The 57,671-nt window shown below is 61.4% G+C and carries 54 protein-coding genes and 1 tRNA gene (2 of these 55 only partly in view); 17 read left to right on the forward strand and 38 right to left on the reverse strand.

Annotated elements, in window-relative coordinates; all coding sequences use genetic code 11:
* The 3 genes in view from AB7951_RS16050 to AB7951_RS16060 are tightly spaced (each overlapping or abutting the next) and all read right to left on the reverse strand, a layout consistent with a single transcriptional unit that may run on beyond the window.
* Nucleotides 1-101: the start of an acylphosphatase gene (locus AB7951_RS16050; RefSeq protein WP_120290274.1), read on the reverse strand. It extends 199 nt beyond the left edge of the window; the window shows 101 of its 300 coding nt (coding positions 1-101); the start codon lies at nt 99-101; its stop codon lies off the left edge, out of view.
* Complete coding sequence (locus AB7951_RS16055; protein ID WP_439061417.1) at nt 102-968, reverse strand: isocitrate lyase/PEP mutase family protein; 867 nt, start codon at nt 966-968, stop codon at nt 102-104.
* Nucleotides 965-2,980, reverse strand: coding sequence for an acetyl-CoA carboxylase biotin carboxylase subunit (locus AB7951_RS16060; protein WP_093758858.1), 2,016 nt, complete (start codon nt 2,978-2,980; stop codon nt 965-967). Before AB7951_RS16060 ends, AB7951_RS16055 begins: the two co-directional genes overlap by 4 nt.
* Nucleotides 2,981-3,136: 156 nt before the next feature.
* On the opposite strand from AB7951_RS16060, the gene AB7951_RS16065 reads away from it, so the two are divergent.
* Nucleotides 3,137-4,966, forward strand: coding sequence for an alkaline phosphatase family protein (locus AB7951_RS16065; RefSeq protein WP_439061416.1), 1,830 nt, complete (start codon nt 3,137-3,139; stop codon nt 4,964-4,966).
* A gap of 69 nt (nt 4,967-5,035) precedes the next feature.
* Here the strand turns inward: AB7951_RS16065 and AB7951_RS16070 are convergent, their stop codons facing one another.
* Nucleotides 5,036-5,602 (reverse strand): hypothetical protein, encoded by a 567-nt coding sequence (locus tag AB7951_RS16070; RefSeq protein ID WP_089267327.1) that lies wholly within the window; start codon nt 5,600-5,602, stop codon nt 5,036-5,038.
* Between the two features lie 100 nt (nt 5,603-5,702).
* Nucleotides 5,703-5,918 (reverse strand): hypothetical protein, encoded by a 216-nt coding sequence (locus tag AB7951_RS16075; protein ID WP_120291126.1) that lies wholly within the window; start codon nt 5,916-5,918, stop codon nt 5,703-5,705.
* Nucleotides 5,919-5,986: 68 nt separating this feature from the next.
* Between AB7951_RS16075 and AB7951_RS16080 the strand changes: the two genes are divergently transcribed.
* Nucleotides 5,987-6,646, forward strand: coding sequence for a peroxiredoxin (locus tag AB7951_RS16080; protein WP_120291124.1), 660 nt, complete (start codon nt 5,987-5,989; stop codon nt 6,644-6,646).
* A 184-nt stretch (nt 6,647-6,830) separates the two neighbouring features.
* Here AB7951_RS16080 and AB7951_RS16085 read toward each other — a convergent pair whose 3' ends face one another.
* Nucleotides 6,831-7,019: a DUF2177 family protein gene (locus AB7951_RS16085; RefSeq protein WP_439061415.1), complete on the reverse strand. Its 189-nt coding sequence runs from the start codon at nt 7,017-7,019 to the stop codon at nt 6,831-6,833.
* Nucleotides 7,009-7,194, reverse strand: coding sequence for a hypothetical protein (locus AB7951_RS16090; protein ID WP_120291120.1), 186 nt, complete (start codon nt 7,192-7,194; stop codon nt 7,009-7,011). The genes AB7951_RS16085 and AB7951_RS16090 overlap by 11 nt, the downstream gene beginning before the upstream one ends.
* Nucleotides 7,195-7,217: 23 nt before the next feature.
* Between AB7951_RS16090 and AB7951_RS16095 the strand changes: the two genes are divergently transcribed.
* Entirely contained in the window at nt 7,218-8,714 is a 1,497-nt protein-coding gene (locus AB7951_RS16095; protein WP_120291118.1) for a cryptochrome/photolyase family protein, read from the forward strand.
* A 74-nt stretch (nt 8,715-8,788) separates the two neighbouring features.
* Nucleotides 8,789-9,151 (forward strand): hypothetical protein, encoded by a 363-nt coding sequence (locus AB7951_RS16100; RefSeq protein ID WP_068730647.1) that lies wholly within the window; start codon nt 8,789-8,791, stop codon nt 9,149-9,151.
* Between the two features lie 82 nt (nt 9,152-9,233).
* Here AB7951_RS16100 and AB7951_RS16105 read toward each other — a convergent pair whose 3' ends face one another.
* Nucleotides 9,234-10,121, reverse strand: coding sequence for a DMT family transporter (locus AB7951_RS16105; RefSeq protein ID WP_120291116.1), 888 nt, complete (start codon nt 10,119-10,121; stop codon nt 9,234-9,236).
* Nucleotides 10,122-10,222: 101 nt separating this feature from the next.
* Here AB7951_RS16105 and AB7951_RS16110 point away from each other — a divergent pair, with 101 nt between their 5' ends.
* Entirely contained in the window at nt 10,223-11,350 is a 1,128-nt protein-coding gene (locus AB7951_RS16110; RefSeq protein ID WP_120291114.1) for an S-(hydroxymethyl)glutathione dehydrogenase/class III alcohol dehydrogenase, read from the forward strand.
* A gap of 156 nt (nt 11,351-11,506) precedes the next feature.
* On the opposite strand, the gene AB7951_RS16115 is transcribed toward AB7951_RS16110, so the two are convergent.
* The 15 genes from AB7951_RS16115 to AB7951_RS16185 form a co-directional block, all read right to left on the reverse strand.
* A complete protein-coding gene (locus AB7951_RS16115) occupies nt 11,507-12,157 on the reverse strand; it encodes an acetate--CoA ligase family protein (RefSeq protein WP_120291112.1) in 651 nt (216 codons plus the stop codon).
* A complete protein-coding gene (locus AB7951_RS16120) occupies nt 12,105-12,473 on the reverse strand; it encodes an OB-fold domain-containing protein (RefSeq protein WP_120291110.1) in 369 nt (122 codons plus the stop codon). The genes AB7951_RS16115 and AB7951_RS16120 overlap by 53 nt, the downstream gene beginning before the upstream one ends.
* Nucleotides 12,470-13,606: a thiolase family protein gene (locus AB7951_RS16125; protein ID WP_120291108.1), complete on the reverse strand. Its 1,137-nt coding sequence runs from the start codon at nt 13,604-13,606 to the stop codon at nt 12,470-12,472. The genes AB7951_RS16120 and AB7951_RS16125 overlap by 4 nt, the downstream gene beginning before the upstream one ends.
* Before the next feature lie 166 nt (nt 13,607-13,772).
* Nucleotides 13,773-14,939, reverse strand: coding sequence for an acyl-CoA dehydrogenase family protein (locus AB7951_RS16130; RefSeq protein ID WP_120291106.1), 1,167 nt, complete (start codon nt 14,937-14,939; stop codon nt 13,773-13,775).
* 3 nt (nt 14,940-14,942) lie between these two features.
* Nucleotides 14,943-16,163 (reverse strand): CoA transferase, encoded by a 1,221-nt coding sequence (locus AB7951_RS16135; RefSeq protein WP_120291104.1) that lies wholly within the window; start codon nt 16,161-16,163, stop codon nt 14,943-14,945.
* Nucleotides 16,164-16,412: 249 nt separating this feature from the next.
* On the reverse strand, nt 16,413-17,951 hold the full coding sequence (locus AB7951_RS16140; RefSeq protein WP_120291102.1) for an AMP-binding protein: 1,539 nt from the start codon (nt 17,949-17,951) through the stop codon (nt 16,413-16,415).
* A 15-nt stretch (nt 17,952-17,966) separates the two neighbouring features.
* Nucleotides 17,967-19,136, reverse strand: a complete 1,170-nt coding sequence (locus tag AB7951_RS16145) for an acetyl-CoA acetyltransferase (protein WP_120291100.1) — start codon at nt 19,134-19,136, stop codon at nt 17,967-17,969.
* 49 nt (nt 19,137-19,185) lie between these two features.
* A complete protein-coding gene (eda, locus tag AB7951_RS16150) occupies nt 19,186-19,848 on the reverse strand; it encodes a bifunctional 4-hydroxy-2-oxoglutarate aldolase/2-dehydro-3-deoxy-phosphogluconate aldolase (RefSeq protein ID WP_120291098.1) in 663 nt (220 codons plus the stop codon).
* 13 nt (nt 19,849-19,861) lie between these two features.
* Nucleotides 19,862-20,785 carry a sugar kinase gene (locus AB7951_RS16155; protein WP_199712087.1) on the reverse strand — a complete coding sequence of 308 codons (924 nt, stop codon included), beginning with the start codon at nt 20,783-20,785 and terminating at the stop codon, nt 19,862-19,864.
* 7 nt (nt 20,786-20,792) lie between these two features.
* Nucleotides 20,793-21,779, reverse strand: a complete 987-nt coding sequence (gene denD / locus AB7951_RS16160) for a D-erythronate dehydrogenase (protein ID WP_120291094.1) — start codon at nt 21,777-21,779, stop codon at nt 20,793-20,795.
* 164 nt (nt 21,780-21,943) lie between these two features.
* Nucleotides 21,944-22,861: a carbohydrate ABC transporter permease gene (locus AB7951_RS16165; protein WP_089267203.1), complete on the reverse strand. Its 918-nt coding sequence runs from the start codon at nt 22,859-22,861 to the stop codon at nt 21,944-21,946.
* Nucleotides 22,854-23,813 (reverse strand): carbohydrate ABC transporter permease, encoded by a 960-nt coding sequence (locus AB7951_RS16170; protein WP_120291092.1) that lies wholly within the window; start codon nt 23,811-23,813, stop codon nt 22,854-22,856. The genes AB7951_RS16165 and AB7951_RS16170 overlap by 8 nt, the downstream gene beginning before the upstream one ends.
* A gap of 70 nt (nt 23,814-23,883) precedes the next feature.
* The gene (locus tag AB7951_RS16175; RefSeq protein ID WP_158596833.1) at nt 23,884-24,297 is read right to left on the reverse strand and encodes a RidA family protein; all 414 of its coding nucleotides are present in this window, start codon (nt 24,295-24,297) and stop codon (nt 23,884-23,886) included.
* Between the two features lie 98 nt (nt 24,298-24,395).
* Nucleotides 24,396-25,721, reverse strand: coding sequence for an ABC transporter substrate-binding protein (locus AB7951_RS16180; protein ID WP_120291088.1), 1,326 nt, complete (start codon nt 25,719-25,721; stop codon nt 24,396-24,398).
* 73 nt (nt 25,722-25,794) lie between these two features.
* Entirely contained in the window at nt 25,795-26,862 is a 1,068-nt protein-coding gene (locus AB7951_RS16185; protein ID WP_089267200.1) for an ABC transporter ATP-binding protein, read from the reverse strand.
* A gap of 234 nt (nt 26,863-27,096) precedes the next feature.
* Here AB7951_RS16185 and AB7951_RS16190 point away from each other — a divergent pair, with 234 nt between their 5' ends.
* From AB7951_RS16190 to AB7951_RS16200, 3 genes are all read left to right on the forward strand, one after another.
* Nucleotides 27,097-28,935 (forward strand): IlvD/Edd family dehydratase, encoded by a 1,839-nt coding sequence (locus AB7951_RS16190; protein ID WP_089267199.1) that lies wholly within the window; start codon nt 27,097-27,099, stop codon nt 28,933-28,935.
* Between the two features lie 127 nt (nt 28,936-29,062).
* Nucleotides 29,063-29,797 (forward strand): SDR family oxidoreductase, encoded by a 735-nt coding sequence (locus AB7951_RS16195; protein ID WP_120291086.1) that lies wholly within the window; start codon nt 29,063-29,065, stop codon nt 29,795-29,797.
* A gap of 16 nt (nt 29,798-29,813) precedes the next feature.
* Nucleotides 29,814-30,560, forward strand: a complete 747-nt coding sequence (locus tag AB7951_RS16200) for an SDR family oxidoreductase (protein ID WP_120291084.1) — start codon at nt 29,814-29,816, stop codon at nt 30,558-30,560.
* Between the two features lie 13 nt (nt 30,561-30,573).
* Here AB7951_RS16200 and AB7951_RS16205 read toward each other — a convergent pair whose 3' ends face one another.
* The 6 genes from AB7951_RS16205 to AB7951_RS16230 all read right to left on the reverse strand — a co-directional run bounded on the left by AB7951_RS16205 (nt 30,574) and on the right by AB7951_RS16230 (nt 36,348).
* The gene (locus tag AB7951_RS16205) at nt 30,574-31,362 is read right to left on the reverse strand and encodes an energy transducer TonB family protein (protein ID WP_089267197.1); all 789 of its coding nucleotides are present in this window, start codon (nt 31,360-31,362) and stop codon (nt 30,574-30,576) included.
* Nucleotides 31,363-31,377: 15 nt separating this feature from the next.
* Complete coding sequence (exbD, locus tag AB7951_RS16210) at nt 31,378-31,860, reverse strand: TonB system transport protein ExbD (protein ID WP_093758879.1); 483 nt, start codon at nt 31,858-31,860, stop codon at nt 31,378-31,380.
* Nucleotides 31,861-31,862: 2 nt separating this feature from the next.
* A complete protein-coding gene (gene exbB / locus AB7951_RS16215; RefSeq protein ID WP_120291082.1) occupies nt 31,863-32,792 on the reverse strand; it encodes a tonB-system energizer ExbB in 930 nt (309 codons plus the stop codon).
* A gap of 2 nt (nt 32,793-32,794) precedes the next feature.
* Nucleotides 32,795-33,484 (reverse strand): Fe2+-dependent dioxygenase, encoded by a 690-nt coding sequence (locus AB7951_RS16220; RefSeq protein WP_120291080.1) that lies wholly within the window; start codon nt 33,482-33,484, stop codon nt 32,795-32,797.
* Nucleotides 33,485-33,487: 3 nt separating this feature from the next.
* Nucleotides 33,488-35,932 carry a TonB-dependent receptor gene (locus AB7951_RS16225; RefSeq protein ID WP_439061409.1) on the reverse strand — a complete coding sequence of 815 codons (2,445 nt, stop codon included), beginning with the start codon at nt 35,930-35,932 and terminating at the stop codon, nt 33,488-33,490.
* Between the two features lie 176 nt (nt 35,933-36,108).
* Nucleotides 36,109-36,348, reverse strand: coding sequence for a hypothetical protein (locus AB7951_RS16230; RefSeq protein ID WP_089267192.1), 240 nt, complete (start codon nt 36,346-36,348; stop codon nt 36,109-36,111).
* Between the two features lie 338 nt (nt 36,349-36,686).
* Between AB7951_RS16230 and AB7951_RS16235 the strand changes: the two genes are divergently transcribed.
* Together AB7951_RS16235 and AB7951_RS16240 are read left to right on the forward strand one after the other, a co-directional pair.
* On the forward strand, nt 36,687-37,853 hold the full coding sequence (locus tag AB7951_RS16235) for an efflux RND transporter periplasmic adaptor subunit (RefSeq protein WP_120291076.1): 1,167 nt from the start codon (nt 36,687-36,689) through the stop codon (nt 37,851-37,853).
* Nucleotides 37,854-37,855: 2 nt separating this feature from the next.
* Entirely contained in the window at nt 37,856-40,999 is a 3,144-nt protein-coding gene (locus tag AB7951_RS16240; protein WP_120291074.1) for a multidrug efflux RND transporter permease subunit, read from the forward strand.
* A 12-nt stretch (nt 41,000-41,011) separates the two neighbouring features.
* On the opposite strand, the gene AB7951_RS16245 is transcribed toward AB7951_RS16240, so the two are convergent.
* The gene (locus AB7951_RS16245) at nt 41,012-41,737 is read right to left on the reverse strand and encodes a spermidine synthase (protein WP_199712086.1); all 726 of its coding nucleotides are present in this window, start codon (nt 41,735-41,737) and stop codon (nt 41,012-41,014) included.
* A 188-nt stretch (nt 41,738-41,925) separates the two neighbouring features.
* Here AB7951_RS16245 and AB7951_RS16250 point away from each other — a divergent pair, with 188 nt between their 5' ends.
* Complete coding sequence (locus tag AB7951_RS16250) at nt 41,926-42,123, forward strand: response regulator (protein ID WP_158596832.1); 198 nt, start codon at nt 41,926-41,928, stop codon at nt 42,121-42,123.
* Here the strand turns inward: AB7951_RS16250 and AB7951_RS16255 are convergent.
* The 3 genes from AB7951_RS16255 to AB7951_RS16265 form a co-directional block, all read right to left on the reverse strand.
* A complete protein-coding gene (locus AB7951_RS16255) occupies nt 42,099-42,425 on the reverse strand; it encodes a pilus assembly protein PilZ (protein WP_068730616.1) in 327 nt (108 codons plus the stop codon). The genes AB7951_RS16250 and AB7951_RS16255 overlap by 25 nt on opposite strands.
* Nucleotides 42,426-42,433: 8 nt before the next feature.
* A complete protein-coding gene (locus tag AB7951_RS16260; RefSeq protein WP_120291070.1) occupies nt 42,434-43,315 on the reverse strand; it encodes a CheR family methyltransferase in 882 nt (293 codons plus the stop codon).
* A gap of 305 nt (nt 43,316-43,620) precedes the next feature.
* Nucleotides 43,621-45,312, reverse strand: coding sequence for a methyl-accepting chemotaxis protein (locus AB7951_RS16265; protein ID WP_120291068.1), 1,692 nt, complete (start codon nt 45,310-45,312; stop codon nt 43,621-43,623).
* A gap of 1,208 nt (nt 45,313-46,520) precedes the next feature.
* Between AB7951_RS16265 and AB7951_RS16270 the strand changes: the two genes are divergently transcribed.
* Genes AB7951_RS16270 through AB7951_RS16290 form a run of 5 tightly spaced genes read left to right on the forward strand, consistent with a single transcriptional unit; the run spans nt 46,521 to nt 52,573 of the window.
* Complete coding sequence (locus AB7951_RS16270; RefSeq protein ID WP_120291064.1) at nt 46,521-47,660, forward strand: thioesterase domain-containing protein; 1,140 nt, start codon at nt 46,521-46,523, stop codon at nt 47,658-47,660.
* A complete protein-coding gene (nadE, locus tag AB7951_RS16275) occupies nt 47,657-48,664 on the forward strand; it encodes an NAD(+) synthase (protein WP_120291062.1) in 1,008 nt (335 codons plus the stop codon). The genes AB7951_RS16270 and nadE overlap by 4 nt, the downstream gene beginning before the upstream one ends.
* Nucleotides 48,665-48,669: 5 nt before the next feature.
* A complete protein-coding gene (gene asnB, locus AB7951_RS16280) occupies nt 48,670-50,700 on the forward strand; it encodes an asparagine synthase (glutamine-hydrolyzing) (RefSeq protein ID WP_120291060.1) in 2,031 nt (676 codons plus the stop codon).
* Nucleotides 50,700-52,268, forward strand: a complete 1,569-nt coding sequence (locus AB7951_RS16285) for a class I adenylate-forming enzyme family protein (protein ID WP_439061407.1) — start codon at nt 50,700-50,702, stop codon at nt 52,266-52,268. Before asnB ends, AB7951_RS16285 begins: the two co-directional genes overlap by 1 nt.
* A gap of 38 nt (nt 52,269-52,306) precedes the next feature.
* Nucleotides 52,307-52,573 carry an acyl carrier protein gene (locus AB7951_RS16290; RefSeq protein ID WP_089267182.1) on the forward strand — a complete coding sequence of 89 codons (267 nt, stop codon included), beginning with the start codon at nt 52,307-52,309 and terminating at the stop codon, nt 52,571-52,573.
* A gap of 48 nt (nt 52,574-52,621) precedes the next feature.
* On the opposite strand, the gene AB7951_RS16295 is transcribed toward AB7951_RS16290, so the two are convergent.
* Nucleotides 52,622-53,317, reverse strand: coding sequence for a N5-glutamine methyltransferase family protein (locus AB7951_RS16295; RefSeq protein ID WP_439061406.1), 696 nt, complete (start codon nt 53,315-53,317; stop codon nt 52,622-52,624).
* Nucleotides 53,318-53,710: 393 nt separating this feature from the next.
* Here AB7951_RS16295 and AB7951_RS16300 point away from each other — a divergent pair, with 393 nt between their 5' ends.
* Nucleotides 53,711-54,511, forward strand: coding sequence for a YdcF family protein (locus AB7951_RS16300; protein ID WP_089267181.1), 801 nt, complete (start codon nt 53,711-53,713; stop codon nt 54,509-54,511).
* Nucleotides 54,512-54,698: 187 nt separating this feature from the next.
* Here the strand turns inward: AB7951_RS16300 and AB7951_RS16305 are convergent.
* From AB7951_RS16305 to AB7951_RS16320, 4 genes are all read right to left on the reverse strand, one after another.
* Nucleotides 54,699-54,772: transfer RNA gene (locus AB7951_RS16305), tRNA-Gln, on the reverse strand.
* A gap of 187 nt (nt 54,773-54,959) precedes the next feature.
* Nucleotides 54,960-56,381, reverse strand: a complete 1,422-nt coding sequence (locus AB7951_RS16310; protein WP_439061405.1) for a purine-cytosine permease family protein — start codon at nt 56,379-56,381, stop codon at nt 54,960-54,962.
* A gap of 72 nt (nt 56,382-56,453) precedes the next feature.
* On the reverse strand, nt 56,454-57,413 hold the full coding sequence (locus AB7951_RS16315) for a catechol 2,3-dioxygenase (RefSeq protein ID WP_068730601.1): 960 nt from the start codon (nt 57,411-57,413) through the stop codon (nt 56,454-56,456).
* Between the two features lie 152 nt (nt 57,414-57,565).
* Nucleotides 57,566-57,671, reverse strand: the 3' end of a protein-coding gene (locus AB7951_RS16320; RefSeq protein WP_439066424.1) for an ABC transporter substrate-binding protein. 743 nt of this gene lie beyond the right edge of the window; 106 of the gene's 849 nt are visible here — the last part of the coding sequence; its start codon lies beyond the right edge, outside the window; it ends in the stop codon at nt 57,566-57,568.

Genomic DNA, 57,671 nt, shown 5'->3' on the forward strand with positions numbered 1-57,671 from the left:
CCTTCGAGGCCGAGCAACGAGGCTTGTTGGCCGGTCCAGTAGCGATAGCCAACGCCCTGCACGCGGCCGAGGATCATCACGTGACGGATCACGCCACTCATCTATTTCTTGAGCCCGAGAAAATCGATGCCGCGTTGCTTCACGATGGCTCCGCGTGTCACGCTCTCCATCAGCTCGGACGAGGCGAGGTTCTTCAACTCTTTCGGCCCCGCACCTTCGCGTACTGCTTTAAGAGTCGCATGGACGGCAGCGGTCGCCGCGGAGATCGGCGCATGGCCCTGAATGGCGATGCGGACGCGCTGGGCGCTGAGGAAATCCCAATCCATGTCATCGGTGGGACTGCCCAGCACGATCGGCAGCGTCGTCGCAGCAGCGGCCGCCTGCAGTTCGGCGCGGCTCTTTAGGCCGGTGAACATCACTGCATCGACACCCGCACCTTCATAGGATTTGGCGCGTGCGATCGCGTCATCCACGGATGTGATCGACGCGGCGCCGGTGCGACCGACGATGACGAGCGCCGGGTCCTGTCTCGCATTCAGCGCAGCCTTGACCTTGCCGAGCCCCTCTTCCGGAGAGATCAGCTGCGCCTTCGCTTCGCCAAAGGCGGCGGGCAGCAGCGTGTCCTCGATGGTCAGGCCGGCGGCGCCGGCGGCTTCCAGCTCTTCCACCGTACGGCGGACATTGAGCGCATTGCCATAGCCGTGATCGGCATCGACCAGCACCGGCAGCGAGCCGGCGCGCGACATGCGCCGCATCTGCTCGGTGAGTTCGGACAGCGTGATCAGCGCGATGTCGGGATCGCCGAGAATAGCAAGCGACGCCGCCGAGCCGCCGAACATGCCGACCTCGAAACCGAGGTCTTCGGCGATGCGCACCGATATCGCGTCATAGACCGATCCCGGACGCACGCAGCGATCGCCGGACAGGATCGCCCGCAATCCGTAACGGCGTTGCCGGAAGGTCGTCACGCGAATTCAAGAATGAGCGCATCCACCGCCAGCGTTGCGCCAGCAGCGGCATGGATTTTCTTGACGGTGCCGTCGCGTTCGGCGCGGAGCACGTTCTGCATCTTCATCGCCTCCACAACGGCGAGGGTCTCGCCGGCCTTGACGTCTTGACCTTCGGTCACGGCAATCGAGACGACGAGGCCCGGCATCGGGCACAGCAGCTTCTTGCCGGTGTCGGCCTTGACGCCCACCGGCATCAGGCGCGCAGCGGTAGCCTCCGCCTCGGTGAAGACATTGACCGCGACTTCATAACCCTGATGCGCGATGCGGATGCCCGACGTCTGAGGGCGCACCTGCATGGCCACGTTGTGTCCGTCGATGGTGCCTTCCCAGACCGGCACGCCCGGCTTCCAGGACGACGAGAGCTTATGCGGCACACCCGTCTTGCCGTCAGCACCGACGAAGGCCACCGTCACGACATCGCCGTCACGGGCCACGTCGAGCGCGATCTCCTCGCGCTCCAGCCACACGGCGCGGCGACCCGCACGGGTCACCGGACGGCCGATCAACTGGCCGGAAATCTGCCGCTTGCGTTCGCCGTAGATCGAGTCGACGGCCGCGGCCACCGCGGCGATACGGCGGGCGACTTCGCCCTCCGGCGCCCTGGCGGCGAAGCCCTTCGGGAATTCCTCGGCGATGAAGCCGGTGGAAAGATTGCCCTCGCGCCAGCGCGGATGGCTCATCAGCGCCGACAGGAACGGAATGTTGTGGCGGATACCGTCGATATAGAAGGCGTCGAGCGCATGAGACTGCGCCTCGATGGCGGCGGCGCGCGACGGGGCGTGGGTCACAAGCTTGGCGATCATCGGATCGTAATAGATCGAGATCTCGCCGCCCTCCTGCACGCCGGTGTCGTTGCGCACGGTGATGTTGTCGGACTTGCTCTCGGCCGGCGGACGATACTTCACAAGGCGGCCGATGGACGGCAGAAAGTTGCGGAACGGGTCTTCCGCATAGACGCGGGACTCCACAGCCCAGCCGGTCAGGGTGACGTCCTTCTGCGCAAGCTGCAGCTTCTCGCCGGCAGCGACACGGATCATCTGCTCGACGAGATCGACGCCGGTGACGAGCTCAGTCACTGGATGTTCGACCTGCAGACGGGTATTCATTTCGAGGAAGTAGAAGCTCTTGTCCTGACCGGCGACGAATTCCACGGTGCCGGCAGAGTCGTAATTCACGGCCTTGGCCAGCGCGACGGCCTGCTCGCCCATCTTGCGGCGGGTGGTCTCGTCGAGCAGCGGCGACGGGGCCTCCTCGATGACCTTCTGGTTGCGGCGCTGGATCGAGCATTCGCGCTCGCCGAGATAGATCACGTTGCCGTGCTTGTCGCCGAGCACCTGGATTTCAATGTGGCGGGGATCGACGATGAACTTCTCGATGAAGACACGGTCGTCGCCGAACGACGACTTCGCCTCGGCCTTGGCAAGATTGAAACCCTCGACCACTTCCGAAGTCGAATGCGCGATGCGCATGCCCTTGCCGCCGCCACCGGCGGACGCCTTGATCATCACGGGATAGCCGATCTCGTCGGCGATCTTCACGGCATGCTTGTCATCCTCAATGACACCGAGATAGCCCGGCACGGTGGAGACATTGGCCTTCGCGGCGGCCTTCTTGGACTCGATCTTGTCGCCCATGGCGGCGATGGCGCCGGGATTGGGGCCGATGAACACGATACCGGCGGCCTCCAGCGCGCGCGGGAAGGCCTCGCGCTCGGACAGGAAGCCATAGCCGGGATGCACCGCTTCGGCGCCGGTCTGCTTGCAGGCCTCGACGATTTTCTCGATCAGGAGATAGCTCTCGGCCGCGGCCGGAGGTCCGATGAACACGGCCTCGTCGGCCATCTCGACATGCAGCGCATCGCGATCGGCTTCGGAATAGACGGCGACGGTCTTGATACCCATCTTGCGGGCGGACTTGATGACCCGGCAGGCGATCTCGCCGCGATTGGCGATCAGAATTTTTTTGAACATGAGCTGTCTTACTTGCAACCTTGAGGCGGGATCGGAAAGATGGGGTCGACGGTACAATGTGGCATGGCGCCGCAGTCGTAACAATTCTGTCGCGGACAAAAACTAGAGAAGACGTCTGGACCGGATCGGCCGAGTTCTTTCGAAGCGAGGTTTTTCATGCGCTGCGCCACCATCCTCTCCCTCAGTCTTACTCTTATATCCGCAACAACGGCTTTCGCCCAAAACAGCCCTCCCCGCAACCTCATTTTGTTCGTACCTGATGGGCTCCGGGCGCTGAAAGTGACGCCGGAAACGGCGCCTGCGATGTCCGCAGTGCGGGATAAGGGCGTCAATTTCCGAAACTCTCATTCGCTGTTTCCGACCTTCACCATGGCCAATGCGTCGGGCATGGCGTCCGGCCATTATCTCGGCGATACCGGCGTGTTCTCGAACTCGATCTATACCGGCCACCCCACCCCGGTGCAGAACAACAGCCCGATCCCCTTCATCGAACACGACCAAGTACTGGGCGATCTCGACGAGCAGTTCAACGGCGACTACCTCAATGAGGAAACGCTGCTGAAGGCCGCGCGCAAGGCCGGCTATTCCACCGCCGCGATCGGCAAGGTCGGCCCGACGCTGATGTTCGATCACACCGAACGCACCGGCAAGGAGACGATCACCATCGACGACCAGACCGGCGGCATCGACAAAGCAGGCAAGCTGCTCGGCATTCCCCTGTCTGACGAGATGAAGGACGCTTTGGCCAAGGCAGGCCTGGCGGTGGAAACACCCGGCCGCGGCGACAATGGCAAGGCGGGCGACGCCAAGACGCCTGGCACCACGGAAGCCAATATCAAGCAGCAGGCCTATATGGCCGATGTCGCGAGCAAAGTGGTGCTGCCGATGTTCAAGGCACGCAACAAGCCGTTCGTGCTCATCTTCTGGTCGCGCGATCCCGACGGCACCCAGCACAATCAGGGTGACAGTCTCAACAAAGTGACGCCCGGCATCAACGGCCCGTCTTCACTGGCCTCGATCAAGAACGCCGACGATAATCTCGCGCAACTGCGCAAGACGCTCGACGATCTCGGCCTCGCCGCCACTACCAACATCATGATTTCGGCGGATCACGGCTTCTCGACGATCTCCAAGGAGAGCAAGACCTCGGCGACCATCAAGGGCACCTATGCGGATACGCCGGAAGGCTTCCTGCCGCTGGGCTTCCTGGCCATCGATCTCGCCAAGTCGCTCGACATGCCGCTGTTCGATCCCAACGACAAATTCGCCGCCGTTGCCGACAATGCGTATCCGAAGGCCGGCAACGCCTATATCGGCAAGGACAAGGACAAGCCCGAGCTGATCATCGCCACCAATGGCGGCTCTGACCTGATCTATCTGCCGACCGGCGACAAGGACCTCGCCGACCGCACCGTAAAGGCGCTGCTGAAACAGGATTACATCAGCGGCATCTTCGTTGAGGACTCGCTGGGCTCCTTCCCCGGCGCGCTGCCGCTGTCGTCGATCAATCTGTCCGGCAAAGCCGTCACGCCGCATCCCGCGATCGTCGTCTCATTCCGCTCCTATTCGGAGGGCTGCGAAGAGCCGGCGGCGTGCCAGGTGGAGATCGCCGACACCGTGCTGCGTCAGGGCCAGGGCATGCATGGTTCGTTCGGACGCGGCGATACCCACAACTTCATGGCAGCGATCGGCCCGGACTTCAAAGCCGGCTTCGTCGATCCCCTGCCGGTCAGCAATGCCGATACCGGCATGACCGCCGCGCACCTGCTTGGCCTGAAGCGCGACGCCAAGGGCAGCCTGATCGGCCGTGTGATGAGCGAAGCGACGGTGACGGGTGAGACGCCGACGGCAACGACCGACGTGATGCGTTCGGCGCCCGATGATCAGGGTCTGGTCACGGTGCTGCAATTGCAGAAGGTCGGCGAGCACAAATATTTCGATGTCGCCGGTTTCCCCGGCCGGACTGTCGGTCTCGACGCGAAGTAAGGATAGCTCCAACAAAAAACGGCGGAGCCACGCTCCGCCGTTTTCGTATTTTGACGATCTGCGACCGGCTTACATGCCGATGTCGAACACGTTCGGCAGTTGCAGCGTCGCGGCGCCGACCACGGTCGTGACCAGCGTCATGACGGCGGCATTGCTGACGCGCTTGGCGCGCATCTGGGACGCGATCCATTCGAGCACTTCGATATTCACGCCAACGGCCTTGGTCGGCGCCCAGGTCTCGATGGCAACATCGGGCGACAGCGCCACCGCGCGCGGCGGCACCGGCAGGCCCGACGCGGACGCAGCGTGATGCACGACAGCCTTGGCGAACAGGTCGTCGAAACGTCCGTCATCGCTGCGCTCGGCCGCCGCTTCGTTGATCGCAAACAGTGCCTCGGCCTCGTCGCGGCTGACCGGCTGGCTGGCCAGTGCCGACGCACCCAGGATGCGCTCGCACCAGGCGGCGTCATCGGCATCAAGCGCACGGGAGAAATGGATACGGCCACGGGTGGTCGGGCCTTCGCCGGTGATGACGCCGTCGCGCACGACGGCGAGGGCCTGCGCCGCAGCGCGATGATCGTTGATGGAGGACGTTTCGATGGCGCCGAATACGTCGGCAGCGGCAGCGGATGACATTTCAAGCTCTTCTGTTTGCAGCATATTTCTCAACATAGCCCAGCAATTCCATGGGCGACTTAACGCTCGGTTAAGAGATGGACAGGAGTTCTTCTTATCCCTAACCGTTGCAGTTCAGTCGCGCCGAGACGCTGCTGGGTTCGATCAGATGTGGCGATGCGGTCAGGCGGGATTGCGCCGGGCGGGAGGCAACATCACGGCATCCGATAACATCATGTTGCGTGGGTATTTTGCCGCAGCCGCCTTGCGTGAAACTGAATACCAGCGCGCGCCGAATTTGAAGAAAGTTCTTGTCCTTTTTGCCGGACAGTTCCATTTACCATTGCGTGCCTCTATAGTCCGCTCGCAAAATTCATCTGTAATCAGAATGACATGAGGTCCATCATGACGCTCCAGATCAACGCCGTCGCCCCCGATTTCGAGGCCGAAACCACGGCTGGCCGCATCAAGTTCCACGACTGGATCGGCGATAGCTGGGCTCTTTTGTTCTCGCATCCGAAGGACTTCACCCCGGTCTGCACCACCGAGCTCGGCGCGCTCGCCAAGCTGCAGCCGGAGTTCGACAAGCGCGGCGTCAAGCTGATCGGCCTCAGCGTCGACCCCGTGCACAAGCACGCGCTGTGGGTCGACGACATCAACGAAACCCAGGGCGCCCGCCCGACCTTCCCGATGATCGGCGACACCGATCTCGAGGTCTCCAAGCTCTACAACATGCTTCCGGCCGACGTGGCGGGCGATGCCGACAGCCGCACCGCCGCGGACAACGCCACCGTGCGCAACGTCTTCATCATCGGACCGGACAAGAAGATCAAACTGGTGCTGGTCTATCCGATGACCACCGGTCGCAACTTCCAGGAAATCCTGCGCGTGATCGATTCACTGCAGATGACCGCCAAGCATCGCGTTGCAACGCCGGCCGACTGGAAGCATGGCGAAGACGTCATCATCGCCGGCTCCGTCACCAACGACGAAGCCAAGACGATCTATCCGAATGGCTGGAAAGAACCGAAGCCCTATATCCGCATCGTGCCGCAGCCGAAGTAACGCTGCGACTGATTTGCAAGAACGAAGGAGGCGCCGCGAGAGATCGCGGCGCTTTTTTTTTGCGCGTCGTGCCGATACGCCGACGCGTAGGATGGGTAGAGCGCAGCGAAACCCATCCTGTTGAGCGCGGCGGGTGATGGGTTTCGCTCCGGCGCGGTGCGCCTCCGCTCTACCCATCCTACACTCAGCGCCAGCCGCGCGGCGTCAGCCAGTTGGCAATCACGAGACCCAGCGTCGATGCCGTCGCTGTGACGAAGGTACCCCAGGCGATATCGACGACCCCCACCGGCCAGGTCCAGTGCTTGAGCGGCGACAGCGAGGTCAGCTCGAAGGTCGCGTAGCGGAAGAAGCCGAACAGCGCGCTATAGAGCAAGGTCGAGCACCAGCAGATCCAGCGGCAGCATGGCGGCGAACGTCGTCGCGTAGCGAATCGCGTATCGCTTCAAAACCGCTTCGAGTACCAATTCGGTAATAAATGTCCTGATACCACGCGCCAGCACGCGCAGGGTTGCAAAGCCTCTCGCGGTATTCGCGGCCGGATCAATCACCCGACATCCGCGTTGGATGAGTGATGACCGATCAATCTTCGACCTCAACACCGACGCAGGCACCTATCGTCGTCTGGTTTCGCGACGACCTTCGTCTGTCCGATCACCCTGCCCTTCATGCCGCAGCCAGGCGCAATGCGCCGGTGATCTGTCTCTACATCCTCGATGAACAGAGCAAGGCATTGAAGCCACCGCAGGCGCGCTCGATGGGCGGCGCGACGAGGTGGTGGCTGGCGCAGTCGCTGCGCGCACTCAGCGCAAGCCTCGACGCCATCGGCGGCACACTGGTGCTGCGCAAGGGCACTGCGGCCGACGTCATTGTCGATGTGGCGCGCGCAGTCGATGCCAGCCACGTCTTCTGGAACGAGATCGCGCAGGCGCCGCATCTCGCGGTCGCCGATGGCGTTACCGAAGCGCTTGCCGACCTCGATGTCGGCACGCAGAGCTTTCCGGGTGACCTCCTGGCGCATCCTGCGACAATCCGCGCCAAGGAGACCGGCACGAAGGAGAGCCGCGGCCTGCGCGTGTTCACACCGTTCTGGCGGCGCGTTCAGACGATGGGCGAACCGGCGAAGCCGCTTCCGGCGCCGAAGAAACTCATGCCCGCGCCGAAGGTGAAGAGCGACAGGCTCACCGACTGGGCGCTAGAGCCATCGAAGCCCGACTGGGCCGGCGGTCTGCGCGAGATGTGGACGCCAGGCGAAGCGGCTGCGCAGAAACATCTGAAGCGCTTCCTGAAGGAGATCGCGGGGTATAGCAGCGACCGCGATCGGCCTGACCGCGAGATCACGTCCCGCCTGTCGCCGCATCTTCGCTTCGGCGAGATCAGTCCGCGTCAGATCTGGACCGCTGCGCATTTCGCAGCTGCAGAACATCCGAAGCACAGCAGCGACATCGCAAAGTTCATGAGCGAAGTCGGCTGGCGCGAGTTCTGCCGCCATCTGCTGTTCGATGTTCCTGATTTGGCCACGGGCAATCTGCAATCATCCTTCGATGAGTTCCCATGGAAGACCGATCGCAAGGCGCTGCGCGCGTGGCAACGCGGTCTGACCGGCTATCCGATCGTCGATGCCGGCATGCGCGAGCTCTGGCACACCGGTGTGATGCACAATCGCGTACGCATGGTGGTCGCATCTTTCCTCGTCAAACATCTGCTCATCGACTGGCGCGAGGGCGAGAAGTGGTTCTGGGATACGCTTGTCGACGCGGATGCGGGCAGCAATCCCGCCAACTGGCAGTGGGTCGCAGGCTCCGGCGCGGATGCAGCACCCTACTTCCGCGTCTTCAATCCGATCCTGCAGGGTGAGAAGTTCGATCCCGGTGGTGTCTATGTCAGGCGCTGGATACCCGAACTGACAGAACTATCCACAAAACATATTCATCAGCCTTGGACAGCTTCACCGCTCGAACTCAAAAACGCGGGAATCACTTTAGGCAAAGACTATCCGTCGCCGATCGTCGATCACAAAGTCGGTCGCGAGCGCGCATTAAAGGCGTACACAACGATACGAAATAGTTGACTGTCGATAACACACTCTTCAACACGCGCCCGAATCGGACTAACGTGAAAAAGTCGACAATGTTGGGGGATGCTATGAACGACGACACTCCAGTCCTGGAGCAAGTGACGGACGCGCTTAGCAGCGCAGCCGACGCGACTAAGGAAGTCGCCACCTCGGTGGCGAAGAAGGTCAAGAAGGCCGCAAAGAAAGTCGCAAAGAAAGTGACCCCGGCTAAGAAGACGAAGAAGTCCACCAAGAAAACTTCTGCGAAGAAATCTTCAAAGAAGAAAACCCAGAAAGCGAGACCAATGGCTAAGAAAGCAGTGAAGAAGACCGTCAAGAAGGCCGCCAAGAAGACCGTGAAGAAGGCTGCCAAGAAGACCGTGAAGAAGGCCGCCAAGAAGGCCGCTCCGAAGAAGGCCAAGAAGGCCAAGAAGGCTGCCAAGAAGAAGTAAGCTTCTTCGCAGATGTGAAAGCCTCCGGGTCCAAGCCCGGAGGCTTTTTCATGTCCGGGGTCTGGATTGACGCAGGATGGCGTCAGGCCCTGGCGCGGTTGACCAGCAATACCGCAGCGCCGCAGGCAATCATGCCGATGATGGCAACGGCATCGAGCTTTTCACCAAACAGAACGAACGCCATCAGCGCCGTCACGGCCGGCACCAGATAGAACAGACTCGCCACCTGGCTCGAGGCCTGACGCCGCAGCAGCCAGTAGAGCAGCCCGACAGTGCCGATAGACAGCACCACCGCGAGCCACACCACCGACAGCACGAACTCCGCCGACCAGTGGATCACATTGGTCTCAAGGGCCCACGCGCCGATGCCGAGCATGACCATTGATGCGAGTTGCTGAATGAAGCTGCCCGTGCGCCAGTCGATGCCGCCGCAATAGCGCTTCTGATAGAGCGTGCCGACGGTGATCGTGATCAGCGAAATGGCGGACGCGAACCAGCCCCAGCCCGCCTCGCCCGTCATCGGCCGACCATGCAGGATCAGCAATACGCCGGCGAGACCGAGCGCCACCCCGCCCCATTGCAGCGGCGTGACGCGCTCGCCGAGAAACCGACTGGCGAGGATCGAGGTGAGGATCGGCTGCAGGCCCGGGATCAGCGCCGACAGACCGACCGGGACCTCGTGCGCGACCGCAAACACGGTACCGGCAAGATAAAGCCCCTGCACCAGCAGCCCGGCGACGATGCTGTGGCCGATGCCCGCGCGATCCGGCCACGCCGGTCGCACCCATGCGACGATCACCGCCATGATCGCGACCACCAGCATCATGCGCACGGTCAGATAGGTCAGAGGTTCAGCGCCGTTCAGCACATACTTGGTGCCGATGAAACCGGTACTCCACAGCAGCACGAAGACGATGGGTGCTGCGCGTCCGATCAGGATTTCAAGATCGCTTTTCTGAACCTGTTTCATGGGCTGCTCAGTGCCCCATCATGTGCTAAGCGGCAATGGCTGTTTGCGCGGACCTGCCGCCTGACATCACGACACCGAGACCATTACCGAAGGAATTTGCCATGGACGTTCGCGCCGCCGTTGCCATCAGTGCCGGGAAGCCGCTGGAGATCACCACCGTTCAGCTCGAAGGTCCGCGCGACGGCGAAGTGCTGATCGAGATCAAGGCCACCGGCATCTGCCACACCGACGAGTTCACCTTGTCGGGCGCCGATCCCGAAGGTCTGTTTCCTGCGATCCTCGGCCATGAAGGCGCCGGCGTCGTCGTCGATGTCGGCCGCGGCGTCACTTCGGTGAAGAAGGGTGACCATGTCATCCCGCTCTACACGCCGGAATGCCGCCAGTGCCCGTCATGCCTGTCGCGCAAGACCAATCTCTGCACGTCCATTCGCGCGACGCAGGGTCAGGGCCTGATGCCCGACGGCACCTCGCGCTTCTCGCTCGAGGGCAAGCCTGTTCACCACTATATGGGTACCTCGACCTTCGCGAATTACACCGTGCTGCCCGAGATCGCGGTGGCGAAAATCCGCGAGGACGCGCCGTTCGACAAGGTCTGCTATATCGGCTGCGGCGTCACCACCGGCATCGGCGCTGTGTTCAATACCGCCAAGGTCGAGCAAGGCGCCAAGGCGATCGTGTTCGGCCTCGGCGGCATCGGCCTCAACGTGCTGCAGGGCCTGCGGCTCGCCGGCGCCGACATGATCATCGGCGTCGACATCAATAATGACCGAAAGGCGTGGGGCGAGCGCTTCGGCATGACTCACTTCGTTAACCCGAAGGAGTTGGGCAAGGATCTGGTCCCACATCTCATCGACATGACCAAACGCGGCGCTGACCAGATCGGCGGCGCCGATTACACCTTCGATTGCACCGGCAATGTCACGGTCATGCGTCAGGCGCTGGAAGCCTGCCACCGCGGCTGGGGCGAATCCATCGTCATCGGCGTGGCGCCGGCCGGCGCTGAAATCTCGACACGCCCGTTCCAGCTGGTGACCGGCCGCGTCTGGCGCGGCTCGGCTTTCGGCGGCGCCCGCGGCCGCACCGACGTGCCGAAAATCGTCGACTGGTACATGCAGGGCAAGATCCAGATCGACCCGATGATCACCCACGTGATGCCGCTCAGTGACATCAACAAGGGGTTTGATCTGATGAAGCGCGGGGAGAGTATCCGCGGTGTGGTGACGTTCTGATAGAGCGTCGACTTGCTTAACCCTCCCCCTTGCGGGGAGGGTCGGCCGAAGGCCGGGGTGGGGGTGCCCCACGTGACGTCATACCGTGGGGTACCCCCACCCGTCCGCGCTTCGCGCGGCCACCCTCCCCGCAAGGGAGGGTTTAACGGAGCATCCCTACTCCCCCTTGAACACCACGGCGTCCACCACGACGCAGCCGTTCGTATTCAGCATCACCGGATTGAGGTCGATGCTCATCACCCTGGCGGACGTATCCGCCATCAGCTCGCCGATCCGAACCATTGCATCCACGAGCGCATCGACATCCATCGGCAGCTCACCGCGGACGCCTTCGAACAGCGGCGCGATGCGCAGCTTCGCCATCGCGCGCATGGCATCGTCCCTGGTGAAAGGCGGCAGCAGCAGCGTGGTGTCCTTGAACGCTTCGACATATTTGCCGCCGTCGCCCACCATCACCACCGGGCCGAAGACGGGATCGCGATGCGCGCCGATCACGATCTCGCGGCGACCGCCGGTCATGGCGGCGATGATGACGCCGTCGAAGCGCGAGCCGTGCTTGCGGATGATCCCTTCCATCTCGGCATAGACCTCACCGACCGCCTCGCGCGAGGCGACGCCAAGCTTGACCAGACCAAGTTCACTCCTTGGCGACGCTGGGCTGCGTCGCGGCGACCACCAGCGGCTTGCCAGTTGGGATTTTCCGAGGCGCCGATGATGGCCACGGATTTCGGATCGAGGGCGAAGCGCAGACGGCTCATTGAGGAGTCTTTTCGAAGAACGGTACGAGGCGGCCGGTGAATCGCCGATAGCCGGCTTTTACCTTGTCGCCGATCACGAGATCGTTGGCGCCGTGGGCCATCATGCGAAAGCCTTCGGCGGTGTCGATGAGCAGAATATTATAGGGCACATGCTCGCGCGCTTCCGGCGTCCCAGCGCGCAGTACGAGCGATGTCGCATAGACGGTGCCCTCGCCGCTTGCGATTTTGTCGTCGAGATCGGACGACCCGCAGGCGGCGCAAAAGCTGCGGCGGAAATACTGGATCGACTGGCAGGCACGGCAGGACTGATAGCCGATCGCTTCAGTGCCGGTGGTCCAGTCGGCAGCGGGTTTGAGCTCGCTCATGACACGCGCTCCAGGAACATGCTGACATGGGACGACAGCACACCGCCGTCACCGTGCAGCAGCGCGACGGAAGCATCCCTGACCTGACGGTTCTCGGCCCTGCCTGTCATCTGCAGATGTGTTTCGACGAGATGCGCCATGGCGCCACCGACGCCGCAATGGCCGTAGCTCAGAAGACCGCCGTGCGTGTTGAGCGGCATCGCGCCGTGCTGGCCGAAATGGCCGGCACGCACTTGCGCCGCTGCCTCGCCGCGGCCGGCGAGACCGAGATCTTCCAGCAGCATCGCCAGTGTGATGGTGAAGCTGTCATAGACCGCGGCATAGCGCACGTCGGAGATTTCGATGCCCGTCGCCTTCTTCGCGCGCGCGATGGCGATCTCGGCGCCGAGTTCGGACAGCGCCGGCGCGGCGGTGATGTGCTGGTGGGTATGCGCCTGCGCAGCGCCGCGGACGCGGATTTTGGTTGAACTGGTCGGCTCATAGCTGACGACGAAGGCCGCGCCGCCATCGGACACCGGACAGCAGTCGAGCAGTTTGAGCGGCGTGGCGATGGTCTTCGAGGCCATCACGTCGGCGACGGTGATCGGTTCGTGAAACTGCGCACCGGGATGAGTCAGCGCATGCTTGCGCATCAGCACGGCGAATTCGGCGAGGTCTTCCTGCGTGACGCCGTATTCGTGCATGTAGCGGTTGGCGACGAGGCCGTAATAGGCCGGGATGGTCGGGCCGAGCGGCACTTCATAGGTGGGATGACCGACCTGCGCCAGCGCCTGGATCGAGGCGTCGCGGCTCTGGCCGGTGAGCCGGTTCTCGCCGCCGACCACGAGCACATGTCTGGCGACGCCGCCCTCGACGAGCTGATGCGCCAGCATGGCCATCGCCATGCCGGTGGCGCCGCCGACCTGGATCGCATGGGCATAGGACGGCGTGATGCCGAAATGCTCGGCAAACACGGTGGCCAGCATGATATGCGGCATGGTGGTGGAATAGCCGCACAGGAAGCCGTCGATGTCGCCACGCTTGAGGCCGGCATCGGCGAGCGCGAGCTCGGCAGCGCGGCTCATCAGGTCAATGGTCGATGAGCCCTCGTGCTTGCCGTAGGGAAGCAGACCGACGCCGGTGATGTAGCTCATGCGTCGCTCCAAACTCGATTGTCGTCCCCGCGGAGGCGGGGACCCATAGCCTCGGGAAGCGAAGTTAGAACGCGGCCGCAACCACAGCGCCTCACTACAAACTCGGAGGTTATGGGTCCCCGCCTTCGCGGGGACGACATGCGGAGCGTGTTGGCGCTGTCACGCATCAATACGACTTCGGCAAACCGAGCGCCTTTTCGGCGATGAAGCTCAGGATCAGTTCGCGGCTGATCGGGGCGATGCGTGGGATCAGCGACTCCCTGAGATAACGCTCGACATGATATTCCTTGGCGTAACCAAAGCCGCCATGGGTCATGACCGCCTGTTCGCAGGCGTGATAGCCAGCCTCGCCCGCGAGATACTTCGCCGAATTCGCGGCGGGGCCACAGGGCAGTCCCTGGTCATATTGCCAGCCGGCCGACAGCACCATCAGCCAGGCGGCTTCAAGCTCCATCCAGTTCTTGGCGAGGGGATGCTGGATCGCCTGGTTCTGGCCGATCGGGCGGTTGAACACGTTGCGCACCTTGGCGTAGTCGGCCGCCTTCCTCAGTGCAGCCTTGCCGAGCCCGACGGCTTCCGCCGCGATCAGGATGCGCTCGGGGTTCATGCCGTGCAGGATATATTCGAAACCGTGGCCCTCCTCGCCGATGCGATCCTCCAGCGGAATCTCGAAATCGGCAATGAACAGCTCGTTGGAGTCGACGGCCTTGCGGCCAAGCTTCTCGATCTCGTGCACGGCGATCTTGGAGCGGTCGAGATCCGTGTAGAACAGACTGAGGCCGTGGGTCGGGCTCTTGACGTCTTCCAGCGGCGTGGTGCGCGCCAGCAACAGGATTTTTTCGGCGACCTGCGCGGTGGAGATCCAGACCTTCTGACCGTTGACGATGTAGCGATCGCCCTTACGCACGGCGCGGGTCTTGAGCTGCGTGGTGTTGAGACCGGTATTGGGCTCGGTCACCGCGAAGCAGGATTTCTCGGTGCCGTCCACGATGGGCGGCAGCATACGCGCGCATTGTTCGGGCGTGCCGAAGACGACGACGGGGTTGAGGCCGAACACATTCATATGCACGGCTGACGCACCCGACATGCCGGCGCCGGATTCCGAAATCGCCCGCATCATGATCGCGGCCTCAGTGATCCCCAAGCCCGAGCCGCCATATTCCTCGGGAATACAGATGCCGAGCCAGCCAGCATCGGCCATCGCCTTGTGGAAGTCGATGGGGAAACCGCCCTCCTTGTCCTTCTTCAGCCAGTAGGCATCGTCGAAGCGCGCGCAGATCTTCTCGATGGCGTCGCGGATGGATTCCTGGTTGGCGTCGAGGGCGAAATCCATGCGTTACAGCTCCGACGTATCTGGGATAGCGGCCTGTCGGAGCACGCCATCCTTGTGCATTTTCTCGATCTGCTCGGCCGTATAGCCGACCTCGGCCAGCACCTCGGCATTCTGCTCGCCCAGATGCGAGGCAAGGCGCGTCGGATTGACCGGGGTCTTCGACCAGGTCGCCGACACCTTCATGCTGCGGATCGCGCCTTCGGTCGGATGCTCGACCTGCTGGAAGAAGTCGGTCGCCAGCATATGCGGATCCTGCATCATGCTTTCGAGCGTGTGCATCGGGGTTGACGGCACGTCGGCGTCATCGAGCAGCTTGGCCCATTCCGCCGTCGTCCTGGTCTTGAAGATGCGCGACAGTTCGGCATTCACCGTATCGATATGCTGGATGCGCTGCGGGAAGGTCGCGAAGCGCGGATCGTCGAACAGTTCCTCGCGGCCGACATGCTTGAGGAAGCTCTTCCACTGCTTGTCGTTATAGACCATCGCACAGATATAGCCGTCCGACGTCTGATACGGCCGGCGGTCCGGCGAGAGGTGACGGCCATAGCCGCCCTTGTCGAGCGGCGGATCGTAAGTGAGGCCGCCCATGTGGTCGCCCATCATGAAGCTCGCCATGGTCTCGAACATCGGGATATCGACGCGCTGGCCCTCGCCGGTCTTGTCGCGATGCACGACGCTGGCGAGAATGGCGCCAAGCGCGGTGAGCCCGACGATGCGATCGACCAGCGCATTGGGCACATAGCGCGGCACACCGTCACTGCTGATGCGCGCATTCAATGCGGGCAGCGCGGTGGCGCCCTGGATCAGGTCGTCATAAGCGGGCTTGGCGGCATAGGGGCCAGCCTGGCTGAAGCCGAATACGCCGGCATAGATCAGCCGCGGATTGATCTTGGCCATGACGTCATAGTCGAGATTGAGCCGCGCCATCGCCGCCGGGCGGACATTATAGACCAGCACGTCGGCGGTCTCGACCAGCTTGAGCAGCGCCGCGCGCCCCTCTTCCTTCTTGAGGTCGATGCAGACGCAGCGCTTGCTGCGATTGGTATTCAGGAAAATCGGGCCCATGCCGGGATTGCGCATCGGCCCGATCGAGCGGACCACGTCGCCGTCGGGAGACTCAACCTTGATCACATCGGCGCCGTAGTCACCCAGAGTCTGGGTGCAATAAGGCCCCATCATCACCGAAGTCATGTCGATGATTTTGATCCCGTGAAGTGGTCCCATCAAAGTCGTTTGCTCCCGAAAAGCGTGTGGTCAGGCGCCAATAGCGCCCCTGTTGCCTTCGTCTTAGCGGGAGCGGCTTTACGGACGCAAGGGCGCCAGACGCGGGGCCGTATGCGTGGGATGCCGGTACGCGTCAAAGTGGTAAAGGCGGCGTGTAGGATGGGTAGAGCGTCTTCGCGAAACCCATCATCTTTCGCGCAAAGATTGATGGGTTTCGCTACAGCGCTTCGCGCCTGCGCTCTACCCATCCTACAACCGCACCTTCATCATTTCCCGCAGCTCCGTCTTCAGCACCTTGCCATAATTGTTCTTCGGCAGCGCATCCAGATAGACGTAGCGCTTGGGGCGCTTGAAGCGGGCGATATTGGCGAGGCAATGCGCGTCGAGCGCAGCATCGTCAGCCGACACGCCGGGCTCCAGCACCACACAGGCGACGACGACCTCGCCCCAGTCCGGCTCGGGCACGCCAATCGCCGACACTTCCCGCACGGCGGGATGCGTCAGCAGCGCCTCCTCGACCTCGCGCGGATAGATATTGGTACCGCCGGAAATGATGACGTCCTTGGAGCGATCGGACAGCGTGAGGAAACCGTCCTCGTCGAGCCGCCCGACATCGCCGGTGCGGAGCCAACCGTGTTTCAATGTCTCGGCGTTGGCCTTGTCATTGTTCCAGTAGCCGAGCATGACCGCCGGTCCCTTGGCCTCGACCTCGCCGGTTTCGCCCACCGGCAAAGGCTTTCCGTCGGCATCGGTGATCCGCACCGACATCACGCTCTGCGCCGGGCCGACCGAAGCAAGGCGTTCGAGATAGCGCGGGTGTTCGGTATCGGCGTGGAAGGCGCGCGGCAGCGAGGTGATCGTCATCGGCGATTCACCCTGGCCGTAGATCTGCACGAAGCGCTGCCCCATCGTCGCGACGGCGTCGCGGATGTCGGCCAGATACATCGGGCCGCCGCCATAGACGATGGTGCGCAGCCCCTCGCCGCTCTCGCCGCGCTTCTTAGCCGCATCGACCAGACGGCGCACCATGGTGGGTGCGGCGAACATCGCGACATCGCCGAGTTGCTTGCCGAGATCGAGCACTTCGTCCGGCTCGAAGCCCTGGCTCTCCGGCACGACGTGGCGCGCGGCCATGCGGACATGGATAAAATTATAGAGCCCAGCGCCATGCGAGATCGGCGCGGCATAGAGGATAGCGTCCTTCTGGTGGACCTGATCGACATCGGCGAGATAGCACATGGACATGGCCCCCAGATTGCCATGGCTGAGCATCACGCCCTTCGGCCGCCCAGTGGTGCCGGAGGTGTAGAACAGCCAGGCGAGATCGTTGTCGTCACGGGACAGTGGCACTGCGGACACCGGCTCGCCATGCTGCAATTCGTGAAACGTCTCGCTGTCGATGGACAGCATCTGCATCGAGGTCGGCAGGTCTTCCTCGACCTGAACAAGCGCGCCACGGCTGTCGTCGTCGACGAAGGCCAGCCTCGCGCCAGCATTGTCGCAGATCCATGCCGCCTCGCGGCCATGCAGCTTGGCATTGATGGGGATCACGACAGCGCCGATCCACCACACCGCATACATGCATTCGAGATATTGCGTGGCGTTCGACATGAATAGCGCGACGCGGTCGCCAGGCTGAATACCGTAATCGCGCACGAGGCCGGCGCCGATGGCCGCGGCACGATGCGCAAAGGTTTTGTAGTCAGCCTGGACCGTGGTGCCGGTCAGCAGCGCCGGCGCCTGCGGATGCAGGCGTGCCGACGACGCCAGCCATTGTGCGACATTCATGGCTTCGCCCGCGCGTTACCTCGCCGGCTCGAGGATGGAGACGTAATTCGCCACTGCGGCGCCGCCCATATTGAAAATGCCGGCGAGTTTTGCATTTTTGATCTGCATGCCCTCGGGCGCCTGACCCAGCAATTGCATCGCGCTCAGCACGTGCATCGACACACCGGTGGCGCCGATGGGGTGACCCTTGGCCTTGAGGCCTCCGGACGGATTGATCGGCAGCTTGCCGTCCTTCTGGGTCCAGCCTTCCTTGATGGCGCGTGCGCCCTGCCCGCGCGGCGTCAGGCCCATGGCTTCATATTCGATCAGTTCGGCGACGGTGAAACAGTCATGCGTCTCGACGAAAGAGAGATCGCCGATCTCAACGCCGGCGGTTTTCAGCGCCTGCTGCCAGGCCACGGTGCAGCCCTCGAATTGAAGGATGTCGCGCTTCGACATCGGCAGGAAATCCTGCGCATGGCCGGTGGCCTTGATGTTGACCGCCTTGCCCATGGTCTTCGCGGTCTCGGAATCCGTGAGCACCAGTGCCGCGGCGCCGTCGGACACCAGCGAGCAGTCTGTGCGCTTCAAGGGGCCGGCGACGAACGGGTTCTTGTCGCTTTCGGAGCGACAGAATTCGAAGCCGACATCCTTGCGCATCTGCGCATAGGGATTGTGGACGCCATTGGCGTGGTTCTTGGCGGCGATCATCGCCAGCGCATCGGACTGGTCGCCGTATTTCTGGAAGTATTTTTGCGCGATGCCGCCGAACACGCCGGCGAAGCCCGCAGGCGTCTCGCCGTCTTCCGGCAGATAGGACGCGCGGAGCAGGTTCTTACCGATCTCAGGTCCCGGCGTGCGGGTCATCTGCTCGACGCCAACCACGAGCACGATCTTGGCAGCGCCGGCGGCGATCGACTTGATACCCTGATGCACGGCAGCCGAACCGGTGGCGCAGGCATTCTCGACGCGGGTGGCGGGCTTGAAGCGCAAAGCGGGATCGGCCTGCAGCACCAGCGATGCGGTAAAGTCCTGCGGCGAGAAGCCGGCGTTGAAATGACCGAGCACGATTTCATCGACATCACTGGCGGAGATGCCCGCATCGGCCATGGCTTCGGTCGCGACGCGAACCACCATGCTCTCGACGGTCTCGGCGTCGAATTTTCCGAACGGCATATGCGCCCAACCAACGATGCTGGCAGTCATGGTCGTCTCCCTGATCGATTTCAAATATTGAGCCCGTTATAGCCCGGCTTCATGGCGCTTGCAGGCTTTTCATGGTCCGCGCGCACATGGCCGTTATGCCTGCCCAATCGCCAGAACGTATCATTGAGGACGGACAGATCCAGGACCCGCCGACCGCCAGAACCATCGGCTCGGTGAGCCAGCTCGCCACATTGGCCTCGCCGACCCCGCCTGTAGGGCAGAATTTCACGTCAGGAAACGGTCCCGCCCAGGCGCGCAGCATCGCGATGCCACCGGCCTGTTCCGCGGGGAAGAACTTGAGCACATCAAAACCGCGTTCGCGCGCCTGCATCAGTTCCGAGGCCGAGGCGACGCCCGGCAGGAAATGCAGATCGCTGGAAGCTGCAATGTCCAGCAATTCGCGCGTCGCGCCGGGACTGACCGTGAAGCGCGCCCCGATGGCATAGGCCTTCTGGAAATCCGCCGGCGTGAGCACCGTGCCGATGCCGACGATGGCCTCCGGCACTTCGGCGATGACGGCCTTCGCCGCTTCAACGGCAGCATCGGTGCGCAAGGTGATTTCCAGCGTGCGGATACCACCGGCGACTAACGCCCGCGCCAGCGGCACGGCGTCGGCAACACGTTCGATCGTGAGCACGGGAACGACGAATGCTGCCTTCAGCAGCTTTCGCAGATGATCCTGACGCTGACCGATATCGAGAGGCTTGTTCATGCGGATGGTCCTCTCATGATGGTGTGTCGAACGCGATCATATCGGGCATCGCCTCGCGCGGGATGATCGCGCCGGGATGGCAGACGACAGTGCCGGCGAGATAGTGACCTGCCTGTGCGGCGGCGACAGGCTGAGCGCCGCTCAGACGTGCGTGCAGATAGGCAGCGGCAAAACTGTCGCCGGCGGCAGTGGTATCGACCACCGGCTGGGTCACCGGCTCGGCCTCGACACGCTGCGGCTGGCCGTTATGCCGTATGATGCTCGCGGGGCTATCGAGCTTGAGCACCACTTCATCGGCTTCAACGCGCGACAGCAGCTTTTCCTCGGCCTCGCCAGGATAGAGCGGCAACAAGTCCTCGGCCGAGGCCAGCACGATGTCCGACACCGCGAAGGCGCTCTGGAACGCGTTGCGTGCGATATCGAGATCGGGCCAGCCGCGGGCGCGGAAATTGGTATCGAAAGCGACGCGGACGCCTGCACCGCGCGCTTGTTGAAGCGCCGCAATCAGGCGGTCGCGTCCAGCGATGTCGAACAGCGACAGTGTGATGGCCGAGAGATAGATCAGATCATAGTCCGCGAGTGCGGACAGCAGCGCGTCAGTCTCGGGTAGACTTAGCAAGCTGCGGACAGCTGACGCATCGCGCCAGTGATAGAAGCGGCGCTCGCCCGCCTCATTGGTCTCGATCATATACAGGCCGGGCAGCTTGCCCTTGAGGCGCATCACCCGCTCAGTGCCGATGCCCTCGGCCTGCCAGCCGGCAATCATCTCGTCGCTGAGCGGATCGTCACCGAGCGCGGTGACGTAATCGACCTCCGCGCCAAGCCGAGCAAGGTAGACCGCAGTGTTCAGCGTGTCGCCGCCAAAGGACCGCGTCAGGTGCCCACCCGGCATCTGACGCAGCTCGATCATGCATTCGCCGATGCTGGCGATCCGCATGGTGGCCTCAATCGACGAACTTGCCGCCGAGTTCATCCTCGATATGGATGCGGATGATGTCGTCGAAGGTTTTCTCGGCCGTGGTGAAGCCGAGCTTCAGCGCGCGTGCGGTATCGAAATCACGCGGCCAGCCTGACACGATGCCAGTGATGACCGGATCGGTCTCGCGCTTGATGCGGGCGACGACATTCTTGCCGGCAACGCGATCCAGTGCGGCGATCTGCTGGCCGACGGTCACCGACATGCCGGGCATGCTGAGATTACGCCGCGGGCCCATCGCTTGAAGATCCGTCGTGCCGGCGTGGACGAGGAAGCCCACCGCAGAGCGCGGCGACGCGTGCCAGTGGCGGACGTCCTCGGACACCGGCAGGATGGCTTCCTTGCCGGCCAGCGGCTCGCGGATGATGTTGGAGAAGAAACCGGAGGCGGCCTTGTTCGGTGCGCCCGGACGGACGCAGATGGTCGGCAGGCGGATGCCAATGCCGTCCAGGAAACCCTTGCGGGTGTAGTCGGCGATCAGCATTTCGCAGATCGACTTCTGCGTCCCATAGGAGGTCAGCGGCGTGTGAATGAACTCGTCACCGATCTTGTCGGGGAACGGCGCGCCGAACACGGCGATGGACGAGGTGAAGACCAGCCGCGGCTTGTAGCCGCCGCCGATGGCGCGGATAGCGTCGATCAGGTAGCGGGTGCCGTCGAGATTGATGCGATAGCCCTTGTCGAAATCAGCCTCCGCCTCCCCCGACACGATGGCGGCGAGATGAAAGATCACCTCCGGCTTGTGGGCGACCAGCGGCGCAGCCGTCTTGGGGTCGGCGAAGTCCGACGTCACCAGTTCGATCGGAATCGACGCACCCGCAGGCTTTGCCGGCGCCACCACGTCCTGCAGGGTCATGCGGGTAATGTCGCGATTGCCGAGACGGCCGTCGCGAACCAGTTTCTCTGTGAGCTTGCGGCCAACCATGCCGGCGGCGCCGAGGATGAGGATGTGCAAGGGAAAACTCCTTCTTCTTGTTCTTGGGTTCAACTCTGGCCCTCATGGTGAGGAGGCGCCTCTTTGGCGCCGTCTCGAACCATGAATGAGACTACGGCCATCCTTCGAGACGCGGTCGAAGACGACCGCTCCTCAGGATGAGGGCGGTACATTGGGTAAGCCGCCTACTCCTTCACCGCGCCCGTCATCGCCGACACATAGTGCTCGACGAAGAAAGCATACAGGATCACCAGCGGCAGCGAGCCAACCAGCGCGCCGGCCATCAGCGAGCCCCATTTGTAGATGTCGCCGTCGACGAATTCGTTGACGATGGCCACAGGCACGGTCTTGTTCTGGGTCGATTGCAGGAAGGTCAGCGCATAGATGAACTCGTTCCAGCACAAAGTGAACGAGAAGATGAAGGCCGAGATCAGGCCGGGCACCGCCAGGGGAATGATGATCTTGACCAGGATCTGCCAGCGCGAGGCGCCGTCGATGAGGGCGCATTCCTCGAGCTCAAACGGGATGGTCTTGAAATAGCCCATCAGGAGCCAGGTCGAGAACGGGATCAGCAGCGTCGGATAGACCAGGATCAGCGACAGCGGCGAGTCGAACAGGCCATAGGCCTGGATGACCGAGGCCAGCGGGATGAACAGGATCGACGGCGGCACCAGATAGGCCATGAAGATCAGCGCCCCGACCGTCTCGGCACCACGGAAGCGCAGCCGCACGATGGCATAGGCGGCGAGCACACTGGCAACGATCGACAAAAATGTCGAAGCCGCTGCCACATACATCGTATTCCACAGCCACTGCGGATAGTTGGTTTCGAACAGCAGCTTTTGAATGTGCTTGAAGGTCGGCTTGATCACCCAGAACGGATTGAACCGCTCCATGTCGATCAGTTGCTCGTCGGGTTTGATCGAGGTCAGCGCCATCCAGTAGAACGGGAACAGCAGGATCACCACGATGATGAACAACGGAATGTAGAGCGTGACGATGCGCCTCGGCAGCGACTCCAGATAGGCCATGCCCTCACTGTGATCGTCTTTCTCGACGGTCGGCGCGACGGCAGTACGGTGATCGACGGCGTGATCAGTCATTGTCAGTGCCTTGCTGCCACTTGCGGCGTTGCATGCCGAACCAGGAAATGGCGATGGCTGCCAGGAGGAACGGGATCATGGCGGTGGCGATGGCTGCGCCCTCGCCGAGCCGACCCGAAAGAATGCCGCGCTGATAGCTCAGCGTCGCCATCAGATGCGTTGCATTCACCGGACCGCCGCGAGTCAGCGCCCAGATCAGCTGGAAGTCGGTAAACGTAAACAGCACCGAGAAGGTCATGACGACCGCGATGATCGGCGTCAGCAGCGGATAGGTGATAAAGCGGAAGCGCTGCCACGAGGTGGCACCATCCAGCGTCGCGGCTTCATAGAGTGACGGCGACACGGTCTGCAGACCAGCCAGTAGCGTGATCGCCACGAACGGCACGCCGCGCCAGATATTGGCGAAGATCACGCTCCCTCGTGCCCAGTTGCTGTCGCCCAGGAAATTAATGTTGTGGTCGATCAGCCCCATTTTGATCAGCGACCACGAGATGATCGAAAACTGCGAGTCGTAGATCCACCAGAACGCGATGGCCGACAGCACCGTCGGCACGATGAACGGGATCAGCACGGCGGCGCGGATCAGCGCCTTGAACGGCATGTGGCGGTTGAGCAGCAGCGCCAGATAGAGGCCGACGGCGAATTTGATGGCCGAGGCGACGATCGTATAGAGCAGCGTATTAAACACCGAGAGCCAGAAGATGCTGTCGTCCTTCAGCCATTCGTAGTTCTCTAGTCCGACAAACACGCCACCGCGACCGATGCGATCGTCGGTGAAGCTCATCCAGACGCCAAGGAACAGCGGGTAAGCGAGAAACAGCAGCAGGAATGCCGCGGCCGGCAGCATGAACCACAATGCGAGCCAGTTGCGGTTGATCCGCAGCCGGTCCCAGGCCGAGGATCTGGGGATCACTTTCCCTGCCCCCGGCATCGATGTCTGGATCGTGGTCATTGCAAGATAGCTCCAGTCGGATGTCGGCTTCGGTCTGATGTCGTGCAGTCAGTCATGCGTCATGATCCGGTTACGGCAGGATCGCTTCGCCCTCGATCTCGACACGTGCGTGCGGATCGATCAGAGCGGAAACCTGAACCAGTGTCATTGCTGGAAAATGCTTACCGAGCGTCGCGCCCCAGGCTTCGCCAATGGCGGCGCCGGACGTCTTGAATGCGTTGATGTCGGTAACATAAGCGCGCAGCATCACGATTTGCTTGGGTTCGCCGCCCGCTGCCTTCAGCACGGTGACGAGATTCTCCATCGCGTAGCGCCACTGCGTACCGAAGTCGGATCCCGCGGCGACTTCGCCCTGCCCGTTCTGCTTGCCGAGCTGACCGGAGATCCGGACGCTCCGCGTACCGCCGGCCACCACCGCATGCGCAAAACCGCGCGGCCGCGTCCAGCCTTCCGGGAGAACTGTCTTGTAGTCGGTCTCTGGCATTCCCATTCCCATCGTTCAGGCAGCCTTTTGTGAAACGAGATTCACGGCTGCTCCGGAGAGTTGCCGGCGCGGGTCGCTCCGCGCCGGCAAGGTCGTCCTCAGGCGCGGAAGATGCGCTTCGCCGCGCGCTCGGCAGACGACATCGCGGTCTTCACGTCCTCGCGGCCCGTGCAGTAATTGGCGTACATGTCGACGACCACGAAGTCGGCGATCGCCGCCGCCGCATTCTCGCTCATCTGCGCTTCGCCCGCCGGGGTCGTTGCCGTCGAAGCCACGTCGCGATATGGCGTGTTCTTCGGATCGGCGGTCCAGATCGGGTTCTTCTCGAAAGCAAGCTGGAACGGCGACAGATAGCCCTGGGCTGACTCGACCCACGGATTGAACTGCTCGGGCTCCATCATGAAGGCGGTGAACGCCTTGCAGGCCTGCGGGAACTTGGTGAAGGAGAAGATCAGGATCGGGAAACCGAGATGAAGCTCACGCCGCTTGCCGTCCAGACCGACGGGCAAATGCGCGTGGTTCATGTCTTCGGCAATCGCCGGGGCTTCCTTCTTTGCGGTCACATAGACCGAGATCCCGTTGGTCGTCAGATGCAGCTGGCCGGCCAGGAATGCCTTGTTGTTCGACGAGTCGTTCCAGGATGCGGTGCCGGGAATGAAGTTATCGTAGAGCGACTTGACGTATTCCAGGGACTTCGCGGTCTCCGGAGAATTGATCGTGACCTTGTTGTCCTTGTCGATCAGCTTGCCGCCATGGGCCCACAGCGCCCAGTGCACCCAGCCATTGGCATCGCCCGAAGCGTGGCCCAGCGCCATGCCGCCGGGGGTGCCGTTCTTGTTCATGCCCTTGAACAGATCCTGGAAGCCACCGAGATCATTCGGGAACGTCTTGTGGCCGGCCTTTTCAGCGGCGGCGACGCGATAATTCACCAGACCGCCGGTCGCAGCGACCGGAACGCCGATCCACTTGCCGTTATGCATGCCGTACTGCTTGCCGGACTCGGCCCAGCCGCCGTTCTTCTTGCCGAGATAGTCGGCGACGTCGGAGACGTCCATGCACTTGGTCGGGAACAGGAACGGCAGGGAGTACAGGCCCCAGACCATGTCGAGGCCCTGCCCGGTATTCGCCGCGACCGAAGCCTTTGGCTGAATGTCGTCATAGGATTCGTTGGAGACGGTGATGGTGACGCCGGTCGCCTTCTGGAAGGCGTCGACGATCTTCATGAAGGCCACGTCTTCGGCTTCGACGAAGCGCTTCCAGCGCAGCAGGTTGATCTTGGCGCCAGCTTCCGGCTTCCACTGTGAGGCCTGCGCCCAGGCTTTTGCGTAGCCTAGCAATTGATCCGCGGACATGGTCGCCGCAGCAGCAAGCGTGATCGCGCCGCCCTTGAGCAGAGATCGGCGATCCGGTTTAAATCCAGTCATCTTTCGTCTTCTCCCTGTAATATTGGTTCGTTGATCGACCAATGTTTTGAAATTGATTTGGTGTAACAACGCGTCAGTTGACGCGCTTGCCGGTCTCCTTGTCGAACAGATGCGCCGAATTCGCGCGCGGCCTGAGATGAATCTTGTCGCCCGGCGCGACCGGACGCCGATCGCGGAAGATCGCGATGATGTCCTGCGTGCCAATGCGCGCAACGACCTGGGTTTCCGACCCCATCGGCTCGACCACCACTACCTCGGCCTCGATGCCGTCATCGGCGAATTCGAGATGCTCGGGACGAATGCCGTAAGTGACGGCCTTGTCGTTCCCTGCCGCAGGCGCTGCCGTGATCGGCAGCTTCGCACCGTTTGCGGTCTCCACCCATGGCTGTCCGCCATTCACCTTCAGCGTACCTTCGAGGAAATTCATCGCAGGCGATCCGATGAAGCCCGCAACGAACTTGTTCTCGGGACGATCATAGAGCTCCAGCGGAGCGCCCATCTGCTCGACGATGCCGTCCTGCATCACCACGATCTTGTCGGCCATGGTCATGGCCTCGATCTGGTCATGCGTCACATAGACCGTCGTGGTCTTGAGGCGCTGATGCAGTTCCTTGATCTCGGCGCGCATGGCGACGCGCAGCTTGGCATCGAGATTCGACAGTGGCTCGTCGAACAAAAACACCTGCGGGTCACGCACAATGGCGCGGCCCATGGCGACGCGCTGACGCTGACCACCCGACAACTGCCGAGGGAAACGCTCAAGCAATCGCCTCAAATCGAGAATATCGGCGGCGCGATTGACCTTCTGATCGATCTCGCTTTTGTCGGCGCCGCGCAGCTTGAGCGAAAAGCCCATATTCTGGGCAACCGTCATATGCGGATACAGCGCGTAATTCTGGAACACCATGGCGATGTCGCGCTCTTTCGGCTGGACATCATTGACCACGCGATCGCCGATCGAGATCGTGCCGGAGGTGATCTTCTCCAAGCCCGCCAACATGCGCAGCAATGTGGATTTTCCGCAGCCGGATGGCCCAACCAGAACCACGAATTGGCCATCCTCGATGGGGACCGACACGCCGTGGAGAACCTCAAAACCGCCAAAAGACTTACGAACGTCGTGAATCTGCACGGACGCCATACATTTCCCTCCCAAATGTCCCATTTTAGAGACTGCGTCCTCCGATTGCCGGAGCCGCCTGTTCTTACTTGTCTGACATCCTACCAGATTTTCTGGCGGCGTGTCGTTGGATCATAGTCGTAGAAAAACTTCGCAGATGCAAACGTTGCGAAGCAGCCAGTGGCGTGCAAACATTCGTGACCAATCAAAAGAGACGACGCACCAGAATATAAAGTGTGCGCTGCGGGAGAAATGATGACCAAGTCGACTTCGTCCACGCCGACTGCGGGGACCTCGCCTGCAAAGGCAACCAAGCGCAAACTTCGTTCGAGCGAATGGTTCAACGATCCCCACAATCCCGGAATGACTGCACTCTATCTTGAGCGCTATCTGAACTACGGCCTGACGCGTCACGAATTGCAGTCCGGCAAGCCGATCATCGGCATTGCGCAGACCGGCAACGACCTGTCGCCCTGCAATCGCCATCATCTCGAACTCGCCAAGCGCGTGCGCGAAGGCATTACCGCTGCCGGCGGTCTTGTGATGGAATTCCCGGTACATCCGATTCAGGAGACCGGTAAGCGGCCGACTGCGGCGCTTGATCGCAACCTTGCTTATCTCGGCCTTGTGGAAATCCTGTTCGGTTATCCGCTCGATGGCGTCGTGCTGACAACCGGCTGCGACAAAACCACGCCGGCCTGTTTGATGGCAGCAGCGACAGTCAATCTCCCCGCAATCGTGTTGTCCGGCGGTCCGATGTTGAACGGCTGGCACGAAGGCCAGCGTACCGGCTCCGGCACCGTGGTGTGGAAATCACGTGAACGCCTTGCCGCCGGCGAGATCGGCTACGAAGAATTCATGACGCTGGTCGCGTCCTCGGCGCCGTCGGTCGGCCATTGCAACACCATGGGCACCGCGTCGACGATGAACTCGCTGGCCGAAGCTTTGGGCATGTCACTGCCCGGCTGCGCTGCCATCCCCGCTCCCTATCGCGAGCGCGGCCAGATTGCCTATGAGACGGGCAGCCGTATCGTCGACATGGTGTGGGAGGACCTCAAGCCGTCCGACATCCTGACGCGCAAGGCGTTCGAGAACTGCATCGTGGTCAACTCCGCCATTGGCGGTTCAACCAACGCGCCCATCCATATCAACGCGCTCGCGCGTCATATCGGCGTCGAACTCGATATCGACGACTGGCAGAAATTCGGCCATGACGTACCGCTGCTGGTCAACATGCAGCCGGCCGGCTTCTATCTCGGCGAGGAATATCATCGCGCCGGTGGTGTGCCCTCGGTGGTCCGCGAGCTGATGAAGCACAAGCGCATCCATGAGGATGTGATCACGGTGAACGGCAAGACCATGGGGGAAAATTGCGCCGCCTCGCCCAAACCGGACAACGACGTCATCTGGTCCTATGACAAACCGCTGGTGGCTGATGCCGGCTTCCTCGTGTTGCGCGGCAATCTGTTCGATTCCGCGATCATGAAGACCTCGGTGATCTCCAAGGAATTCCGCGATCGCTATCTGATCAATCCGAAGGATCCGAACGCATTTGAAGGCCGCGCCATCGTGTTCGAGGGGCCAGAGGATTATCACGATCGCATCGACGATGCCTCGCTCGATATTGACGAGCATTGCATCCTGTTCGTGCGCGGCACCGGCCCGATCGGCTATCCCGGCGGCGCGGAAGTCGTGAACATGCAGCCACCGGCAGCGCTGATCAAACGCGGCATTCTATCGCTGCCCTGTATCGGCGATGGCCGGCAGTCGGGCACATCCGGCTCGCCGTCGATCCTCAACGCTACACCTGAAGCGGCAGCCAATGGGGGCCTCGCAATCCTGAAAACGGGCGACAAGGTGCGCATCGATCTCAACAAGGGCTCGGCGAATATCCTGATCTCCGACGAGGAGCTGAAGCGACGTCGCGCCGAACTGATGGCCAATGGCGGATTCAAATATCCGGCCAACCAGACGCCGTGGCAGGAGCTCTATCGCAACACCGTCGGCCAGCAGGCCACCGGTGCCTGCCTCGAACTGGCCACGCGCTATCGCGATATCGCCGGCACGGTCGGGACGGCGCGGCATAATCACTAATCCCTCGGTCGTCATTGCGAGCGCAGCGAAGCAATCCAGTCTTTCTTCTTGGCTTCTGGATTGCTTCGTCGCTTCGCTCCTCGCAATGACGGCGGAGAGTGAATGAAAAATTTCAGGGAGATTTCACATGTCTGACCGCTTGAAAGGCAAACGCGCCTTCGTCACCGCGGGCGCCGTCGGTATCGGCCGCGCCTGTGCACTGGCCTTTGCGCGCGAAGGCGCAACGGTGTTCGCCACCGATATCGACGACAACGGCGTGGCGCTGCTGACCAAGGATGGTATCGCCGAGACTGCACGGCTCGACGTGCGCGACACGGCTGCCGTCGAAGCGATGGCGAAGAAGGTCGGCGATATCGACATCCTGCTCAACGCCGCCGGCTTCGTGCATCACGGCGCAGCACTGGAATGCTCCGATTCCGACTGGGACTTCTCGTTCGACCTGAACGTCAAATCGATGCACCGGACCATCCGTGCGTTCCTGCCCGGCATGCTTGCGCGCGGCAATGGTGCGATCGTCAATATCTCCTCCGCCGCCGGTGTCTTCAAGGCAGCACCGAACCGCTACGTCTATGGCGCAACCAAAGCTGCCGTCGCCGCCCTCACCCGTGCTGTGGCTGTCGACTACATCACCAAAGGCATTCGCTGCAACGCGATCTGCCCCGGCACGATCGAAACGCCGTCGATGCTCGACCGCGCCGCGGCCGCAGGCCCGAATGGCCGCGAGCTGTTCGTCAGCCGGCAGCCGATGGGCCGCCTCGGCACCGCCGAGGAAATCGCGTCCCTCGCCGTCTATCTCGCCAGCGACGAGAGCGCCTTCACCACCGGCGTCGCGCACATCATCGACGGCGGCTGGACGCTGTAACCGAGGACATCGCATCATGAACAAGATCGATTTGAACGGCCGTTGCGCCGTGGTCACGGGCGGCGCCCAGGGTTTTGGCCGCGCGATCACCGAACGTTTCGTCGCTTCCGGCGCCAAAGTGGCGATCTGGGATCAAGATATTGACCTGGCCGTAAGAACGGCGAGCGAAATCGGCGACGAAGTGATTGCCCTCAAAGTCGACGTCACGGACGTCGCTTCAATTGATGAAGCTCGTGATGCGACGCTTCAAGAGTTCGGCAAGATCGATATCCTGGTCAACAATGCCGGCATCACCGGATTCAACAAGCCGGTGTGGGAGATCGATTACGACGATTGGCGCAAGGTGATGCGCATCAATCTCGACGGCCCGTTCCTATGCTGTAAGGCCGTCGTCCCTGTGATGCTGAAACAGAATTACGGCCGCATCGTCAACATCGCCTCGATCGCCGGCAAGGAAGGCAATCCAAACGCCTCGCACTATTCGGCATCGAAGGCCGGCCTGATCGCGCTGACCAAGTCGCTCGGCAAGGAACTGGCCGGTCACGAGATCAACGTCAACGCCATCACGCCTGCGGCCGCGAAGACGGCGATCTTCGACCAGATGACCGAACAGCACATCAACTTCATGCTGTCGAAGATTCCGAAAGGACGTTTCGTACTGGTGCAGGAACTGGCCGCAATGGCTGCCTGGCTGGCCTCGGAAGACTGCGCCTTCTCGACCGGCGCGGTGTTCGATATTTCGGGCGGACGGGCGACCTACTAAGTCGCCCTTCTCGTCAGCCCTTGCCCTTGACGCGGAAGATCACGGGCACGGTGAAGCTCAGGCCGTCGTCGGCGATCAACGGCGGCGGCGCCGGCAGCGGGTCTGAGCGACGCACCATGGCAACCGCGGCCTCGTCGAATGCGGCGTCGCCAGAGCCCTTCACCACCCGCACAGCCAGGACCTTGCCGACGCGGTCGATCTCGAAATTCACCGTCACTTCGGCCGTCTTCTGCTGGCGCTCCTGCGGATAGCGCTTGTTCTTTTCGAGATAGGCGCTGAGCTGCTTGGACCAGATTGTCGACAGGCGCTTCTTGTCGGTGCCGATGCCGCCCTGCTGCGCTTGTGCTTTCTCGCCAGCCTTGGAATCATCGAGCTTCTGCTGTGCGGCGGCTTCCGACGCGACGGATTCCTGCGACGCCTGCTGCTGCTTTTGCGCCTTTTCGGGTGTCTCTTCTTCCGGCTTGGTCGCCTTGCTCTCGGTCACGACCTGATCGGGTTCTTCGCTCTCGTGCGGCGTCTCCTTGGGGAGATCGCTCTGCTTCTCGACAGCCTTCTGCTCCTGAACGGCCGGAGATGCGGTCGAGGCCTCCGAATCCGGGCCCTGCGGAAGATCGGTCGGCTCGACGTCGGGCGACACCATTTCCATCCCGACTTCGATGGCATTGGCGCCGAGGCCGTCGTCATCCTCTTCCTGCTGCATCTCGAACACAGCCGCAGCGATGCCGCCGACATGCAGCAGCACGGCGACAAGCGCCGCGATCAGCCACAGTCGCCAGGACGACTTTCTATCGAGCTCGGACATAGCGCTTCCGTAACGTCAGGGCTTCGGCGCGTCAGGTGCAGCGATCGGTGCCGGCGATGCCGCAGCGGCATCCGGAACACCTTCCAGTGCAACAAGCTTGGTCTTTTGATAGCCACCGGCACGCAGCCGTTCCATCACATCGAAGAATTCGCCATAGGGCACCGCGCGATCGACGCGCAGGAAGATCGGACGATCCTTGTTGCCGTCGCCCATCGCATCGAGCTGACGCACCAGATCGACACGCTTGACCATGTTCTCGCCGATCGCGACCGCGAGATCCGGCTTGATGCTCACATAGGTCGGCTTGTCCGGCTTCTTCTGCGGCGTCACCGTCGAGCTCGGCAGATTGATCGGCAGGTCCACCGTCGACAGCGGCGCAGCCACCATGAAGATGATCAGCAGAACCAGAATGACGTCGATGAAGGGTGTGACGTTGATTTCGTGATTTTCACCGAAATCATCATCGTCGTCTGCACCTTCGGAAAGCGACATACCCATGATTATTCAGCCGCTGCGCGTGCGTGTGAACTCGAATGCGTGCGATCAAGATCGCGTGACAGCAAACGACCGGCGGCGCCCTGCGCACGGCCGACGATTTCCATGTAGGCCTTCGTCACGCGCGAGAAGTGATTGTAGATGATGACCGCCGGGATCGCCGCGACGAGGCCGATGGCGGTGGCCAGCAGCGCTTCGGCGATGCCGGGCGCGACGACGGCGAGATTCGTGGTCTGCGATTTCGAAATGCCGATGAAGCTGTTCATGATGCCCCACACGGTGCCGAACAGTCCGACGAACGGCGACGTTGCGCCGATGGTCGCGAGGATGCCCATACCGGTGCGCACCTTGCGGCCTTCAGCGCGAACGATTTCGCCGAAGCTCGACGCAGCGCGCTCCTTGATGCCTTCATCGCTCGAAATACCGGCGGACATCCGCCCTTCCCGCATCGCCGCTGCCAAAAATCGCGACAGGATCGTGCCGCGCTCGCCGAGCGCCATCTGTGCTTCGGACAGCGAACGCGATTCACCGATCTTGCGGAGCGCGGCCTTCAAGCGACGCATGGCCCAGGTCAGTTCCATCATCTTGAAAATGCCGACCGTCCAGGTGACGACCGATGCGAAAGCCAGACCCACCATCACCGCCTTGACGATGATGTCGGCACCCATGAACATTTTCCAGGGCGACAGATCGTGCTCACCGGTCGCGACCATCGGCCTGGGCGCGGCCTCCACCACCGGGCTAGCAAGAGCTGTCGAAGCGGCCGGGCTCGCCGCTGGGCTGCTCGGCTGAGCAGCTACCGGGGCCGGCGCCGCAGTGGGAGCTGCCTGAGTAACCACCGGCGCCACGGGTTTTGCAGCCTGCTGCGCAATGATTGGCGAAGCAAACGCGACCACTGCCAGCACAGCCAGCGACTTAAGAACAGTTCTAAACAAGCTTATACCTCGGCCCAGTAGCGGATGAGATTATGATAGATGCCCGTCAATTTGACCGTTTCTGGGTCGTCTCTTCCGAGACGTTCAACTAGGCTCTGAATCGCGCTGTCGAGATCGAAGATCATGCTGCGCGCATGAGCATCACGTATCATGCTCTGTAGCCAGAAAAAAGACGCTACGCGCATACCTGCCCTTAGAGGCGTTACAAGGTGCAAACTGGAAGCAGGATAAAGTACGAGGTGGCCGGCCGGCAGCTTCACCTCGTGTGAGCCGTAATTGTCTTCAATGACGAGCTCACCGCCTTCATATTCTTCGGGCTCGGAGAGGAACAGCGTCACTGACAGGTCGGTGCGGATACGCATGCCGGTGAGATGATCGCCGCGCACTGCATTGTCGACGTGCACGCCGAAGTGATGTCCATCCGACGAGACGTAACGATTGAACAGCGGCGGGAAGATATGCAGCGGAATTGCTGCAGACAGAAACCGCGGGTTCGACGTCAGTGCCGAGATAATCTGATTACCGAGCGCGCGGGCCACATCGCTGTCCGGCGGCAGTTGCTCGTTCCTTTTGACCAGCGCCGATTGCGCACCGGCAGTCGAGCGACCGTCCTCCCAACCGGCCGCATCCATGATGCGGCGGAACTCCGCCACATCACTTTTGCTCAGAACATCAGGGATGCAGATCAGCATCCCCTAGAACTTCCCACTGAGAACAAGTGTTCCCGACCGCCCCGGCGCCACCAGCACGAACGGTGCAGCACTGTTGTAGAAGCCGTCATAGTAGAGCTTGTTGGTGAGGTTGTTGACGAACAGCTTGAGGGTGATGTTCTTGTCGATCTTCTTCTCGACGAACATGTCGAAGCGCCAGAATTCCGGCAGGACCGTCGTGGTGGTCGTGTACAGAATGCCACCGGTGCGCTGCGACTGATAGGTCGCCTGCCCGCCCAGCTCCCAGCCATAGTCGAACTTGTACTTGGTCATCAGGTTGAACGACTGATGCGCGATATTGGCGAGATCGCGCCCGATGAAAGCAGGCGTTGCCGAATTCAGCACCTTGGATTCCATCAGAACCAGACCGCCGAACACGCTCCAGCGATCGGTAATCTTGCCGGCGACGCCGAGATCGATGCCGCGGATCCGGTAAGACGCACCAGCGACGACCTGCGTGACGCCACCGACGGCGAGCTGCTCACGCGCGTTGCTCTTGGTGGTCTCGAACAGGGCACCGGTCAGCAACAGATGGCGATCGAACAGTTCCCACTTGGTACCGACTTCCGCCGACTTGTTCTTTTCCGGCGCGAACACCTGATTGTAGGCGCCCGTGAGGTTGAAGCCGCCATAGCGTGCGTCGGTGCCGTCCAGTTCCGCACCGACCGGGTTGGTCGACGTGGCGTAGGCCGCATAGACGCTGCCATAGGGTAGCGGCTTCAACGTCAGGCCGACATTCCAGTTTACATTTCCGCTATCCGCCTTTTGCGGGAACGTGGTGGTGGTCGCAAACGGCTTGCCTGCGCTGACGCTGTAGTCGTCATAACGGATGCCGGTGTTCAGATAGACGAGGTCGTTGTAGTTCGCCGTATTGATGGCGTAGCCCGCATTGGTGTCGACCTTGATCACCGTTGGATTGTTGGCACGCGTGGGCTGCGCAAAAGCCGAATAGGTCAGATACGGATTATTGATCGGAACGATCACGGAGCCGATGCTCGTGCTCCCACCCGGCAGCGACTCCGTTGTCAGGCCCGTAAAGGTGTCGATATCGACCTTTTCGCGCGAGATCTCCGCACCGACGATGGTCGTGTGCCTGATCGGACCGGTGTCGAACTTGAACTTCAAGTCTGACTGGTTAGCGATCGTGTCCGTGGTCTGATAGCGGCTGACGGCATTGAGCTGAACCAGTCCGTAACCGGCGGGATCAGCGAGATAGCCGGGAATGCCGGCGCGGGGCGCTTCCGGCAAAGTGCCGACATAGGCCAGGGTCGAACGTTCCAGCCGCATCTTGTTGCTGAAGGTGACATCCGGCGTCAGTGCGACTTCGGTGTTCAGCGAGCCGATATCCTGACGGGCATGCTGGAAGTCGCGATTGGCGAAACCATAGTAGTTGTTGCGGTTCGCGATGCCGGTTTCCGTTGATGGCTTGTTGGCCGCGCGGTCCCATGGAATACCGAAATCCGGGATCGAATTGAGGTCGGTGTGGATGTAGTTGGCCGTGACCTTCACGGCATCGACCGGCGTCCACTTGATGGCCGCGAAGCCTCCCCAGCGATCGTCAGTCGTGGTGTTGCGGCCAGCAACATTGGCGTCCTGGAACAGGCCGCCGGCGCGCACCGAGACCGTCGGGCTCAGCACCTGATTGGCGTCGATGGTCACGCGCTTGGTGGCATCGGTGCCGAAGGCGGTATCGATATTGGTGAAATTCTTGTCGCCCGCCTGCTTGGTGACAATGTTGATCGCACCGCCTGCGGTGCCGCGTCCTGCGAAGGACGATGCCGGACCGCGCAGGATCTCGACCTGTTCGGTGAAGAAGTTTTCGCGAATGCTAACGGCCGGGTCGCGGATACCGTCGACGAACACGTCATTGCGGGCATCGAAGCCGCGAATGAAGAAGCGATCGCCGAAAGCGTTGCCGCCCTCACCGGTTCCAAGCGTCACGCCGGCTGTCGAACGGACGGCATCGCGCAGCGACGTCGCGTTCTTGTCCTCGAGAACTTCCCTGGTGAGCACCGTGACGGTGCGCGGCGTATCCAGCAGCTTCTCGGTGAATTTGCCGCCCGCAAGGCGGTCACCTTTATAGGGCGCGGCGGGATCGGCATAAGGATCGGCCGCAAGTCCGCCGGCATTCGGAAATGGTACGGGCGCGACTGGCACCGGTTGAGCCCGGCGGGCGGCGCGGCGGAGCGCGGTGCGCGCGCGAATCTGGTCCGGAGTTGGCTTCGATGCCGCCGGCCGGGGCCGGGCAACCGGTGCATCCACTGTGACCGGCGGAAGGGTGGATTGCTGCGCTTCGGCACCGCTGAACGACGCAACCGCGATAAGACCCGCAACCGCAGTTACTTTGCGGCCAGAATGGGGATCGGCGCCCTCGCCGACACGAACCTCAGAAACAGCACGCAAAGACCGCGGCATTTTCGCCGTACCCATCGAATTCCCCCAAAACTGCGACGCTAGGACGCATCAAGTGCGATAATTTGTCCCATGGACGTAGTCGGCAGGAGAACGGGTGGTCAACGCAATTGGGCGAGAATGCAGGGTTCTTATGTTTGAATATGTCTAGATTGGTCGCGGCAGCTACCGGGAGGTAATATGAGACGGCCGCCCTATTCGCTGCTGGGCGGCTTCATCAGCGAGAACATCTCGTCGACGGTCTGCAACGCCGACTGCCTTACCCGATCCGTATTCTCCATGCCGGCGATGTTGATGCCACGCACGACGGCTTTGATCTCGTCCCGATAGTCGGTCAGGAAGCGCAGCGGATCCGGCGAGTCATTGGCGACCCGCGCGATCAATCCGGTAATCAAAATCTGACAGGCGATCATCCGCCCATTCAACTCGTCCATGTGCCGCTCCGGATCGATTACATTTACAAGCCGCAATGTCGGCTTCGACGAGCCTATGGCGGATACGACGCGCAGTTACAACACCAGGCGCTTCTCACTGCGCCGATGGATTGTCCAAGACGCTGCATAAAACGAGGCGCAGTGTCCTGTTGGAACGATGCGAGAAATCACGCGTAAATCATAGTGAACATGAAGATTTGGCAATGAAGCACGCGTTCAAGCGGTCGTGTGTTTACAGCATTTGAGTCGCCACCTAGCTGATCAGGAGCCGCCCAAGCGGGCGCGCATTGGACGCGCATGTCTGCGTCAGTGGCTGCCAAGAGATTGATGAGATCACCATGACAACGCTTACCCGTTTTCGATGGACTGGGCTGATTGTTCTGGCGCTGCTTGCGGCCGGCGGAACTATCGCATGGCAGCATTACGGAGCTACCGGAGCACAGCAGGCGAATGCCGACAAACCGCGCGGCCCTGCCCCCGTCCCGGTGAAAATTGCATCTGTCGAAAAAGCTGATTTCCCCGTTTATCTCGGCGGTCTGGGCACCGTGCAGGGTTTTAATACCGTGGTCGTGCGGACCCGTGTCGATGGTCAGATCGACACGATCGCTTTCACCGAAGGACAGATCGTCAAGGAGGGTGACCTGCTCGCACAGATCGATCCGCGCCCGTTCCAGGCAGCGCTCGATCAGGCCAAGGCCAAGAAAGCGCAGGACGAAGCCAATCTCGCCAATGCCAATCTGGATTTGCAGCGCTTCACCAAACTCGGCGAATTCGCGACACGGCAACAGACAGACACACAACGCTCCACCGTGCAGCAGCTGAGCGCGCAGATCGCTGCCGACGATGCCGCGATCTCGAATGCGCAGACCCAGCTCGCTTACACCACGATCAAGGCGCCGATCTCCGGCCGCGTCGGCTTTCGTCAGGTCGACCAAGGCAACATCGTCAATGCCGCGACACAGACCGGCATCGTCACCATTGCGCAGATCGAGCCGATCGCCGTGATCTTCACCGCGCCTGAACAGAACCTCATCGACATCAGCCAGTCGCTCGCGGAACATCCGCTCAAGGTGATCGCGCTGACCACCGACGGAAAGCGGACGCTCTCGGAAGGCACGCTCGCGGTCATCAACAATCAGGTGGATACGACCAGCGGCACGATCCGGCTCAAGGCGGTATTCGACAACAAGGACCACGTGCTGTGGCCCGGCCTCTCAGTCTCGACGCGGCTGCTGGTGACCACGTTGAAGGATGCGACCGTCATTCCCGACGATGCCGTTCAACATGGGGCCGACGGGCTCTATGCCTTTGCGGTCGGGGCCGACAACAAAGCCGAGCTGAAGAAAATCAAGGTCGGCCGTTCCATCGATGGCCGCACGGTGGTCGAGGACGGGCTGAGCGCCGGCGAGCGCGTTATCGTCGCCGGGCAATATAAAGTGCAGCCGGGCGCGCTGGTAGCGACGTCAGTCGCAACATCCGCAGCCACTCCGGCGAAAGGCGAATAGCCATGAACGGAGGAATTTCAGCACCGTTCATTCGCTATCCGATCGCAACATCATTGCTGATGGCCGGCATCCTGTTCGTCGGCCTGGTCTCCTATCCCCAGCTTCCCGTCGCGCCTTTGCCGCAGGTCGACTTCCCGACCATCCAGGTCGCCGCCACCCTGCCCGGCGCCAGCCCCGAGACCATGGCATCCTCGGTGGCGCAGCCGCTGGAGCGACAGCTCGCGCAGATCCCCGGCGTGGCGCAGATGACCTCGACGAGTTCGCTCGGCACATCTGCAGTCACGATCCAGTTCGATCTCAACCGCTCGATCGACGGCGCCGCCAATGACGTGCAAGCTGCGATCAATGCCGCTGGCGGACAATTGCCGAAGACGCTTCCGAGTCCGCCCACCTATCGCAAGGTCAACCCGGCCGACTCGCCGATCATGCTGCTGTCGGCGACATCGGACACGCTGCCCATTACGACGGTCAGCGACAGTGTCGATGCGCAACTGGCGCAGCAGATCAGCCAGATCTCCGGTGTCGCCCAGGTTACGATCGGCGGCCAGCAAAAGCCGGCGATCCGCATCCAGATCGATCCTGCCAAGCTGGTGGCCAAGGGGCTGCAGCTCGAAGACATCCGCAGCCAGATCGCGATCACCACCGTCGACAGCCCGAAAGGCAATATCGACGGCGCGACCCGCAGTTACACGATCTACGCCAACGACCAGTTGCCGGAGTCGAAAGACTGGAACGACGTCATCATCGCCTATCGCAATGGTGGTCCGCTGCGGGTCAGGGATATCGGCACGGCGGTGACAGGCCCGGAAGACGCCAAGCAGGCGGCTTGGGCCAATGGCAAGCGCGGCGTGTTTCTGGTGATCTTCAAGCAGCCCGGCGCCAACGTCATCGACACTGTCGACAAGATCAAGGCCGAGCTGCCGCGTCTGGTGGCCGCGATCCCGCCGACCGTGAAGATCGAGGTCCTCAGCGATCGCACGCAGACCATCCGCGCCGCCGTGCAGGATGTCCAGTTCACCCTGCTGCTGACCATCGCCCTCGTCGTAATGGTGATCTTCGTCTTCCTGCGCAGCGTCTGGGCCACCGTCATTCCCAGCGTGACCGTACCGCTCGCATTGCTCGGCGCCTGCGCGCTGATGTGGGTGTTCGGCTATACGCTCGACAACCTGTCGCTGATGGCGCTGACCATCTCGGTCGGTTTCGTGGTCGACGACGCCATCGTGATGCTGGAGAACATCACTAGATATATCGAGGAAGGCGAAACACCGATGGCTGCCGCGCTGAAAGGCGCCGGTGAAATCGGCTTCACCATCGTCTCGATATCAGTCTCGCTGGTCGCGGTGCTGATCCCGCTGCTGCTGATGGGTGGCATTATCGGCCGCCTGTTCCGCGAATTCGCAGTCACATTGACCATGACAATCTTCGTCTCGCTGGTGGTGTCGCTGACGCTGACGCCCATGATGGCGTCGCGCTTCCTGCGCGAAGAGAAACACGCCAAGCATGGCCGGCTCTATCAGCTCAGCGAGAACGCCTTCGACGCTCTACTGCGCGCCTATGAGCGCGGCCTCGACCTCGTGCTGCGCTGGCGCCTGACGACGCTGATGGTGTTCTTCGCCACGCTCGTCCTGTCGGTCTATCTATTCATGATTATCCCGAAGGGCTTCTTCCCGCAGCAGGACACCGGCCTGATCACCGCTTCCTCCGAAGCGTCGCAGGATATTTCCTTTGCAGACATGAAGGTCCACCAGGAAGAACTCGGCAAGATCGTGCAGGCCGATCCCGACGTCGCCAGTGTCGCCATGTCGATCGGCGGCAGCGGCGGCGCGCTCAATACCGGGCGCATGTTCATTACCTTGAAACCGCGGGACGAACGTTCCGCCAATGCGCAACAGATCATCACACGGCTGCGACCGAAGCTGGAGAAGGTTCAGGGCGCACGCCTGTTCATGCAGGCGGCGCAGGATATCCGGCTCGGCGGCCGCGCCACCCGCACCCAGTTCGAATACACGCTGCAGGACGCCAATCTGGCCGAACTGAACGAGTGGGCGCCGAAGATTCTGGCCAAGATGCAGACGCTGCCGGGTCTACGCGACGTCGCCACCGACCAGCAGACCAAGGGCACGACGCTGACGCTGACCATCGATCGCGACAACGCTTCGCGCTACGGCATCCAGCCGCAACTGATCGACGACACGCTGTATGACGCGTTCGGCCAGCGTCAGGTCGCCCAGTATTTCACGCAGTTGAACAGCTATCACGTCATTCTCGAGATATTGCCCGAGATGCAGGGCAAGCTCGACTCACTCGACAAGATCTATATCAAGTCGCCGACGACAAGCGACATGGTGCCACTGTCGGCCTTTGCGAAATGGACGACGGTGCCGGTGCGGCCGCTTTCGATCAGCCATCAGGGCCAATTCCCGGCGATCACCATCAGCTTCAATCTGGCGCAGGGCGTTGCCCTCGGACAGGCGACCGATGCCGTACAGGCTGCCATGCAGGATATCGGCGCGCCCTCGACCTTGCGCGGTACCTTCCAGGGCACGGCGCAAGCGTTCCAGCAATCGCTATCGACGGTGCCGCTGCTGATCCTCGCCGCACTGGTGGTGGTCTATCTGATCCTCGGCATTCTCTATGAGAGCTACATCCACCCGCTGACGATCCTGTCCACCCTGCCCTCTGCCGGCGTCGGCGCGCTGGCGATCCTGATGGCGTTCGGTTTCGATTTCAGTCTGATCGCACTGATCGGCATCGTGCTGCTGATCGGCATCGTCAAGAAGAACGGCATCATGCTGGTGGACTTCGCAATTGCTGCCGAGCGCGACGAACATCTTGAACCGGAAGAAGCCATCCGCAAGGCCGCTATCCTACGTTTCCGCCCGATCATGATGACGACCATGGCGGCGCTGCTTGGCGGCGTGCCGTTGATGCTCGGCACCGGCACCGGTTCGGAAATCCGCCAGCCGCTCGGCTACGCGATGGTCGGCGGCCTGATCGTCAGCCAGGCACTGACGCTGTTCACGACACCAGTGGTCTATGTCTATCTCGACAAGCTTTCCAATACCATGTCGAGCTGGGGACGATCGAAGCGCGACGACGATAACCGGTCGGACAAGCAGATGCTGGCGAAACAGGCCGCCGAATAGCGCAACGGCGCGCTATGCGGCCTCTTCGATCCTGGTGCCGACATAGACGGTGTTGGACACTTCCTCGTCTGCGTTCAGATTGTCGAAGGCCACGACATGCGCGGTGACGGCGCCAAAGACACTCTCCATCACGGCCGTGAATGCAGCTTCTGGTGGGTCGTTCGACCACAGCGCAAACACGCCGCCGGGCTTGAGATGCTCCGACAGACGCTGCAGCCCGGCCGCCGTATAGAGCACGGCATGGCTCGGATGCAGCAGGTTGTCCGGCGCATGGTCGATATCGACCAGTATCGCATCGAAGCGACGATCGGGTTCGTCGGGATCGAGATGACCACCCGTCAAGGTCGCCATCTTGAAGAAATCGCCATGGACGAGACGGCAGCGCCCGTCCGCCGACAATTCGCGGCCGATCGGGATCAGACCGGCCTGATGCCATTCGATCACTTCGGGCAGTGCATCAATGACGACCAGCGAACCGACCTTCTCATGCGCGAGAACGGCCTGCGCAGTGTAGCCCAGACCGAGACCGCCAACGACGACATCCAGCCCGCTGCCGGTTAGTGACGCCAGACCGATATCCGCCAGCGCGATCTCGGCAGCCGTGAATGCGCTCGACATCAGAAATTCGTCGCCGAGCTTGATCTCAAAGATATCGATGTCCGTGCCCGGCTTCCGCCGACGTCGCAGGGTCAGGACACCCATCGGCGTCGGGCGATAATCCAGTTCTTCGAACATCATGCTCATATCCAACCATGTACATGGCGCGTGCAACCCGGCAACAACGAAATGCCCCAAGTGTGCAAATCTGGACAGACACCTCCGGCGAAATGACTAAACACTTGGCGTCGTCGGCGATTCGTCGCGTCATGGTTGCGTGTTGCGTGGAGAGTGACTGCAGGCTCACTCCAGCGCGCGGGGGCGCCGCCATGAAACGCATTCTGGTCGTCGACGACGACCCACTCGTGTCCATGTCCATTAGGCTGACACTGGAACGCGAGGGCTTCGAAACCGTCTCGGCCGATGGTGGCGAGATCGGTCTATTTGTGTTGGAAGATACAAGCTTCGATGTGATGATCATCGATATCTTGATGCCGCATGATCAGGCGTCAGCCATATCGCCGTGATCGCTCTTCGCCGGCGATTTCTTCTTGCTACCTTTGGTGTTCAGGAAGCGAATATCGATCTGCGCACCGTTCACCTTGACCAGTTCGCAGCGGCGATAGGCGAGTCCGGTCGATGACAGCAGCAGGAAGAACTCTTTCAGATTGAGGCCCTCGATGGAGGTCTCGAGTATCAACTCGGCGTCGTGACTCGACACAGCCTTCAACACACAACTGCGCCGCCATGTGCCGTCGATGGCCATGATCCAGACATTGTAGCCGCGCCCGAAAATGACGCGCCCGTTGGTTGCAACTTCTTCTGCCATGACCGCTCCTACGCCCGCATACTGGCGGGAGACGTCTTCAGTCCGGCACCCATGTCGGGCACGATCGATGGCGACGCTTGCGCACTCACCGGCAGATAGACACCGCGACGATTGGAGCAAACCCGATAGCGGTCGGTGAGACCGACCACGGTCTCGGCTGCGCCCAGGAACAGATAGCCGTCAGGTTCGCTGGCTTTTGCAAGCCTGCCGAAGATGTCGGTCTTGGCGGCCTGATCGAAATAGATCAGCACGTTGCGGCAGAAGATGACATCGAACTTGCCAAGATGCGCGTAGTCCTGCAGCAGATTGAACTGCTTGAACTGAACCATCGCGCGGATATCTGCATTGAGCTGCCACGTCGTGCCGGTCTGCTTGAAGTGTTTCACCAGCAACTGGATCGGCAGGCCGCGCTGCACCTCGAACTGGGTGTAGACGCCAGTGCGTGATTTTTCGAGCACTTCGGGCGAGAGATCCGTGGCCACGATCTCGACGCGCCACCCCGTCAGCGCGGCGCCGAGTTCCTTCATGATCATGGCGAGCGAATATGGTTCCTGCCCGGTCGAGCCAGCCGCGCACCAGATCCGCAGACTGCGCTTGCCAGCGCGCGCCTTGATCAGGTCGGGAATAACCGTGTTCTGAAAATGCTCGAACGGTGTCTTGTCGCGAAAGAAGAAGGTCTCGTTGGTGGTCATGGCTTCGACCACATCCGAGATCATCGGCTCGGAACCGGCTTTCATCTTCTGAACGAGTTCGCTGATCCCGGCGACACCGGCCTTGCGCGCCAGCGGCATCAATCTGCTTTCGAGCAGGTACTTCTTGTCGGCCGATAGCACCAATCCGGAACGATCTTTCAGAATCTTCTGCAAATACTCATAATCGATAGGGGTCATGGTCTCTTTCTAAGACGCAACGCCGGTCCAAATAACTTGCAGCGACGACGGTATGCCGCTGCGTGCAAAAAGCGCGTAGTACACGATTGCAGCAAATGACTAAGAGATCGCCAAGACGCCGCAGGACGTTGCGCAGCGCTGGGCACAAAGTTGAGAAGCGCGGCCACATAACCGTTGCACGCGGTAGCCCATAACCTGCGCAAACAGAACAGCGCACCAAGCGAATGGGTGGAAGGCGGCGTCAATTGACAATGAAAAAAGCCGGCGCTTTCGCGCCGGCTTCAATGTCTCGATATCTCGTAGCGTCAGGCTGCGCGTACGGCGTTCAGGAACTTGCTGACCTCGACCTTCAGACGCGTGCTGTCCGAGGACAGCGACTGCGCTGCGGAGAGCACCTGCGAGGATGCCGAGCCGGTCTCGCTGGCGCCACGCTGAACGTCGGTGATGTTCGACGAGACTTGCATGGTACCCTGCGCTGCCTGCTGGACGTTGCGGGAGATTTCCTGGGTCGCAGCGCCCTGCTCTTCCACCGCCGAGGCGATCGTCGAAGCGATCTCGGACATCCGGCCGATGGTGTCCCCGATCTCCTTGATCGCACCAACCGATTCCTGCGTCGCCGCCTGGATGCCGGAGATCTGCGTCGAGATCTCGCCGGTGGCTTTCGCCGTCTGCTCGGCCAGCGCCTTCACTTCCGATGCCACCACCGCGAAGCCACGACCGGCCTCGCCGGCACGCGCTGCTTCGATAGTTGCGTTGAGCGCCAGAAGATTGGTCTGGCCGGCGATGTTGTTGATCAGCTCGACGACGTCACCGATGCGAGCGGCCGCACTGGCCAGCGCGCTGACGCGATCGTTGGTCAGGCGGGCCTGATCGACGGCCTGATTGGCGATGCTGGCCGATTCCTGCACCTGACGGCTGATTTCGTTCACTGACGAGGCCATCTCCTCGGTCGCCGAAGCAACCGACTGCACATTGGTCGAGGCTTCCTCCGAAGCGGCTGCCACGGTCGTTGTCAGCTCCTGCGAACGTTCGGCGGTCGCAGTCAGCGTGCTGGCAGAGGCTTCCAGTTCGGTCGAAGCCGACGACACCGTCTCGACGATCTCGCCGATCATCGTTTCGAATTCGCGGGTGATGCTATCGACGCGGCGACCGCGCTCGATCTTGGCTTCTGCATCGGCTGCTGCTGCTTCGTCCGCCGCACGCTTGTCGATCAGCGCCTGCTTGAAGATCTGCAGCGCGTCTCCCATCGTGCCGATCTCGGTCTTCATGCCCTGATGCGGCACGACCGCGGTCAGATCGCCCTGGCCCAACGCCTGCATCGGCTTGACGATCGATGCGATGCCGCTGGAGACGTCCTTCACAAGATAAATACCAATACCGATGCCGAGCAACGCCGAGACGACGAGGATTGCGACAACCATCATGAAGGCAGCATCGTAATTGGCGAGGGCGTCTGCACCGGCAGTATCGGATCCCCTGAGATTGAGTTCGATGTCCTTGTTCAGAATTTCGTCAGCTTTCAGGCCGATCGGATTCACGGTCTTCGTGTTCAACGCATTGGCTTCCTGTGGCATCTTGCCGGCGCTCTTGCGCGACAGATCCATCACATCGAGCGTGCCCTTCTTGTAGCTGTCCCAGAGCTTGCTCCATTCCTCGTAGAGCGCGCGCTCTTCCGGTGAGGTGATCAGCTTCTCATACTTCGCGCGGATAGCGGTGTTGCTCGCCACCACCGTCTCGAGCGTTTTCTCATTGGCCAGCTTCTCCTCCAACGTCTCGGACAGCATGTGCTGACGGATCACGTTGCGATAGGTGATGACGCCGGAGCGCAGATCGCCGAGGAAACGCACGCTTGGCAGCCAGCTGGTCTGGATATCCACCGCATTGGCGTTGATCGCCTGCATCTTGCGAACTGCGACCAGGCCCAGACCCGTCATCGCAAGCAGCAAAAATGAAAGAACAATGGTGATCTTGGCGCGAATAGACAGGCTGGCGAGCATGACGAAGGGTCCCTCGGTTTTCGACCGTTGGTCCGCAATGTGCGGGGTGTCGTGGAAATGAAGCAGTCAGCAGAGGTGCAATTGGCAGAGCGACGAACACGGGGTTCGATGACTTTCTTGTTATCAAGTCCCGTTCCTGCAATTTGTAGGTATTATGTAAACCGTTGGTAAAGGTGCGACATTCTGGCTGAACAAAATGAACCGCAGCTCTCTTTTTCGATGGCCTGCAATATCAGCCAGTTAGTAACAAGCATCTGAGGTTGATAACCACAAGTTCACTACTTGTGGACGCGCGCCGGCGTAGTGTGGCGACGACGTATGGCCTCCGGGCAAAGCAGCGAATCAAAATCGCAACTTTTGGTTCCAGCCGCCGACATACCGACCTGAAGTTTATCCGTCGCTTGACGCGGAGACGACGCGACGTGTGCGAGCACGACTGAGCTGCTGGCTAGAGAAGCAGGAGCAATCTGGTCCGGATATTTTCCAGTCAGACCCGCCCAACTGCATCTCAATCCGAAGATAGTAGCTGCGCCCCGTGCCGGTTGATTTGGTAGGTCTGGGACGACATGCAGCTGGGACACCGGAACGTCCTCCGATCGCCGGGCAGACTGGCTCTAGGCTGCGCCACAATCTTGATAAGAGTGCGTGCCCCCCCGCAACGGCGGCACAGCAACAGATTGACTGCTGGTAGTTTCGTTGCTCTCACATCGATACCTCCGCGGAGTGAAGTTATCGACTCAAGTCCGGTTGTCTTGCTCCGTTCCACAACTTTTACTATGCGGTACTCCGTTGCAGCGCTCCTGATGATCGCCCGGCAGCTTTCAGAGAGTTCCTTCGCCTCAGCTTGGAGCGGGCCGGTCATGGTGAAGGTGCGGCCCTCAAGCACCTTTCTGAACATGTTCCGGACGACATACTGCACCCAGTCGTCATCACAGCGCTGGGCATTCATATCGAGCTGGTGTTCAGCGCAGCGCCTGGCTTGCTACAGCAACACGGAACCAAGCCGCCTCGATCATCGCGTGCTCGTGAGAATGAGCAGCAATCCCGCCGTGCCCAAAGATGATCGCGGAAATCAATGAAGCTCAGCGGCAGTGCCGCCGCGACATAATGGCACACCGCTGTCCCATCTGTCGGCGACGTCCTTCAAACGCAGGATGTCGAAATTTCCATGCCCGGCGATAACAAGCTTTAGGCTCGGCAGGTGACCTATGGCTCGGACTTATCTCCAACCAGAAGTGGTGGAACGACCGGCCGACCCGTTCGTCAACCAGAGGCTGCGGTCCTCATGGGCGCAGGGACGCGAGCCGACGATCTATCAAATCGTGCGGGATGCCCAGTCCACGAGTTTCAACACCCCCAACATGCCTGGAACCTCGGAGGAAGCCGACGATTTATCAAGGCTGCAGCGGTGCATTCAGGAAATAGAGAGCGCCACCGGGCTGGAGCTCTCGGTCGCACACTTCGCGCTCGATATGACAGCCGCGGAGATGGTCAAGGCGATTGTATCCGGGAAGGCAACCGCCAAAGCCGTGGGCGTGCAAGCCGATCTGCGTCCCATCCTGTTCCTGTTGCCGGGGTCCCTCGGTTACGGTCCGAGCATGGCCGCTTTTGCAGCGGGGCTCGGCAAGATCGCCCGGGTCGTCCCGATCAAATACCCCGACCTGGGGAGCATCCTCGCCGGAAATAACACGGTCGCCTCCATGGCAGATGCGGCGGTGGAGCAAATCCGCCGGAGCCAACCCGTCGGACATGTTCGCCTTCTCGGCCATTCCCTTGGTGGTGTGGTGGCATTCGAAGTTGCGGCGCGGCTGCTGGAAGCACGGCGGTCCATCAAGTTCCTGGGGATTCTCGATACAGCGATTATCAACGAGGGCCGCGATTACCGGGAGACGCTAGCCCGAACGTTGCGGCGGCTCCGCGCCAATCGTGTGAACATTTCGCGAATAGCCTGCCGAGCACTCGCAAAGGTTACGGCAGCAATCGGTGGCGAGGCCCCCCTTACCTGGATGCTTCATCGCTATGCGCGAGGGAAGTTCAACGCCACCTGCTTCCGAATTAGGCTTGAGCTGCAAGAGGTGTTGCGGTCGCGAGCTTTCTACCAATGGCTGGCGTCGCCCAGGCCGTCTTTGCCGATCGGAGCTACACTGTTTCGCTGCAACCGAGATGGAGCGCCGCAATCGCTCGGCTGGGATTGCTCACTCGCAAGCCTGGACGTGATCCCCGTCGCAGGCACGCATATCGAGCTCGTCGTCGAGCCCTACCTCGCCACCAATCTCCCCTTGGTCGAGAGTGCGGTCGTGCAAACCTACACGCCGGCCGAGTTTTGCAAGCGGAAAGCGCTGTCATGACCCTTGCTGCGCACATTCCGACTGCGCGGGAGTTTGGCGATAACGTATTGGCGCTCGATCCCGCTGCCGAAGTCGAGCGGATTGTCGAGGCGCTACGCCAACAGGTCTTGAGCATGTTGGGGCGCCGCGGCGCTGTCGTTGGTCTTTCCGGCGGCATCGACAGCTCCGTCGTCGCGGCGTTGTGCGTGCGTGCATTCGGCAACGACAAGGTCTTGGGCATCTTCATGCCCGAGCACCATTCTTCGGACGATTCGCTGAGGCTCGGCCGCAGCTGGGCGGCACAGCTTGGCATCGACACCGTCTTGGAAGACATATCGCCCGCCCTCGAGGGGCTCGGCGCCTATCGCCGGCAGGTCGAGGCAATCCGAACCGTCGTTCCCGAATATGACGACGGCTGGAAATGCAAGCTGGTGCTACCGTCGGTTTTCGCGAGCAACGGATTGAATATCACCCGTCTCACGGTTCAGAGCCGCGACGGCAGCACCCGCACCGTTCGTCTTTCGTCAAACGCCTATCTCCAGATCGTCGCCGCGACCAATTTCAAGCAGCGCGTCCGCAAGATGACGGAGTATTACCACGCCGACCGCCTCCGATACGCCGTCGCCGGCACACCGAACCGTCTCGAGCACGACCTGGGCTTTTTCGTCAAGCAGGGCGACGGAATTGCTGACGTCATGCCGATCGCCCATCTCTACAAGACGCAGGTCTATCAGCTCGCGGAATATCTCGAGGTCGAGGAGGAGATCCAGCGCAGGCCACCGACCACGGATACGTTCTCGATGCCGCAGAGCCAGGAGGAATTCTATTTTGCGCTGCCTTATCACCAGATGGATCTGTGCCTTTACGCGGTGAATCGCGGGATTCCATCAGACGAGGTCGCAGAGGCTATCGGACTGACAGCAGCCCAGGTCGATTTGGTATTCAGGGATATTGACGCCAAGCGTCGCGTTACGCGCTACCTCCACGCACGACCCCTGCTCGTCGCTCAAGTATTCGAGGACTGACCTGCATGTGCGGTATCGCGGGCATAGTGTCAGTAAGCGCCGCCGCAGGGGCCCCCTCCCGCGAAGCCTTGATGCGCATGCTCGGCGCGCTGGCCCATCGCGGCCCGGACGAGCGCGGCCTATACCGGGACGAACGCGCGGGATTGGCACATGCCCGCTTGTCCATCATCGACATTTCGAGCGGTCAACAGCCTCTCGCGGACGCGAGCGGCACGACGTGGATCGTCTTCAACGGCGAAATCTTCAACTACGTTGAGTTGCGTGAGAAGCTGATCAGGCTTGGCTACAGGTTCCGAACCCGCAGCGACACGGAGGTCATCGTCAACGCCTATCGGGCCTGGGGCGAGGACGCCTTCGAGCGGATGACCGGTCAGTGGGCGCTCGCGATCTGGGACTCGGTAGCCCGTCGTCTGGTGTTGGCGCGCGATCGCACCGGCATTTGCCCTTTGCATTTCTGCGAGCGCGAAGGTCGACTGTATTTCGCCAGCGAAGTGAAGGCCATCTTCGCGGCGGATGCAGCGATTCCCCGCACCTTCGATCCAGTCGGCATCGATCAGACATTCACTCTCTGGACCGTTGTGCCGCCGCAGAGCGTGTTTCAAGGGATCAAGGAGCTCGTCCCGGGACATTTCCGCATTTATGAAAACGGAAACATTCGCGAGAAAGCGTTCTGGAAGCCGCGATATCCCCAACTGTCCAGTTCGCGCGACGGTCAGTTTGCCGGTTCACTCGACGATGCCGTGAAGCAGGTGCGCAGCGCTTTGGAATCCGCGACGTCGCTTCGAATGGTGCGCTCCGACGTAAGCGTCGGCAGCTATTTGTCCGGCGGGCTCGACAGTTCGCTTATTGCGGCAATGGGATGCCACTTTGCCGGCGAACGCTTCCAAACTTTCTCACTGCGTTTCGCTGACGCCGAATATGATGAGACCGACTTCCAGCGACTGGTTGCCCGTGTCACCGGGAGTGAGCACCATGAAGTGGTGGTCTCGCGCAGCGACATCGCCGAGATTTTTCCGCAGGTCATCTATCACACCGAGCGTCCGATCTTGAGAACGGCGCCGGCGCCGTTGTTCCTGCTGTCGCGCCTGGTGCGCGCCTGCGGCGTCAAGGTTGTGCTGTCCGGCGAAGGCGCCGACGAAATGTTTGCCGGCTACGATCTCTTTCGCGAAGGCAAGGTCCGCCGGTTCTGGGGTCGGCAACCCACGTCGACACGCCGCGCGCGGCTGCTTGAGCGTCTCTACCCTTATCTCACACGCTCGCCGGTACGGCAGCAAGCAATGGCCCGGCAGTTTTTTGGGCGCAATCTGTCGGAGCACGCCGCGCCGGGCTTCGCGCATGACACCCGCTGGCGAACGACCAGTGGCATCAAACGACTGTTCTCCAGCGACATGTGCGCGGAGTCGGCAAAGCACGATGCGGTCTCCAATTTGATCGCCAGTCTACCTCCGGAATTCACGCAATGGAGCTCCCTTGCGCAGGATGAATATCTCGAAATCCAGACACTGCTGTCGGGATATCTCCTGTCCTCTCAGGGCGACCGAATGCTCATGGCTCATTCAGTTGAAGGCCGCTTTCCTTTCCTTGACGAGGACGTGGTCGCGCTGGCGAATTCGCTGCCGCCCGCCTACAAGCTCCGCGTCCTTGACGAGAAGCACGTTCTGAAGCGCGTTGCAGAGCCGATCGTGCCGTCGGAGATCATCGCCCGCAAGAAGCAGCCATTCCGCGCGCCCGACGCTCTCTGTTTCGTTGGCCGCGATACGCCCGCCTATATCGACGACGCGCTTTCGGAAACGGCTATTCGCGAAGCAAACGTCTTCGATCCTGACGCGGTCGCGCGCCTGCGGAGCAAGTGCCGGACACAGGCCGCAACCGGCAACGGCGATCTCTCCAACTCCGACAACATGGCGATGGTCGGCGTGCTATCGACCCAGCTCCTGCACCAACAATTCATCGCAAGCCGTCCTGGTGGGCGCCACGCTCTGGAGCTGACCGTCGATATCGATCGCGAGCACCGGGTTGAGGGAGCCCTTTCCTGATGCATGGTCCTGTACCGCTCCTGCACGATTACCTCATCCACTCCGCCCGTCATCTCGGTGGAAAGGTGGCGCTGGTGTGCGGCAAGCATCGCGTCAGCTATGGTGAGATCGAGGCACGCTCCAACGCAATCGCGAATTATCTGGTCGCGAGCGGGGTCGAACGTGGCGATCGGGTGATTATCTTCGCCGACAACACTGTCGAGACCGTCGTCAGTTTCTGGGCCGTGCTGAAAGCGAATGCCGTGGTGTGCATCGTCAATCCGCTCACCAAGCGCGACAAACTTGGCTACCTGCTTCATGATTGCCAGCCGACGGCGCTTATCACAGACAAACATCTCCTCACGATATTCAAGGAGCCTGCGCAGGCATGCCCGTCATTGCGCCGGGTAATCGTTTCCGGGCCCATCGACGATGCCGAGCTGACGGGGCTGCCCCATGCGGTACGCTGGGACGAGGCAGGCGCCGCCAGCCACGACCTAGCTCCGGCGCGCCGCTGCATCGATATCGATCTCGCGGCCATCGTGTACACCTCCGGATCGACGGGCGATCCCAAGGGCGTGATGCTGACGCACCGGAACATGCTGTCCGCGTGCACGTCGATCGCATCATATCTCGCGCTACGCGAAGACGAGGTCATTTTGAATGTCCTGCCACTCGCCTTCGATTACGGCCTGTATCAGATGATCATGGCGTTTCGCACGGGCGCGCGACTGGTCCTCGAACGGTCGTTCGCTTTTCCGGCACAGATTCTCGGGCTTATCGCCGACGAACGGGTGACCGGCCTGCCCGGCGTGCCGACGATCTTCTCAACGCTATCGGGGCTCAAGTCGATCAAGGAGCACGATCTCTCGAGTATCCGCTATGTCACGAACACCGGAGCTGCACTGCCGATGAAGCACATTCGTCTGCTGCAGGATCTATTCCCGGATGCCCGCATTTATTCCATGTACGGCCTCACTGAATGCAAGCGCTGCACCTTTCTGCCCCCGGAGGATATCGATCGAAAGCCGCTCAGCGTCGGGATCGCCATCCCGAATACCGAGATGTGGATTGTCGACGAGCGCGACAGACGCGTGGGCCCCGACGTGGTCGGTCAGCTTGTCATTCGCGGCGCGACGGTGATGCGAGGCTATTGGGGCAAGCCAGAGGCCACGGCCAGGAAACTCAAGGCCGGTCCGCTGCCAGGCGAGCAGGTACTGTACACCGGTGACTACTGCCGGATGGACGCGGAAGGCTACCTCTACTTCGTTGGCCGCAGCGACGAGATCATAAAGTCCCGAGGCGAGAAGATCGCTCCCAAGGAAGTGGAGAACGTGCTGATGGATATTCCGGGCGTGAGGGAAGCCGCGGTGATTGGCGTTCCCGACGAGCTCCTCGGGCAGGCGGTTAAAGCGTTTGTCGTTATCGAACAGGGAACAACACTGAGCGAGAAGCAGATTCAGAAAGAGTGCCAGCGACGCCTCGAAAGCTTCATGGTGCCGAAGTGTATTGTGATCGTGCCCAGCCTGCCGCGAACGAATACAGCAAAACTCAACAAGAGAGCACTGCAGGCGTCGATTTCCGAATGATCCGATCGTGACTTTTCTTTACGCATTGGAGTTGAAACATGTTGCTAGTCAGGGAACCACTCGAGACCTATCGAAGGCAAGTTCGCGATTTCTTGCTGTCGAACTTCTACATTGCTGAAGCCAACTCGCTTGAGGTCGACACATCGCTGCTCGATCAAGGCATCATCGACTCGACGGGAGTGCTCGAGGTCATCGGGTTCATCGAGGAGACCTTCGGCATCACGGTCGAAGATAGCGAGCTCTTGCCTGAGAACCTGGATTCCATCGAGGGAATTTCACGCTTCGTCATGAGCAAGAAGAGCTGATGCTTGTCTGCAGCGTCCAAACCGCGTCACGAACGCCACCGTAGCGGTTCAGGTTGTTGCGCCTTTGCGGTATCCCATAACGACGCGGCCTTCGCCCGTTTCATTCGTCACCACGCCGATGCTCTCGTAGCTCTTGTTGCGCTCAAGAAGGGTTGTCACCTGCCGCTCCTGACCGGCGCCGACCTCGAACAGGAGGATGCCGCCCGGCCGCAAATATCGGACTGCGTCCTTCGTAACCCGCATATGGATGCTAAGTCCGTAAGGACCGGCTGCGAATGCCTCACGTGGTTCGAGTTCGAGCAAGGGGGCCCGGTCGCCTCTGAGCCGCGTTTCCGAAATATAGGGTGGGTTGCAGACGATCAGGTCGATGGTCCCATCCAGCGACAGACCTGAAAAAGCGTCGAACAGATCGCCCTGAAACACCGACATGCGTTGCGTGAGTCCGTGATAGGCGACATTGCGACGTGCGACAGTGACACATCCATCGGTTAGATCGCTCGCCCAGACGCTTGCGTCGGGGGTCTGGAGCGCGATGGCGCATGCCAGATTGCCTGCGCCACAGCACATGTCGATCACCCGCGGCTCCGCCACGTTTAACTGACGCAGAGCATCGACAGCGCTCGCGCAAAGCAATTCGGTTTCCGGCCGGGGGACGAGCGCACCGGGCGCGACCAGCAGCTCTATTCCCATAAACAGAGTACGTCCCTCATCGTAAGCTTTGGCGACGTTGATCACTTCGCTCATTGCGGTCACCCTGCCTGGACGTTGCGCGACAACTGTTGCATGCGGCGTGATCATGCACCGGACAGAACCATGCCCTGTCCATGTGGCAATGGCGGTAGTCACAATGAGGTAGATGGGCCGATAGCGGCAATGCAGTTGTTTTCGGCAGCGCTCCTTACGCATTTTGGCGATGCGGCAACCCACCGGCTGCATGGTCATCCGACGACGCAGACCTCGCTCTGACTTCGGCCAGTTCGAGGCTGAGTGGTATTTGTCTGTTCTGCTTTCGAGTTCTTATGAACGGGGCCGCGGCGATCCGGCTCCCTGTCCGGCGAGCTAACGATTCGTGGCGATGGCTTCGTTGGCCGTTTGCTGCTATGGCGCTCTTGGTACCAACGGGGCTGAGGCCTTAAGTTGTTTTTTTTATTGTCCAAGACTCTTGGCAACGCGCTCGCGCCGGTCAATTTCCTGGTCGGCCTCGGTGTGCTCGGCGCGATCCTTTCGGCAACACGGCTTTCTTCGCTTGGCCGCGGGCTTATGATCACAGCCGCCGTGCTGCTTGTGGTGGCCGCGTTTTCACCGGCTGGAAGATTGCTGCTCTATCCGCTTGAATCGCGCTTCCCGCCCTGGGATGCGGGACAGCGTGCGCCTGACGGCATCATCGTGCTCGGCGGCTCGATCGACGCCGATGTTTCACTTGCGCGCGACACGCCAGTTGTCCGTCGCTCGCCCGACCGCATCATCGCAGCCGCAGCGCTGGCGCGACAGTATCCGAACGCACGCGTGGTGTTCACCGGCGGCAGTCCGAGACTGGTATCGGATGCCAGGGAGGCCGATTACGCCGCCGCGCTCTTCGAAAGCCTTGGAGTCGACAAATCGCGATTGATCATGGAGCGGCAATCGCGCAACACGCATGAGAACGCCGAGTTCACCAAGGCGCTCGTGGCGCCGAAGCCGGGCGAGCGCTGGGTTCTGGTGACATCAGCGTTCCATATGCCGCGATCGATTGGCCTGTTTCGCAAAGCCGGATTTCCGGTCGAGGCTTATCCAGTCGACTGGTGGGTCGGCGGTCGGCGCGCCGCACTTTCCTTCACCACCCTCGCCCTTGACGGGCTGTCGCGGACCGACATTGCGGTGCGCGAATGGTTCGGGCTCATTGCCTATCGAGTCACGGGGCGGATCGATGACTTGCTGCCGGGGCCCGATGCACATTGATTCTCCGGGCCCGAGATAAGGCAAGCGCCGCAGGCCGTCGGAAGCCAAAAGCCATGTATGGCCACGCCGCCGCAGGTACCGACCGGACGCCATTCGAGCCTCGTGTGGGCCATTGTTGTGGACCACCGGATTTTCTCGAAACGGCTGCGGGTTAGAAGTCTTTGATCTGCGAAGGGAAATTCGAGTGTGGCTGGGGAACTAGGATTCGAACCTAGACAAACAGAGTCAGAGTCTGTTGTGCTACCGTTACACCATTCCCCAAACGATTCAGAGACTTACGGAAAAATCCAGTCTGGAATCGGTCGGAACAGAGATGCTCATCTCGTTCGGGCGCGTTCTAGCCCGTCCGCCGGACAAAGCGCAAGGCCTCTGGACGGAAATGACAGCTCATTGACACCACTGGCAATGGACAGGCCACACAAGGCGCGGCCTGACCGGTCGCCTCGCCCTATTCGCCCGGCCCCCCGACCGGAATGCCCATCGGTTCCGGCGCCAGACGCCTGCTAAGCGCCAGATAGACACCGCCGCCCACCACGATGCCCGCCAGCCAGCTCAGATCGGCGCCGCCCAGAAGGTTGATCGAGATCGGCCCCTGCAACGCGGGCACCAGGCCATCCTGGAACAGCCAGGTGGCGATCAGGCCGGCGAAGAACGCGATCATGCCGCTCCAGTTGATATCGCCATAGATGCTGGTCTCCGGCGACTTGTAGAGTTCGGCGATATCGATCTGGCTCTTCCGCCTGACGAAGAAGTCGGCCAACACCACCCCCGCATAGGGGCTCATCCACATCAGCAGGCTGATCAGCCAGTTGTCGAAGGCCTTCGCAAAGGACGGCGCGAAGATGAAATACACCGTCACCGCATAGCCCGCGATGCCAACGATCAGCGCCAGCGCCGTGCGCGAGAAGCGGACACCCATGCTGAGCGCCGCCAGCGCCGACGAATAGACGTTGAGGATATTGGTGGCGATCGGCCCGTGCAGCACCAGCAGCAGCACGAGAATGCTGGCGACGCCGCCGAACACCGCCGAGACCATCTTCGCTGGATCGGTGTCGAGCGTCACCGACGCGATGGTGGCACCGAGAATAGCCAGCCACACCGACGGCACGAACATGCCGACATAGCTGTACCAGAACACGGCCTTTGACGAGGTCGAGCGCGGCACGAAGCGCGAATAGTCCGACGCCCAGGTCACCCACGAAATGCCCCAACCGACGCCAACGGCGGTCATCAGCAGCGACAGCATCGCCAGATGCGGCCCCGGCGGCAGCGACGTGGTGTGATTCCAGTTGACGACCCCGGGCTGGCTCCAGGCCAGCACGCTCATCAGCACCATTATCACCACCGTGACCGGCACGGTGTATTTCTCGAAGGTGCGGATCGCATAGAAACCATAGGTGCCGATCACCACCTGCGTGACCATCACGATGGTGATCACAACGAGATTGGCGAACCAGCTATCCGCGATGCCGAACTGGCCGAGAATGGCCATCGAGATCTTGACCGGGAAATAGGTGTTCACGCCGATCCAGCCGAGCGTCATCAGGAACATCAACAGGCTCGGCAAATAGGCGCCGCGGCGCCCGAAGGCCGACCGCGCGAGTACCATCTGGTTGACGCCGGTCTTGTGGCCCATGACCGTGAAGGCGGCGAAGATCGCGGAGCCCGCCGCATTGCCGATGACGATGACCGCGATGGTTTCCCACAGACCGAGCTTGAGAATGATACCAAGCGCGCCGAGCGCCCAGTTCACGGGCGCAATATTGGCGCCGGCCCAGATCCACATCTGCTGCGGCCCGGTGGAATCCCGGTCGGCATCAGGGATCGGTTCGATACTGTGGATGTCTGCCCGCAACTCAGAGTTAGTCATGCTCGCCCCCACGTCAGAAACAACCTGAGGTCAACAAAGCAAGACGCGTACCAATCCCGGCAGCGCGGCTTGCTACTTGTGGGGCACCGGCGGCGTGCCGTGGGTGTGGAATGACTCGATGGTCTTGAGGCCCCAGGCTTGGCCCTTCTTGCGCTCCTCCTCGGTCCAGACGATGGGCTTCCAGTCCGGCGCCAGGATCAGCCGTGCGCCGGCATTGGCGACTTCGACGCGGTTGCCGCCGGGCTCGTAGACATAGAGGAAGAAGGTCTGCTGGATCGCGTGCTTGTGCGGACCAGTCTCGATGAACACGCCGTTTTCCAGAAAGATATCAGCCGCGCGCAGAATGTCTTCGCGGCTGTCCAGCGCGTAGGTGACATGGTGGAAGCGTCCCTTGGTGCCGGAGTGATCGCGCGAATAGGCGAAGTCGTAGCTCTTGTTCGACATGGTCATCCACATCGCCGCTTCCGTGCCGTCATTGAGCACGATCTGCTCGGTCAGCCGGAGCCCCATATAGTGCTCGAAAAACTCGCGATTGGCCTTGATGTCCACCGCGAGGCAGTTGAGGTGATCGAGCCGCCGCACATTGATGCCCCGCGCCGGATAGCGCTGCGCCTGATTTTTAAGCGCCGGCTTGAGTTCCGGCGGCGCCTCGTACCATTCGGTCTCGTAATAGAGTTCGACGATGTGCCCGTCGGGATCGCGGCAGCGAAATGCCGGCCCGTGGCCGAGATCGCCGTCGGTCCAGCCGATATCGTAGCCGGAGCCTTTCAGCGCCGCCACGCGGCGCTCCAGCGCCTGTGGGCTGCGGGCCCGCAGCGCCATATGCTCCATGCCCGACGTGTTCGACGCCGTCAGCTTCAGCGAATAGCGCTCATAGTCATCCCAGCCGCGCAGATAGACTGACTCGCCTTGCCGTCCGCTGACGGTCATGCCCATCACGTCGACGAAGAATTTCAGGCTCTCGTCCGGCTTCGGCGTCAGCAGTTCAAGATGGCCGAGATGGGCGAGATCGAAGATGGGTTCGGGAGTCATTGGTCGTTTCCTCCAGTATTCTAGTCGAGCTTACTCGATCCCCTCATGGTGAAGAGCGCGTCTTCGCGCGTCTCGAACCATGAGGAATTGGGCGCTCATCCTTCGAGACGCGGTCGAAGACGACCGCTCCTCAGGATGAGGGCGACGGCGCGCTATCGCAGCGCGCGCGTCACGTCGTCGAACAGCTCATCAACGCTGAACCTGCGCGGGATCAGCGCCTGTTGCGCAGAATAGTCTGTAATGAGAGCCAGCGAACGA

It is taken from the genome of Tardiphaga sp. 285_C5_N1_2 (assembly GCF_052076065.1).
GTDB lineage: Bacteria > Pseudomonadota > Alphaproteobacteria > Rhizobiales > Xanthobacteraceae > Tardiphaga > Tardiphaga robiniae.

Coding starts and splice junctions, on each gene's coding strand:
- AB7951_RS16060 (WP_093758858.1), bottom strand. CDS start 2,980: ATGTTCAAAAAAATTCTGATCGCCAATCGCGGCGAGATCGCCTGCCGG.
- AB7951_RS16065 (WP_439061416.1), top strand. CDS start 3,137: ATGCGCTGCGCCACCATCCTCTCCCTCAGTCTTACTCTTATATCCGCA.
- AB7951_RS16070 (WP_089267327.1), bottom strand. CDS start 5,602: ATGTCATCCGCTGCCGCTGCCGACGTATTCGGCGCCATCGAAACGTCC.
- AB7951_RS16075 (WP_120291126.1), bottom strand. CDS start 5,918: ATGGAACTGTCCGGCAAAAAGGACAAGAACTTTCTTCAAATTCGGCGC.
- AB7951_RS16080 (WP_120291124.1), top strand. CDS start 5,987: ATGACGCTCCAGATCAACGCCGTCGCCCCCGATTTCGAGGCCGAAACC.
- AB7951_RS16095 (WP_120291118.1), top strand. CDS start 7,218: ATGACCGATCAATCTTCGACCTCAACACCGACGCAGGCACCTATCGTC.
- AB7951_RS16100 (WP_068730647.1), top strand. CDS start 8,789: ATGAACGACGACACTCCAGTCCTGGAGCAAGTGACGGACGCGCTTAGC.
- AB7951_RS16105 (WP_120291116.1), bottom strand. CDS start 10,121: ATGAAACAGGTTCAGAAAAGCGATCTTGAAATCCTGATCGGACGCGCA.
- AB7951_RS16110 (WP_120291114.1), top strand. CDS start 10,223: ATGGACGTTCGCGCCGCCGTTGCCATCAGTGCCGGGAAGCCGCTGGAG.
- AB7951_RS16120 (WP_120291110.1), bottom strand. CDS start 12,473: ATGAGCGAGCTCAAACCCGCTGCCGACTGGACCACCGGCACTGAAGCG.
- AB7951_RS16125 (WP_120291108.1), bottom strand. CDS start 13,606: ATGAGCTACATCACCGGCGTCGGTCTGCTTCCCTACGGCAAGCACGAG.
- AB7951_RS16130 (WP_120291106.1), bottom strand. CDS start 14,939: ATGGATTTCGCCCTCGACGCCAACCAGGAATCCATCCGCGACGCCATC.
- AB7951_RS16135 (WP_120291104.1), bottom strand. CDS start 16,163: ATGGGACCACTTCACGGGATCAAAATCATCGACATGACTTCGGTGATG.
- AB7951_RS16140 (WP_120291102.1), bottom strand. CDS start 17,951: ATGAATGTCGCACAATGGCTGGCGTCGTCGGCACGCCTGCATCCGCAG.
- AB7951_RS16145 (WP_120291100.1), bottom strand. CDS start 19,136: ATGACTGCCAGCATCGTTGGTTGGGCGCATATGCCGTTCGGAAAATTC.
- eda (WP_120291098.1), bottom strand. CDS start 19,848: ATGAACAAGCCTCTCGATATCGGTCAGCGTCAGGATCATCTGCGAAAG.
- AB7951_RS16155 (WP_199712087.1), bottom strand. CDS start 20,785: ATGCGGATCGCCAGCATCGGCGAATGCATGATCGAGCTGCGTCAGATG.
- AB7951_RS16165 (WP_089267203.1), bottom strand. CDS start 22,861: ATGACTGATCACGCCGTCGATCACCGTACTGCCGTCGCGCCGACCGTC.
- AB7951_RS16170 (WP_120291092.1), bottom strand. CDS start 23,813: ATGACCACGATCCAGACATCGATGCCGGGGGCAGGGAAAGTGATCCCC.
- AB7951_RS16175 (WP_158596833.1), bottom strand. CDS start 24,297: ATGCCAGAGACCGACTACAAGACAGTTCTCCCGGAAGGCTGGACGCGG.
- AB7951_RS16180 (WP_120291088.1), bottom strand. CDS start 25,721: ATGACTGGATTTAAACCGGATCGCCGATCTCTGCTCAAGGGCGGCGCG.
- AB7951_RS16185 (WP_089267200.1), bottom strand. CDS start 26,862: ATGGCGTCCGTGCAGATTCACGACGTTCGTAAGTCTTTTGGCGGTTTT.
- AB7951_RS16190 (WP_089267199.1), top strand. CDS start 27,097: ATGACCAAGTCGACTTCGTCCACGCCGACTGCGGGGACCTCGCCTGCA.
- AB7951_RS16195 (WP_120291086.1), top strand. CDS start 29,063: ATGTCTGACCGCTTGAAAGGCAAACGCGCCTTCGTCACCGCGGGCGCC.
- AB7951_RS16200 (WP_120291084.1), top strand. CDS start 29,814: ATGAACAAGATCGATTTGAACGGCCGTTGCGCCGTGGTCACGGGCGGC.
- AB7951_RS16205 (WP_089267197.1), bottom strand. CDS start 31,362: ATGTCCGAGCTCGATAGAAAGTCGTCCTGGCGACTGTGGCTGATCGCG.
- exbD (WP_093758879.1), bottom strand. CDS start 31,860: ATGGGTATGTCGCTTTCCGAAGGTGCAGACGACGATGATGATTTCGGT.
- AB7951_RS16220 (WP_120291080.1), bottom strand. CDS start 33,484: ATGCTGATCTGCATCCCTGATGTTCTGAGCAAAAGTGATGTGGCGGAG.
- AB7951_RS16225 (WP_439061409.1), bottom strand. CDS start 35,932: ATGGGTACGGCGAAAATGCCGCGGTCTTTGCGTGCTGTTTCTGAGGTT.
- AB7951_RS16230 (WP_089267192.1), bottom strand. CDS start 36,348: ATGGACGAGTTGAATGGGCGGATGATCGCCTGTCAGATTTTGATTACC.
- AB7951_RS16235 (WP_120291076.1), top strand. CDS start 36,687: ATGACAACGCTTACCCGTTTTCGATGGACTGGGCTGATTGTTCTGGCG.
- AB7951_RS16240 (WP_120291074.1), top strand. CDS start 37,856: ATGAACGGAGGAATTTCAGCACCGTTCATTCGCTATCCGATCGCAACA.
- AB7951_RS16245 (WP_199712086.1), bottom strand. CDS start 41,737: ATGATGTTCGAAGAACTGGATTATCGCCCGACGCCGATGGGTGTCCTG.
- AB7951_RS16250 (WP_158596832.1), top strand. CDS start 41,926: ATGAAACGCATTCTGGTCGTCGACGACGACCCACTCGTGTCCATGTCC.
- AB7951_RS16255 (WP_068730616.1), bottom strand. CDS start 42,425: ATGGCAGAAGAAGTTGCAACCAACGGGCGCGTCATTTTCGGGCGCGGC.
- AB7951_RS16260 (WP_120291070.1), bottom strand. CDS start 43,315: ATGACCCCTATCGATTATGAGTATTTGCAGAAGATTCTGAAAGATCGT.
- AB7951_RS16265 (WP_120291068.1), bottom strand. CDS start 45,312: ATGCTCGCCAGCCTGTCTATTCGCGCCAAGATCACCATTGTTCTTTCA.
- AB7951_RS16270 (WP_120291064.1), top strand. CDS start 46,521: ATGGCTCGGACTTATCTCCAACCAGAAGTGGTGGAACGACCGGCCGAC.
- nadE (WP_120291062.1), top strand. CDS start 47,657: ATGACCCTTGCTGCGCACATTCCGACTGCGCGGGAGTTTGGCGATAAC.
- asnB (WP_120291060.1), top strand. CDS start 48,670: ATGTGCGGTATCGCGGGCATAGTGTCAGTAAGCGCCGCCGCAGGGGCC.
- AB7951_RS16285 (WP_439061407.1), top strand. CDS start 50,700: ATGCATGGTCCTGTACCGCTCCTGCACGATTACCTCATCCACTCCGCC.
- AB7951_RS16290 (WP_089267182.1), top strand. CDS start 52,307: ATGTTGCTAGTCAGGGAACCACTCGAGACCTATCGAAGGCAAGTTCGC.
- AB7951_RS16295 (WP_439061406.1), bottom strand. CDS start 53,317: ATGAGCGAAGTGATCAACGTCGCCAAAGCTTACGATGAGGGACGTACT.
- AB7951_RS16310 (WP_439061405.1), bottom strand. CDS start 56,381: ATGACTAACTCTGAGTTGCGGGCAGACATCCACAGTATCGAACCGATC.
- AB7951_RS16315 (WP_068730601.1), bottom strand. CDS start 57,413: ATGACTCCCGAACCCATCTTCGATCTCGCCCATCTCGGCCATCTTGAA.